Annotated in this window: 54 protein-coding genes and 5 tRNA genes (2 of these 59 only partly in view); 30 read left to right on the top strand and 29 right to left on the bottom strand. The window is 54.2% G+C overall.

The genetic code is table 11. From position 1 onward, the window contains the following. The 5 genes from U738_RS20010 to U738_RS19990 form a co-directional block, all read left to right on the top strand. Positions 1–1,355: the 3' portion of a sensor domain-containing diguanylate cyclase gene (locus U738_RS20010; protein WP_035584619.1), read on the top strand. It extends 70 nt beyond the left edge of the window; only the last 1,355 of its 1,425 coding nucleotides appear in the window; its start codon lies off the left edge, out of view; the stop codon is at positions 1,353–1,355. A 25-nt stretch (positions 1,356–1,380) separates the two neighbouring features. After that, positions 1,381–2,349 (top strand): magnesium/cobalt transporter CorA, encoded by a 969-nt coding sequence (gene corA, locus U738_RS20005; RefSeq protein WP_035584616.1) that lies wholly within the window; start codon positions 1,381–1,383, stop codon positions 2,347–2,349. Positions 2,350–2,488: 139 nt separating this feature from the next. Next, the gene (locus U738_RS20000; protein ID WP_035584612.1) at positions 2,489–3,067 is read left to right on the top strand and encodes an NnrU family protein; all 579 of its coding nucleotides are present in this window, start codon (positions 2,489–2,491) and stop codon (positions 3,065–3,067) included. A gap of 44 nt (positions 3,068–3,111) precedes the next feature. Next, complete coding sequence (locus tag U738_RS19995; RefSeq protein WP_035584608.1) at positions 3,112–4,302, top strand: zinc-binding dehydrogenase; 1,191 nt, start codon at positions 3,112–3,114, stop codon at positions 4,300–4,302. Next, positions 4,302–5,366, top strand: a complete 1,065-nt coding sequence (locus U738_RS19990) for a proline racemase family protein (RefSeq protein ID WP_172821663.1) — start codon at positions 4,302–4,304, stop codon at positions 5,364–5,366. The genes U738_RS19995 and U738_RS19990 overlap by 1 nt, the downstream gene beginning before the upstream one ends. On the opposite strand, the gene U738_RS19985 is transcribed toward U738_RS19990, so the two are convergent. The 3 genes from U738_RS19985 to U738_RS19975 form a co-directional block, all read right to left on the bottom strand. Beyond that, positions 5,333–5,608: a DUF1289 domain-containing protein gene (locus tag U738_RS19985; RefSeq protein WP_035584604.1), complete on the bottom strand. Its 276-nt coding sequence runs from the start codon at positions 5,606–5,608 to the stop codon at positions 5,333–5,335. The genes U738_RS19990 and U738_RS19985 overlap by 34 nt on opposite strands. Then, positions 5,608–6,024 carry an alternative ribosome rescue aminoacyl-tRNA hydrolase ArfB gene (arfB, locus tag U738_RS19980; RefSeq protein WP_035584601.1) on the bottom strand — a complete coding sequence of 139 codons (417 nt, stop codon included), beginning with the start codon at positions 6,022–6,024 and terminating at the stop codon, positions 5,608–5,610. Before arfB ends, U738_RS19985 begins: the two co-directional genes overlap by 1 nt. A gap of 85 nt (positions 6,025–6,109) precedes the next feature. Next, positions 6,110–7,057, bottom strand: a complete 948-nt coding sequence (locus U738_RS19975; protein WP_035584598.1) for a D-2-hydroxyacid dehydrogenase family protein — start codon at positions 7,055–7,057, stop codon at positions 6,110–6,112. Between the two features lie 109 nt (positions 7,058–7,166). Between U738_RS19975 and U738_RS19970 the strand changes: the two genes are divergently transcribed. From U738_RS19970 to U738_RS19950, 5 genes are all read left to right on the top strand, one after another. Continuing rightward, the gene (locus U738_RS19970; protein ID WP_035584595.1) at positions 7,167–7,781 is read left to right on the top strand and encodes a flavin reductase family protein; all 615 of its coding nucleotides are present in this window, start codon (positions 7,167–7,169) and stop codon (positions 7,779–7,781) included. Positions 7,782–8,004: 223 nt separating this feature from the next. Then, the gene (locus U738_RS19965; protein ID WP_035584592.1) at positions 8,005–9,204 is read left to right on the top strand and encodes an ABC transporter substrate-binding protein; all 1,200 of its coding nucleotides are present in this window, start codon (positions 8,005–8,007) and stop codon (positions 9,202–9,204) included. Between the two features lie 59 nt (positions 9,205–9,263). After that, positions 9,264–11,363 (top strand): methyl-accepting chemotaxis protein, encoded by a 2,100-nt coding sequence (locus tag U738_RS19960; RefSeq protein WP_035584589.1) that lies wholly within the window; start codon positions 9,264–9,266, stop codon positions 11,361–11,363. 115 nt (positions 11,364–11,478) lie between these two features. Next, positions 11,479–12,048 (top strand): DJ-1/PfpI family protein, encoded by a 570-nt coding sequence (locus U738_RS19955; RefSeq protein WP_035584586.1) that lies wholly within the window; start codon positions 11,479–11,481, stop codon positions 12,046–12,048. A 131-nt stretch (positions 12,049–12,179) separates the two neighbouring features. Then, complete coding sequence (locus tag U738_RS19950; protein ID WP_035584583.1) at positions 12,180–12,542, top strand: ribbon-helix-helix domain-containing protein; 363 nt, start codon at positions 12,180–12,182, stop codon at positions 12,540–12,542. A gap of 10 nt (positions 12,543–12,552) precedes the next feature. On the opposite strand, the gene U738_RS19945 is transcribed toward U738_RS19950, so the two are convergent. Further along, complete coding sequence (locus tag U738_RS19945) at positions 12,553–13,320, bottom strand: DUF1499 domain-containing protein (protein ID WP_035584580.1); 768 nt, start codon at positions 13,318–13,320, stop codon at positions 12,553–12,555. A 126-nt stretch (positions 13,321–13,446) separates the two neighbouring features. Here U738_RS19945 and U738_RS19940 point away from each other — a divergent pair, with 126 nt between their 5' ends. Continuing rightward, entirely contained in the window at positions 13,447–13,779 is a 333-nt protein-coding gene (locus U738_RS19940; protein WP_035584577.1) for a hypothetical protein, read from the top strand. 23 nt (positions 13,780–13,802) lie between these two features. Here U738_RS19940 and U738_RS19935 read toward each other — a convergent pair whose 3' ends face one another. Next, positions 13,803–14,036: a DUF3820 family protein gene (locus U738_RS19935; protein WP_035584574.1), complete on the bottom strand. Its 234-nt coding sequence runs from the start codon at positions 14,034–14,036 to the stop codon at positions 13,803–13,805. Positions 14,037–14,186: 150 nt separating this feature from the next. Between U738_RS19935 and mqo the strand changes: the two genes are divergently transcribed. Beyond that, on the top strand, positions 14,187–15,866 hold the full coding sequence (mqo, locus tag U738_RS19930) for a malate dehydrogenase (quinone) (RefSeq protein WP_035584571.1): 1,680 nt from the start codon (positions 14,187–14,189) through the stop codon (positions 15,864–15,866). Positions 15,867–15,965: 99 nt separating this feature from the next. Here the strand turns inward: mqo and U738_RS19925 are convergent, their stop codons facing one another. Beyond that, positions 15,966–16,844, bottom strand: a complete 879-nt coding sequence (locus U738_RS19925; RefSeq protein WP_035584568.1) for a LysR family transcriptional regulator — start codon at positions 16,842–16,844, stop codon at positions 15,966–15,968. Positions 16,845–16,977: 133 nt separating this feature from the next. Between U738_RS19925 and U738_RS19920 the strand changes: the two genes are divergently transcribed. After that, a complete protein-coding gene (locus tag U738_RS19920; RefSeq protein WP_035584565.1) occupies positions 16,978–17,403 on the top strand; it encodes a VOC family protein in 426 nt (141 codons plus the stop codon). Between the two features lie 18 nt (positions 17,404–17,421). Here the strand turns inward: U738_RS19920 and U738_RS19915 are convergent, their stop codons facing one another. Continuing rightward, the gene (locus U738_RS19915) at positions 17,422–18,315 is read right to left on the bottom strand and encodes an AraC family transcriptional regulator (protein ID WP_035584562.1); all 894 of its coding nucleotides are present in this window, start codon (positions 18,313–18,315) and stop codon (positions 17,422–17,424) included. A gap of 221 nt (positions 18,316–18,536) precedes the next feature. Between U738_RS19915 and U738_RS19910 the strand changes: the two genes are divergently transcribed. Further along, on the top strand, positions 18,537–19,598 hold the full coding sequence (locus tag U738_RS19910) for an NAD(P)-dependent alcohol dehydrogenase (RefSeq protein WP_035584559.1): 1,062 nt from the start codon (positions 18,537–18,539) through the stop codon (positions 19,596–19,598). A 111-nt stretch (positions 19,599–19,709) separates the two neighbouring features. Here U738_RS19910 and lnt read toward each other — a convergent pair whose 3' ends face one another. The 5 genes from lnt to miaB all read right to left on the bottom strand — a co-directional run bounded on the left by lnt (position 19,710) and on the right by miaB (position 25,286). Next, positions 19,710–21,191, bottom strand: a complete 1,482-nt coding sequence (lnt, locus tag U738_RS19905; RefSeq protein ID WP_035584556.1) for an apolipoprotein N-acyltransferase — start codon at positions 21,189–21,191, stop codon at positions 19,710–19,712. A 64-nt stretch (positions 21,192–21,255) separates the two neighbouring features. Then, positions 21,256–22,155 (bottom strand): HlyC/CorC family transporter, encoded by a 900-nt coding sequence (locus tag U738_RS19900; RefSeq protein ID WP_035584554.1) that lies wholly within the window; start codon positions 22,153–22,155, stop codon positions 21,256–21,258. Between the two features lie 122 nt (positions 22,156–22,277). Further along, positions 22,278–22,781 (bottom strand): rRNA maturation RNase YbeY, encoded by a 504-nt coding sequence (ybeY, locus tag U738_RS19895; RefSeq protein WP_442905711.1) that lies wholly within the window; start codon positions 22,779–22,781, stop codon positions 22,278–22,280. Then, entirely contained in the window at positions 22,778–23,857 is a 1,080-nt protein-coding gene (locus U738_RS19890) for a PhoH family protein (protein WP_035584551.1), read from the bottom strand. The genes ybeY and U738_RS19890 overlap by 4 nt, the downstream gene beginning before the upstream one ends. 85 nt (positions 23,858–23,942) lie before the next feature. Continuing rightward, positions 23,943–25,286, bottom strand: a complete 1,344-nt coding sequence (miaB, locus tag U738_RS19885; RefSeq protein WP_035584548.1) for a tRNA (N6-isopentenyl adenosine(37)-C2)-methylthiotransferase MiaB — start codon at positions 25,284–25,286, stop codon at positions 23,943–23,945. 198 nt (positions 25,287–25,484) lie between these two features. Between miaB and U738_RS19880 the strand changes: the two genes are divergently transcribed. The 4 genes from U738_RS19880 to U738_RS19865 all read left to right on the top strand — a co-directional run bounded on the left by U738_RS19880 (position 25,485) and on the right by U738_RS19865 (position 26,356). After that, a tRNA-Asn gene (locus U738_RS19880) sits at positions 25,485–25,560 on the top strand. Positions 25,561–25,613: 53 nt separating this feature from the next. Beyond that, positions 25,614–25,689 (top strand) — tRNA-Asn (locus U738_RS19875). A 62-nt stretch (positions 25,690–25,751) separates the two neighbouring features. Then, positions 25,752–25,827: transfer RNA gene (locus U738_RS19870), tRNA-Asn, on the top strand. Between the two features lie 163 nt (positions 25,828–25,990). Beyond that, positions 25,991–26,356, top strand: coding sequence for a metalloregulator ArsR/SmtB family transcription factor (locus U738_RS19865; protein ID WP_035584546.1), 366 nt, complete (start codon positions 25,991–25,993; stop codon positions 26,354–26,356). Between the two features lie 85 nt (positions 26,357–26,441). Here U738_RS19865 and U738_RS19860 read toward each other — a convergent pair whose 3' ends face one another. Continuing rightward, positions 26,442–28,553 (bottom strand): carboxy terminal-processing peptidase, encoded by a 2,112-nt coding sequence (locus U738_RS19860; protein ID WP_035584544.1) that lies wholly within the window; start codon positions 28,551–28,553, stop codon positions 26,442–26,444. A gap of 138 nt (positions 28,554–28,691) precedes the next feature. On the opposite strand from U738_RS19860, the gene U738_RS19855 reads away from it, so the two are divergent. Then, complete coding sequence (locus U738_RS19855; RefSeq protein WP_035584542.1) at positions 28,692–30,011, top strand: M18 family aminopeptidase; 1,320 nt, start codon at positions 28,692–28,694, stop codon at positions 30,009–30,011. Positions 30,012–30,100: 89 nt separating this feature from the next. On the opposite strand, the gene U738_RS19850 is transcribed toward U738_RS19855, so the two are convergent. The 9 genes from U738_RS19850 to U738_RS19810 all read right to left on the bottom strand — a co-directional run bounded on the left by U738_RS19850 (position 30,101) and on the right by U738_RS19810 (position 37,476). After that, positions 30,101–30,177: transfer RNA gene (locus tag U738_RS19850), tRNA-Met, on the bottom strand. A 76-nt stretch (positions 30,178–30,253) separates the two neighbouring features. Next, positions 30,254–31,345, bottom strand: a complete 1,092-nt coding sequence (ychF, locus tag U738_RS19845) for a redox-regulated ATPase YchF (RefSeq protein ID WP_035584541.1) — start codon at positions 31,343–31,345, stop codon at positions 30,254–30,256. A 77-nt stretch (positions 31,346–31,422) separates the two neighbouring features. Continuing rightward, positions 31,423–32,022 (bottom strand): aminoacyl-tRNA hydrolase, encoded by a 600-nt coding sequence (gene pth / locus U738_RS19840; RefSeq protein ID WP_035584538.1) that lies wholly within the window; start codon positions 32,020–32,022, stop codon positions 31,423–31,425. 173 nt (positions 32,023–32,195) lie between these two features. Beyond that, positions 32,196–32,837, bottom strand: a complete 642-nt coding sequence (locus U738_RS19835; RefSeq protein ID WP_035584536.1) for a 50S ribosomal protein L25/general stress protein Ctc — start codon at positions 32,835–32,837, stop codon at positions 32,196–32,198. A 96-nt stretch (positions 32,838–32,933) separates the two neighbouring features. After that, positions 32,934–33,875 (bottom strand): ribose-phosphate pyrophosphokinase, encoded by a 942-nt coding sequence (locus U738_RS19830; protein WP_009287569.1) that lies wholly within the window; start codon positions 33,873–33,875, stop codon positions 32,934–32,936. 58 nt (positions 33,876–33,933) lie between these two features. Further along, positions 33,934–34,008 (bottom strand) — tRNA-Gln (locus U738_RS19825). Positions 34,009–34,123: 115 nt separating this feature from the next. Beyond that, positions 34,124–34,978 carry a 4-(cytidine 5'-diphospho)-2-C-methyl-D-erythritol kinase gene (gene ispE, locus U738_RS19820; protein WP_035584533.1) on the bottom strand — a complete coding sequence of 285 codons (855 nt, stop codon included), beginning with the start codon at positions 34,976–34,978 and terminating at the stop codon, positions 34,124–34,126. A 14-nt stretch (positions 34,979–34,992) separates the two neighbouring features. After that, entirely contained in the window at positions 34,993–35,652 is a 660-nt protein-coding gene (gene lolB / locus U738_RS19815; protein ID WP_035584530.1) for a lipoprotein insertase outer membrane protein LolB, read from the bottom strand. Positions 35,653–35,712: 60 nt separating this feature from the next. Then, positions 35,713–37,476 carry a tetratricopeptide repeat protein gene (locus U738_RS19810; protein ID WP_172821664.1) on the bottom strand — a complete coding sequence of 588 codons (1,764 nt, stop codon included), beginning with the start codon at positions 37,474–37,476 and terminating at the stop codon, positions 35,713–35,715. Positions 37,477–37,821: 345 nt separating this feature from the next. On the opposite strand from U738_RS19810, the gene hemA reads away from it, so the two are divergent. From hemA to U738_RS19785, 5 genes are read left to right on the top strand one after another with little or no spacing between them, the layout of a single operon-like run. Beyond that, positions 37,822–39,135 carry a glutamyl-tRNA reductase gene (gene hemA, locus U738_RS19805; protein ID WP_035584527.1) on the top strand — a complete coding sequence of 438 codons (1,314 nt, stop codon included), beginning with the start codon at positions 37,822–37,824 and terminating at the stop codon, positions 39,133–39,135. Continuing rightward, on the top strand, positions 39,132–40,220 hold the full coding sequence (gene prfA / locus U738_RS19800; protein WP_035584525.1) for a peptide chain release factor 1: 1,089 nt from the start codon (positions 39,132–39,134) through the stop codon (positions 40,218–40,220). The genes hemA and prfA overlap by 4 nt, the downstream gene beginning before the upstream one ends. Further along, complete coding sequence (gene prmC / locus U738_RS19795) at positions 40,220–41,068, top strand: peptide chain release factor N(5)-glutamine methyltransferase (protein ID WP_035584521.1); 849 nt, start codon at positions 40,220–40,222, stop codon at positions 41,066–41,068. Before prfA ends, prmC begins: the two co-directional genes overlap by 1 nt. A 33-nt stretch (positions 41,069–41,101) precedes the next feature. Then, positions 41,102–41,602 carry an Lrp/AsnC ligand binding domain-containing protein gene (locus U738_RS19790; protein WP_035584519.1) on the top strand — a complete coding sequence of 167 codons (501 nt, stop codon included), beginning with the start codon at positions 41,102–41,104 and terminating at the stop codon, positions 41,600–41,602. A gap of 4 nt (positions 41,603–41,606) precedes the next feature. Then, on the top strand, positions 41,607–42,362 hold the full coding sequence (locus U738_RS19785) for a HesA/MoeB/ThiF family protein (protein ID WP_035584516.1): 756 nt from the start codon (positions 41,607–41,609) through the stop codon (positions 42,360–42,362). A 16-nt stretch (positions 42,363–42,378) separates the two neighbouring features. Here U738_RS19785 and U738_RS19780 read toward each other — a convergent pair whose 3' ends face one another. After that, positions 42,379–42,945, bottom strand: coding sequence for a bactofilin family protein (locus U738_RS19780; protein ID WP_035584513.1), 567 nt, complete (start codon positions 42,943–42,945; stop codon positions 42,379–42,381). 194 nt (positions 42,946–43,139) lie between these two features. On the opposite strand from U738_RS19780, the gene U738_RS19775 reads away from it, so the two are divergent. Then, complete coding sequence (locus U738_RS19775) at positions 43,140–43,709, top strand: bactofilin family protein (protein ID WP_035584511.1); 570 nt, start codon at positions 43,140–43,142, stop codon at positions 43,707–43,709. 128 nt (positions 43,710–43,837) lie between these two features. Beyond that, on the top strand, positions 43,838–45,520 hold the full coding sequence (locus U738_RS19770; protein ID WP_035584509.1) for a methyl-accepting chemotaxis protein: 1,683 nt from the start codon (positions 43,838–43,840) through the stop codon (positions 45,518–45,520). An 80-nt stretch (positions 45,521–45,600) separates the two neighbouring features. On the opposite strand, the gene U738_RS19765 is transcribed toward U738_RS19770, so the two are convergent. Further along, positions 45,601–46,368, bottom strand: coding sequence for a class I SAM-dependent methyltransferase (locus U738_RS19765; RefSeq protein ID WP_035584507.1), 768 nt, complete (start codon positions 46,366–46,368; stop codon positions 45,601–45,603). Positions 46,369–46,683: 315 nt separating this feature from the next. Here U738_RS19765 and nfsA point away from each other — a divergent pair, with 315 nt between their 5' ends. The 3 genes from nfsA (at position 46,684) to U738_RS19750 (ending at position 49,255) form a co-directional block, all read left to right on the top strand. Beyond that, the gene (nfsA, locus tag U738_RS19760) at positions 46,684–47,415 is read left to right on the top strand and encodes an oxygen-insensitive NADPH nitroreductase (protein WP_035584505.1); all 732 of its coding nucleotides are present in this window, start codon (positions 46,684–46,686) and stop codon (positions 47,413–47,415) included. Between the two features lie 97 nt (positions 47,416–47,512). Then, entirely contained in the window at positions 47,513–48,478 is a 966-nt protein-coding gene (locus U738_RS19755) for a zinc-binding metallopeptidase family protein (protein WP_035584502.1), read from the top strand. Between the two features lie 132 nt (positions 48,479–48,610). Further along, positions 48,611–49,255: a hypothetical protein gene (locus U738_RS19750; RefSeq protein ID WP_035584499.1), complete on the top strand. Its 645-nt coding sequence runs from the start codon at positions 48,611–48,613 to the stop codon at positions 49,253–49,255. 25 nt (positions 49,256–49,280) lie between these two features. Here the strand turns inward: U738_RS19750 and U738_RS19745 are convergent, their stop codons facing one another. The 4 genes from U738_RS19745 to U738_RS19730 form a co-directional block, all read right to left on the bottom strand. Continuing rightward, positions 49,281–50,087 (bottom strand): PEP-CTERM/exosortase system-associated acyltransferase, encoded by an 807-nt coding sequence (locus tag U738_RS19745; protein WP_035584497.1) that lies wholly within the window; start codon positions 50,085–50,087, stop codon positions 49,281–49,283. 70 nt (positions 50,088–50,157) lie between these two features. Then, complete coding sequence (locus tag U738_RS19740; protein ID WP_035584495.1) at positions 50,158–52,992, bottom strand: bifunctional diguanylate cyclase/phosphodiesterase; 2,835 nt, start codon at positions 52,990–52,992, stop codon at positions 50,158–50,160. 34 nt (positions 52,993–53,026) lie between these two features. Beyond that, positions 53,027–54,250, bottom strand: coding sequence for a hypothetical protein (locus U738_RS19735; protein ID WP_197671982.1), 1,224 nt, complete (start codon positions 54,248–54,250; stop codon positions 53,027–53,029). Continuing rightward, positions 54,219–54,692 (bottom strand): hypothetical protein, encoded by a 474-nt coding sequence (locus U738_RS19730; protein ID WP_197671983.1) that lies wholly within the window; start codon positions 54,690–54,692, stop codon positions 54,219–54,221. The genes U738_RS19735 and U738_RS19730 overlap by 32 nt, the downstream gene beginning before the upstream one ends. Before the next feature lie 349 nt (positions 54,693–55,041). Here U738_RS19730 and U738_RS19725 point away from each other — a divergent pair, with 349 nt between their 5' ends. Next, positions 55,042–55,950, top strand: coding sequence for a dihydrodipicolinate synthase family protein (locus U738_RS19725; RefSeq protein WP_035584488.1), 909 nt, complete (start codon positions 55,042–55,044; stop codon positions 55,948–55,950). A 58-nt stretch (positions 55,951–56,008) separates the two neighbouring features. Here the strand turns inward: U738_RS19725 and U738_RS19720 are convergent, their stop codons facing one another. Further along, positions 56,009–56,290 carry the final stretch of a glycerophosphodiester phosphodiesterase family protein gene (locus U738_RS19720; protein ID WP_035584485.1) on the bottom strand. The gene runs 654 nt beyond the window's last position, so the window shows 282 of its 936 coding nt (coding positions 655–936); its start codon lies beyond the right edge, outside the window; its stop codon occupies positions 56,009–56,011.

The following is a 56,290-nucleotide window of genomic DNA, read 5'->3' as shown; positions in this document are numbered from 1 at the left end:
CACCTGATGAACCTGCGTTTGATCGCGTCACCCGGCTGGTGACCAAGCTGCTGCATGTGCCTATCTCAACGGTGACGTTGATAGATGCTAAACGCCAATGGATAAAATCACGTGTTGGCGTTGAGGCTCGTGAGACACCCCGAGATGTGGCTTTCTGCGCTTATACCATTCAGGGCACAGAACCATTGATCATTAACGATGCCCGACAGGATCCACGCTTTGCAGACAATCCGTTTGTGAAAGCTGTCGACGGTATTCGCTTTTATGCGGGTATTCCGCTTAGTACGACCAAAGGCCTGACGCTAGGCTCTCTCTGCGCAATCGACACGAAGCCGCGTGCGATCAGTGATCAAGAATTGACGGCTCTGCAAGATTTGGCGGCGATTGTCACTGATGAAATTCATTTGCGTGAGCGACTGGTATTAGAAAAGAAAAGCGCCAAGGTATCCCAGCAAGCACTGAATGAGTTACACCGAAGTATGGAGTGCCAAATCGAGCGGCGTACCAACGAACTCAATCTCGTTATCGAGTCTGCCTATGACGCCTATATCAGTCTTGATGCACAAGACGTCATTCTGGATTGGAATCGGGCGGCTGAAATGATGTTCGGTTGGCCACGCAAAGCGGCGCTGGCTAAGCCAATCACACAGCTTATTTTTCCCACTGGGCTGCCTGCCGCGAATGATCGGGCGGCTATTGAGTTTACCGCGCACCGTTACGATGGCAATGAACTGCCCGTCGAGGTGCGCGTCAAAAAATTGGTGATTGAAGGGCGTGAACGGCGCAGCCTTTTTATCCACGATATTACCGAGCGCCAGCAGCTGGAGCGCCTGCGTAATCAACAGGCTCGTGAAGATGTATTAACCAAATTGCCTAACCGGCGAGCCCTAGATGAACGCTTACCCGAAGCAATGGCTCGCACACGGCGCAGCCAGCAGCCGTTAGCCGTTCTGTTTATGGATTTGGATGGTTTTAAGGCGATTAACGACGCCCATGGGCATGCCAAGGGCGACGATCTGCTACGTGTGATCGCTAAAAAATTAGTGAAAACGATACGTGAAACCGACTATATAGCCCGCTGGGCCGGGGATGAGTTTGTCGTCCTATTGGAGGGCAGTGAGCCCACGGCAATCGAGCAGTTGGCTAATAAATTAGTCAAGGTGGTGGAAGAACCGATGATTGCTGGAGATGCGGCGTTAAACGTCAGTGTGAGTATTGGTGTCGCGCTATATTTGCCCGCCAGCGCCGAGACAGCCAACGAACTGCTTAAGCGCGCCGATGTGGCTATGTATGAAGCCAAGCGCTCTGGAAAAGCCCAAGTACGCATTGCCCTGTCTGTTGATAACGCTAGTTAAGACCTGTAGATATTCAAGGATGACCATGATTCGGACTATTCTGACCACGCCTGAAGGCGAGACCCGTGAGGGCGATGAACACCTGATGACCGTATGGCAATCCACGCCAGGTAGCCATATATGGATCGATATGCAGGGGGAGTCCCAGCAGAGCGAGCGCAAAATTTTAGAGGCGTTTGAGTTTCATCCCATGGCCATTCAGGATGCTCACAAAGAGCGCCATCCGCCTAAAATTGAAGAGTTCGACAACCATACGCTGATTATTTATCGCGGCATCTCCTCCTTCGATGCCGAACTGAACTACCTGCCTCAGCAGGTTTGCTTTTTTGTGGGTGAGCGTTTTTTGGTTACGCTTCATCCTGGACAAGCGCTCTCCATTGAGCGCCTTTTCAACGAGCACGGTAAAGCCCTGCTGGCCCACTCGCCTGAACACGTCGCGCTGCGGATAATGTATATTTCAGCGGGCTTTTATATTGACAGCTTGCTCGAATTTGAAACGGCGTTAAGCGATCTTGAAGACGAACTGCTGGAAAATGGTAATGATGTGCTAATGCGCAAGATCATCACTTACCGTTCCCGGCTGGTTAAGATGCGCCGCATCTTTAGCTACCACCAGGGTATTACCCAGGAACTAACCGCTTATGACTACGAGCATTTGCCTCGGGAAGATAGCGAAACCCTGCACGCCATCAACGACGTAGCGGATCGTTTCGAGCGTCTCTACACCTTGACCCAGATGTATTACGACATTTGCGGTGACTTGGTTGATGGCTATATCTCTATTTCCTCCCACCAGTTAAATATCACCATGCGCGTGCTCACGGTGATTACCGCGATCTTTGTCCCTCTTACGTTTATCGCCGGGATTTACGGCATGAACTTCGAAAATATGCCTGAATTGCGTTATCAATACGGCTACTTTTTTGTTTGGGGTGCCATGCTAGGTATCGGTGGCGTGCTGATTTGGCTGTTTAAGCGCAAGCACTGGTTTTAGGCTAGCCAGTGAGCGACTCGCCAGGAAACGAAAAGTTGACACATACGTAGGTGGTCAGCGGTTGAGTGTGGCATCCTCTGCAGCGACCAAAACTATAAGGCATAAAGCCTAGACTAGCGTTTTAACTGGGAGTTGTTCCATGACCATTATGATTATCGGGCTGCTGATTTTTTTAGGCAGCCACTCTGTACGTATTTTTGCTGAAGACTGGCGTCAGCAGCAGATTGCTCAACGCGGCGAAACCACTTGGAAAGTCGCCTATTCAGCCGTATCCATCGTTGGCCTGGCCATTGCTATTTACGGTTTTGGCCAGATGCGCCTAGACCCCATCTATATCTGGCACCCGCCCGCGGGCATGCGTCATGCGGTGGCGTTGCTGATGGTGCCAGCCTTTATCATGCTGGTGGCGGCCTATGTTCCGGGCAACGCCATTAGGGCCAAGCTTGGCCATCCGATGATGCTGGCGGTAAAAATCTGGGCGTTTGCTCACCTGCTGGCCAACGGGCGCTTAGGCGATATTATCTTTTTTGCTGCCTTTCTTATCTGGGCTATCCTGGCGTTCAAGACCGCTAAAAAACGCGGCCGCTTGACACCGCCTGAGTCGGTTAGTACCTCAAAAATGGCAACGATTGCCACCGTGCTAGTGGGCTTGATAGCGTATGTCGTGTTTGCCTTTTATCTACATACAGCGCTGATTGGCGTCCCCGTCTTTAGCTAACCTGTATTTGATCAGCCTGTCTTTATCGATTTAGGAGCCAGCCCATGGCCGAAACTTCACATACTGCGCCGACTACCATGGCCGCTATGCTATTAACCGGGCATGGTGGTATCGAAAAGTTGGAATACCATCAGGATGTCGCCACGCCGCAGCCTAAGGCGGGTGAAGTACTGGTGCAGGTGACCGCGACGGCGAAGAACAACACTGACCGCAAGGCCCGTGAAGGGCTTTATCCCACCAAGGACAAGGGCGATGTTACCTCCTTTGCCATGGGCGGCACCCCCACGTTAACCTTCCCGCGGATTCAAGGGGCCGATGTCGCTGGCCGCATAGTGGCGGTCGGCGAAGGCGTTGACGTTGAGCGCATTGGCCAGCGCGGGCTGCTTGATTTTAATATCTACGCTGACGAGCGTCGCGATATTAATCTAACCCCGGATTACTACGGCCATGGAGCCGACGGCGGGTTTGCTGAGTATATCGCCGTGCCTGCGGATCAGTTTTATCACGTGCCCAACCCTGAACTGCACGATGCCGAACTGGCCGCAATGGGCATGTGCTCGTATCAGACGGCTTACCATATGATGACCGCTGCCAAAGTGAGTGCTGGCGAGCGTGTGCTGGTCAGCGGAGCCAGCGGCGGCGTGGGCACCGCACTTATTCAGCTCTGCCGCATCGTGGGCGCTATCCCCTATGCGGTCAGCCAGTTAGACAAGGCCGAGGCGCTCAAAGCATTAGGTGCGGAAGCGGTGATTGATCGTGGCGACCTGCCCACCTTTGTTGAGCGGGTGCTGGAAACCACTGCTGGCCAACCGATTGATGCAGTGATGGATTTGGTTGGTGGTGAGATGACCAACCTGTTTATCGACACCATGATTGTTGATATGCAGGGGCGCAAAAGCTATCCGCGCCTCTCTATTGCCGGGGCTAGCGGTGGCAACCTTAGCGAAATGATGTGGACCCGGGTTTATCTTTACCAAGTGCAGATATTTGGCGTTTCCCACGGCACCCGTGAAGAGGCCGAACAGTTAGTGGCGTGGATTCGCAGTGGCGACTTAAAGCCAGTGCTGCATGCGGCATTTAAGCTGTCTGATCTGCATGCCGCCGAGCGCTATTTTGTCAATCGGGGCAGCAACTACCTGGGCAAAATTGTGCTTGTCCCCGACGCCCAGTGGGCCTCCCACGGTGCGCCGTTCGCCCTCGAAAACTCCTCTTCTGCCGCTCAGGAGCGCCAATAGTGCATAACCTGCATACCATTCAGCTAATGGACACCCATGCCGGAGGCGATGTTAGTCGTATCGTCACGGGGGGGATTGATAGTCTGCCGGGCGCCACTGTGCGCGAGCAGATGGAGTATCTGCGCGATGATGCCGACGGTTTGCGGCGCCTGCTGCTGGAAGAGCCCTACGGTATTCCGGAAATGTCGGTTGATTTGCTAGTGCCCGCCACTCACCCAGAAGCGGTCGCGGGTTACATCATTATGGAAGTGATGGGGTACCCCATTTACTCCGGCTCCAACACGCTGTGTACCGCCACTGCGGTGTTGGAGAGTGGCATTGTGCCCAAGCAGGAAGGTATTCAGCGTTTTAAGCTGGAAGCGCCAGCGGGTCTAGTGCAAATCGAAGCAAAGGTGCATAACGGGGTGGTGGAGTCGGTTACCTGTGGCGGCCTGCCCAGCTATATCGATACCTACCGCGATACGATTCAAGTCCCGGGGGTTGGCGAAGTCACTTATTCGATTGCCTATAGCGGTGGTTTTTACGCTTTAGTCGATGCCACTGAGCTGGGCTTTAAGCTTTCCCGTGATGAAGAGCGCGCGCTTTCGGAGTGTGCCTACAAAATTGTCGAAGCGATAAAAGCGCAGCGAGGCTTTTCCCACTACACTCTGGGCGATGTTGGGCCGCTGCCATTTTTGCACTTTATGGGCCCTGAAGAGCAAATAGGGGAGGGGTATACACGTTCACGGTCAACGACCTACGTTCATCCAGGCGTTATTTGCCGCAGCACAACGGGCACCGGCACCTCGGCACGTCTAGCGCTAATGCACTACGAAGGGCGTTTGAATGTAGGTGATAAGCTAGAGACGGTGTCACTGCGTGAGACGGGGTTTATCGGCACCTTCATTGGCACCCATCAGGAAGGGGCTTACCAGGTAGTGGAAAATACCATTACTGGCCGCAGCTATGTATTGGCCCACTCGGATATTGTGATTAACTGTGATGACCCGATGGTCGCGTGTGGCGAGCTACACCATATCTTGCGCGACCGTCACTCGCCAGAAGCCCTGCCTTTAGAAACGTAGCCTTTGGAAACATAGCCCTTAGAAACATAGCCCTTAGAAACATAGCCCTTAGAAACATAGCCTTCGGCGATTAAGCGTTCCCATACCGGGGTCTTTTCGGCCTCGGTCATGCTGCCCCAAACCGCAATTTCATCCAGCGTGCGGCCACACCCTTCACACACCGATGTTGTTGGTTCAATCTGACAGATCTGTATGCAGGGCGAAAGGGGTCGCTGAGCGGGAGGTGCGGCGTCTTTAGTCATTAAGAGGCCGACACCTTACCGCGCAGCGATTTAATTTTGCCCTTACGGGTTTTGTGATCAACGCGGCGGCGCTGCGAACCTTTGGTAGGCTTAGTGGCACGGCGTACTTTTTGCTGCTTGGTGGCACTCTGTATCAGCTCTTTTAAACGCGCTAGCGCGTCCTCTTTATTGAGCTCGAGCTTGCGGTGGCTCTGGGCTTTAATAATGACCACGCCCTCTTTGCTGATGCGCTGATCGGCCAGCGCCATTAAGCGCTCCTTGTATAGCGGGGGCAGCGTGGAACTCAGAATGTCGAAGCGCAGGTGTACCGCTGAAGCGACTTTATTGACGTTCTGGCCGCCGGCGCCTTGGGCGCGAATCTGGCTAATATCAATCTCCCAGTCTGCCAGGGTAACGTTACTTGAAATGGTGAGCATTAATGGCCTCTGTGTTACTCGTGAACCCATAAGGCTAGCACAATTGGCACAGAGGCAGTGGTCGCTACACTCTTATCGCGCTCAATTAACTGGCTAGATTGTTGATCGGCTGACCATTGATATACGCCAGTAGATTGCTAAAAGCATCGCCAAAATAGAGTTCGTAGCTATCTTTCTCTACATAGCCAAGGTGTGGCGTGGCGACAAGGTTAGGCAGCTCTAGTAGCGAGTCAGCCAAAAGCGGTTCCGCGTCAAAAACGTCGACGGCGGCTTGGCCGGGCTGCCCGGCTTTTAGAGCCTGCTCCAGTGTCCCTGGCGCCACTAGCTGAGCACGGCTGGTATTTACCAACAAAGACGTCGGCTTCATTTGGGCGAGGGATTCAGCGCTGACTATACCGCGGGTTTCGTCGTTCAAACGCAGGTGGAGGCTGAGCACATCCGCACGCTGAAACAGATCGGCCTGGGTTTGGGCCACCTCAATTCCGGCATCAGAGGCGCGCTGGAGAGTGCCTTCCCGGCCCCACACCAACACCTTCATTTCAAATGCCTGACCGTAGCATGCTACTAAACTGCCGATTTTTCCGTAGCCAAAAATGCCGAGTGTGCGACCTTTCAGACCTGTACCTAAGGTGCGTTGCCAGCGGCCTGCTTTCAGGTTCTCAACCTCTGCCGGTATATGGCGCATCGCGGCCAGCACCAAACCCCAGGTTAATTCCGCTGCAGCGTAGGGCGAACCGGTGCCCGTCATTACCGTTATGCCATGATGGCGGCAGGCCGGTATATCCACATGAGCGGCACCGCCACCGGTTTGGCTAATCACTTTCAGGTTGGGCAAACGCTTAAGTAGGGCTGCGGTTATCGGTGTGCGTTCGCGAATAAGCACTAGCGCCTCGGCTGCCTTGAAACGCTCACTCAGCGCGTCCAGGTCGGTAAGGGTGTCGTGATAAACCGTTACATCATGGCCTTCGAGCTGTTTGAAGGCATCTAAATGGCGCACACAGTCCTGGTAATCATCGGCAATGACAATCTTCATTAAAAGGTCTCCTCAAACTGGCCTTATCGATAATGGCAAAACTGAGCGTCGTAGGCTGTGCTGTTATAGAGTGATACTAACCTGAAAACTCACCATCAAGGAGCCATCAATGAGTGATTACCTATTAGATGACGCGCCGCTAAGCCCAGGGGTTATTTATCGGCTGCTATCCGGCAGCGTTTGCCCCCGGCCAATTGCCTGGGTATCTACCCAGGATAAGCGGGGAAATACCAATTTGGCGCCGTTTTCCTTCTTTAACGTGGCCAGTGTGAATCCGCCGGTGCTGGCATTTTCGCCATTACTCAATGGCAGCGGCGAACTTAAAGACACGGTGCGCAATTTAAATGAAGTACCTGAATGCGTCGTGCATGTGGGTAGTGAAGGGTTAATTGAGGCGCTCAATACCACCAGCGCCAGCTTGCCGCCGGGCGAGGATGAGTTTGCCCTGGCGGAGCTTGAAAAAGCCGTGATGCCTGGCGTAAACGTACCGCGGATTGCGAATGCTCCTGTGGCGTTTGGCTGCAAACTTTTTGATATGATCCGGTTTGGTGACCAGCCTTTGGCAGGCACGTTAGTGCTGGCTCAAGTCGTCTCAATTCATATTGACGATTCGCTGTGGGACGGCCGCCATGTGGATATGGATTTGCTCAAACCTGTTGGGCGTTTAGCTGGCAGTGATTACATTCGGATTAGCGACCGTTTTGCCATCGAAAGACCCGCATAAAACGCATAATTTAGAGCTTTTGGCGGGCTTGAAATTAATTGTTACATTCTAAGTAATATTTGTTACTTATTAATCAACGATAATTAATCTTTAGTCGTATATTCTCCTGCCGATAGTAATAACTAAAGGCTCGGTAATGTGGCGAAGGTGTGAGGGGTGCACGACATACCTTTGCCCATGCTATTTACGTGGGGAAGTGATCTAGCCATTAAGGAGCAGATCAATGCAACGATTGGGAACCTGGTTATTAAGAGAAGTCTTATTAAAAAGGATTGTATTAACAATAGCTTTATTAGGCGGGGTGTTTGCTCCACTGCTAGCGCAGGCGGAACTGACCTTTGGGATTGTTGCCCCTTCCAGCGGGGGGGCAGCACCGCTAGGGCTGGGCATGCAAAAAGGTATCGAGACCTACTTTGCCGAAGTCAATGCAGAGGGTGGGGTTAATGGCGAAACGCTTGCCTTGATTGCCCGCGATGATCAGTACAAACCGCTGCAAGCCGCCAGTAATACCCGAGAACTTATTCAAGAGGATGAAGTGCTGGCTGCGATTGGCAATGTCGGCACTCCGACGGCTACCGTTACCATTCCCATTTATAACGAATATGAAACGCTGCTTTATGGGGCGTTTACCGGTGCAGGCGTACTGCGTAAGACACCGCCAGACCGCTACGTGATTAACTATCGGGCCAGCTACGTACAAGAAACCGCCGCCATGGTGGATGGGCTGTTGGAAGCAGGGGTGTTGCCCGAGGAAATTGCCTTCTTCACCCAAAACGATAGCTTTGGCGATGCGGGATATAATGGTGCCTCACAAGCGTTAACTGCCCATGGCGTTGATAATATTTCGGCGCTGGCCCATGGACGCTTTACCCGCGGAACTCGCAATATTCACCAGGGCCTAGCGACCATTTTGGAAGCGCCAGTGACGCCGCGGGCGATTATTATTGTGGGTACCTACGGGCCTGCTGCAGACTTTATTCGTGAAGCGAAGAATGACCTTCCTGAGGCGGTATTTCTAAACGTCTCTTTTGTGGGCAGCCAAGCGCTTATGGATGAGCTCGGTGATCTCGCAGAAGGTGTCATTATTACCCAGGTCGTACCGCCCCTGGATGCCGAACTGCCTGCTGTTGAGTCCTACCGCCAGGCGCTGGAAACCCATGCCAATGGTAGCGAACCTGACTTTATTTCCCTTGAAGGCTACCTGGCGGCAAAGCTCTTTGTCGAGGGCGTAAAGGCGGCCGGCGCGAACCCAGATCGTGACGCTATTGTGGATGGCTTGCTCGGCTTGGGCTCGGTGGATATTGGCTTAGAAGAGCCGTTGAGCTTGGGGCCTGATGATCATCAAGCCAGCGATGCGGTATGGCCCACTATTATCACAAATGGCCGTTTCGAGTCAGTGGAATGGGCAAACCTGCTGCCCTAACGCTTACACCACCAAAGCTTACGTTATTTGTAAGACCCTGACACAAGTGAAAACAGATAATGAAAAAAACCTTAAGTATTCGAGCGATGTTGATCAGCCTGTTCTTAGCTGCCGTGCTGGGCGCCGTCGTACTGGCAGCAACGGGATGGACCACCAACCAACGGCTAATCGACTCACAGCGCTATATTACCGGTGAGGTGTTACCGCTTCAGGATGCCAGCATGGGCATGGTGCTCACCATGGGGGCATTTGGTCAACGCCATGCGGATTTGCTTGCTGCAGAGGGCGTGAATGGCCTTGATGAAGTCACTACTCAATCGGCATTAGATGAGCGTTTTCATGATGCGCGACAAGGCCTGCGTGGAGTTGATCAAACGCAAGGATTGAGTGACCTGGATAGCCACTATCAAGCGTTGCTAGAAGGGGATACGGCGCTGGAAGCCGTGCGCCGTGAAGAGCTGAACCTACAAACTCAAATGGCTGAGCGCATTAGTGCGATGCAATCACTCATTTCACAAGTGATGCTGAGCGCTGAAGATATTGCCGGTCGTACGGCGTTAGCGCAGGTTCGTAGTGATCGTGAACAGCGCGAGTTAATGGAAGCCTGGCGCGAAGATGGCATGACCACGCTGCCAACACAGTTGCTCGACAACATGTTTACCGCGCAAGCGGATATCGGACGCCTAAGCGGCAATGCCCGCATGGCGTTGGCGGTACTGTCTGACCTGGGTCGCCAGATGATGCAAACGGATAGCGCCGACGCGCTGGTCAACTTGCGCCACAATGAAATTGCCCAACAGGTGGGGCTGGCTCGCCAGTCACTCGCAGCGATCGCCGATGCACCGAGTACCGGAGTAGAGCAGCGCGCGCTGATTAGTGATTTAGACGATGTCATCGTAGAGCTGGATGGACTGATGGTATCCGATGACAACGCTGTCTATGAGCTTCGTTTACAGCAGTTGGAGTTAAGCGCCCAGGTGCAAGCGGCGCTCACAAATGTTGCCCAAGCGATGACTCAGATGCGTGCGGCGCTAAGTGATGTTGAAGCGTATACCGTCGGTCAGGCTGACAGCGCCGCGACCCAGGCAGAGACGTTAGCAAATGCTGGTCGTTCCTTACTGATCATGGTCACACTAGCGGTTATCGCACTACTTGCGATTTTTGGCTGGCGTACCATGGTACGGGTGCTGGGCCCGCTAGTAGCGATGCGCCATCAAATGGAAAACATCAGTGGTGCCGCAGGCGAAAATGCTGACCTGTCTAAGCGTCTTGAGCTTAAGCGCAACGATGAAGTGGGCCAAACTGCTCAAGCGTTTAATAATATGATGGATACCTTTGAAAGCATGGTGGCGCAAATTCGTGAAAGCGCCGAATCCATTGCGGCCAGCAGCCGACAAATTGCCGCGGGTAATGAGAACCTCTCCCAGCGTACCGACCAGCAGGCGGCGTCGTTGGCGGAAACGGCCTCAAGTCTTGAACAGATTACTGCCACGGTGAAACAGACCGCTGAGTACGCTGATCAGGCCAAAGACGCCAGCGGCAATGTTGACCAGCGCGCTCGTGCAGCAGGCGATGTGTCAACGCGCACGACGGCGGCGATGGGGGATATCCGTGAGGCGAGCGAAAAGATCACCTCTATTATTAAAGCCATTGACGATATCGCCTTTCAAACCAACTTGCTGGCGCTCAATGCTTCTGTTGAAGCCGCGCGAGCGGGTGAGCAGGGGCGGGGGTTTGCCGTGGTGGCCCAGGAAGTTCGCAAACTAGCTGGACGTAGCGCCGAAGAAGCTGCCCAAATTCGCCATTTGGTTGACGATAGTGTCGCCAAGGTAAGCGAGGGTGAGCAACTGGTAAACGCCTCCAGCAAACACCTGCAGGAAATCATTGATAGCCTGGGTGAGGTGACGCGCTATGTTACCGAGATTGCAGGAGCGACCCATGAGCAATCGGCTGGTATTGATCAGATCAACCAGGCAATTTCGCAGTTGGATCAGGTGACACACCAGAATGCCCGGTTGGTGCAAGAAGCGACCACGGCCAGCCATACGCTGGATGATCGTGCCGGGGATATGCATTCACTGGTAGGGCGCTTCCGCGTCAGTGACACGGCAGGGCAGCAGCGTCTCTCTCTCCCACAGAAGGAAGAAGTTACTCAGTAGTAAGCAATTACTACCTGTTGTTGGAAAGCGCTTGCTAGTCTCATCTAACACGCCCCGCGTGTGCTCAAACACTCGATCAATAATCATAAGATAAATAGATAAGAGGAGCACGGAGATGAGCAGCAAGCGCATTTTAATGATCACCGGCGATTTCACTGAAGATTATGAAACCATGGTGCCGTTTCAGGCACTCATGGCCGTTGGCCACCGTGTCGATGCTGTCTGCCCTGGGAAAGCCTCAGGCGACACCGTGGCCACCGCGATTCATGACTTTGAAGGCGATCAAACCTATTCCGAAAAGCCCGGCCACCGCTTTGCACTGAACGCTGATTTCGCCAGCACTAATCCAGCCGATTACGATGCTCTGGTGGTGCCTGGTGGCCGCGCACCGGAGTATCTTCGCTTGAATAAAGAGGTGCTAACCATGGTTCAGCACTTTTTTGAGACCCATAAGCCCGTGGCTGCGATTTGTCACGGCGCCCAGCTGTTAGCTGCTGCCAACGTGCTGGAAGGTCGGCAGTGCTCTGCGTACCCTGCCTGCCAGCCGGAGGTAGAACTTGCGGGTGGCCACTTTGCCAACCTGGAAGTGACCGATGCGGTCACTGATGGCAATTTAGTCACCGCACCGGCTTGGCCTGCCCACCCGGCTTGGCTTGCCCAGTTTATGGCGTTACTGAATAAGTAAGTTTATCCGCAGTGATAACGACGTTTGCGCCCAGCACCCGCTGGGCGTTCTGCGCTTATGTCCGCTATGCTAATGACTCGTGTGGAGGCTAATAGGCCAAGAGACGATGTCTACCAAAAGAGACTACGCCCATGTGTAAACTGTTTATTCAAGCTGACCCCGAGCTGTGGCGCAGTGCGACACACTCGCTGCGTATCGATGGTATGGTCACCAGCGTGCGCATGGAGAATTATTTCTGGCACATTCTCGAAGAGATTGCCCAGCGAGATGGCATGAACACGGCCCAGATGATTACCCGGCTGTATCACGAATCCATCGACGCCGGGCATGATTTGGGCAACTTCACCTCGTTTTTGCGTGTTTGTGCGCTGCGTTATCAAGCGCTTCAATTGAGTGGGGATATCCCCGCCCAGCATCAAGTGCCTATCGCCACCCTGGACGCTGAGCGAATTTTAGCGCGCGAAGGTGGCAATAGGCGTGATCAAATACATTAACGAAAAAGGCCTATTCAAGTCGCGCATCCAGCGCCGCTAAAAACTGCTCGATACGCGCAGCATTGGTACCCACATCGCTGGCGCCAAGGCGTGATGCCGAGCGCATATCCACCTGCACGCCGTTTTCAACGTCGGTTAAGCGAATAACGACATCATCCTCAAAGCCAAACCAGCGCGTGGTCGCGGTAGCTTCTATATGATTGTCGGTAATGCGGGCGATACGCCAACCAGCTTCTTCGGCCTCTGCTTGCGCGGCAGCCAACACCGATTGCGGGGGAGCGGCCAAGACTAACGGCTGGATATTGGGATAAGCGGCTTGCTGTTGCTGCGCGGTGGCTGCGCCGGGATAGTCGACCCCGTTAGGCGCCGCTTCTCGCGCCTCGGCCAAGGCTTCAAAGGCAGGCGGGTTCTGCGTATCGGTGGTGATATCATGAATGGCGGGCACCTGCTGGGCGCGTTGCCAATGTTGCCAGGGTACATAAAGTAGCGCTGCAGCGGCGATGATCACCAGCGTGGCCATTAAAGCGGGCGTAGAACGGCGAGCCAGCATACTCCATAACAGCGCGATAATGCTCACTGCTACCGCTCCTCCGGCGGCATAGACGCCGTTGCGCAGTAAGTTGAACGCCTCGCCGAGGCTGATAAGTTCACCGCGATAAGCCGGCCCGGCGCCTGCCATCATCAGTGCCGCTGCGGCTATCAGTAGAATGGCTAAGCCCGCCAGCACGTTTGGCCAGCGGCCACCGCGAGGGCGCGCCTGGGTTGGTCGCGTTACCATGTTCTCTCCTTAATACAGCGTATTTCGCTATTCTTAGCACACATACTTCTTAGCACAAACACGGCTTAGCAAAAACACGGCGCCAATGGGCAAAGTGACGTGTTAAAACCTGACGATAGGCTATATATGACCGGTAACGCAGCCACTCTCCGCCAGCTACTTCTGAGCGCACCGCGTGACACCTTGCCAATGACGTATCAGCAGGCGGCTAGCGCGCTGGCCCTCACGCCGCCGCGAACCATCGCCCAGGTTACCCAGGCGTTAGAGCGGTTAATGCACGAAGACGCCGCGCAGCAGAAGCCATTTATCTCTGCACTGGTCGTCAGCCGTCGCGGCGATGGTTTACCCGCAGCGGGCTTTTTTGAACTGGCAGTCGCTTTAGGCCGCTTTCCTGCGGATACTGCACAGCATGAGATGGCTTACCGTGCTGAATTTCAGCGTGCTCTGAACGAGCGTTAGAGTGCTGATAAAAACACAAAGCCTTAGATTTCGCCACGTTGGCTAGGCGTTTTCCGCAATGGGTCAAGCAGCGGGCCAAGCCCATTGTGATCGATTTCATGCATCAAATGCAGCAACTGGCCAATTTCCCCAGAGGGAAACCCTTCCCTAGCAAACCAGTTTAAATAGGGGCCGGGGAGATCGGCGATAAGGCGGCCCTCATACTTGCCAAAGGGCATGGTGCGAGTCACTAACTTTTCCAGATCCTCTGGTTTCATAGCTTAAATTCCATTCATTCTCATTTAAGTAAGATTGCATATTTCCGGCTTGACGTATTTTTGTTAGACTTTAGTCGACAAATAATACCCCCCTCGATGCCGGAGACCTAGTGTTCCGGCGCGTCCTTTCTGTATCGTCAGGGACATGACATGCAAAAACGTTTTAGCCTATTACTCTGTTCTCCGCTGTTGGCGCTGGCAGCCATGCCGCTTGCCGCCGATGAGCCTGTTGATGTGGTACTGATTGGCGGCGGCATTATGAGCGCCACGCTGGGTACCTACCTACAAGAGCTTGAGCCTGAGTGGAATATCCACCTTTATGAGCGCTTGGACCAAGTGGCGGAAGAGAGTTCCAACGCCTGGAACAATGCCGGTAGCGGGCACTCAGCCTTTATGGAGCTCAATTATACGCCGGAAGTTGATGGCCAAGTTAAAATTGAGCGTGCCACTAAGGTAACCGAACAGTTTGAAGTCTCCCGTCAGTTTTGGTCTCACCAGGTAGAGGCTGGCATTCTGGGTGATCCAGATTCGTTTATCCAAAGTGTGCCGCACATTGCGGTGGTTTGGGGGGAGGACGACGTCAACTTCCTGCGTGAGCGCCACCAGGCGATGACACAAAACCCACTGTATGAGGGTATGGAGTACTCTGAAGATCGCTCGGAACTGGCCGAGTGGATGCCGCTGGTGATGGCAGGTCGTGAAGGCAGCGACACCCCCGTTGCAGCAACACGCATGCAGATGGGCACCGAAGTTAACTATGGTGCGCAAACGCGCCAAATGGTTGAGTCGCTGGCGCAAAGCGACCACTTTACGCTGGGCCTTAGCAGTGAAGTGCGTGGTCTAGAGCGCAATGATGACAGTACCTGGAAAGTGACCGTGGCGGATCGCGCCAACGGTGGGGAAACTACCGTGGACTCCCGCTATGTCTTTATCGGCGCGGGTGGTGCTGCGCTATTGTTGCTGCAGGAGTCGGGCATTCCTGAAGCCGAAGCTTACGCAGGCTTCCCGGTAAGTGGCCAGTTCCTTTATACCACTAATCCAGACGTGGTGGCCCAGCACGACGTTAAGGCCTATGGTAAAGCGGGCGAAGGTTCTCCGCCGATGTCCGTGCCGCACTTGGACCGGCGCAATCTGGACGGTGAGCCAGCGCTGTTTTTTGGCCCCTTTGCGGCGGTCTCCACCAAGTTCCTGAAAGAGGGTTCCTGGACGGATCTATTTAGCTCACTGACGCTGCATAACACTTGGCCGGTAGCTGAAGTTGGGATGGATAACTTTAATCTGGTGCGTTACTTGGTTGGCCAGGTACTGATGTCTGACGATGATCGCTTTGAAGCACTACAGAAGTACTACCCTGAAGCAAACAAAGACGATTGGACACTGTGGACAGCAGGTCAACGGGTACAAATTATCAAAGAAGATCCTGAAACGGGTGGTGTGTTGCAGTTCGGTACCGAAGTCGTGACGTCGCAAGATGGCACCATGTCGGCACTGCTGGGCGCATCGCCGGGAGCCTCAACAGCCCCGTCTATTATGCTAAACCTGCTTGACCGCGTTTTCCCCGAGCAGGTTGCCAGCGCAGAGTGGCAGCAAACGCTGACCGACATCGTGCCTTCTTATGGACAGCGCTTGGCGGAAAATCCTGATCTACTTAGCGAAGTACGTGCCTTTACCGCGCAAACCTTGCAGCTAGATGAGCCACTCAATCTTGCTGCCGATAGCGACGCAGAGCAGGCGAGCGAGGTAAATAACGCGCAAGACCAGCAGGACGAAGAGGCAGTTAGCGATACTCCGGCAAGCGAGACGCAAGAAGAAGCTGACAGCGAAGTGTAAAACTGAGTCAACCGCACTTTAATGTTGCTAGCTAAAACGCTATCCCGAACAACAGGGGTAGCGTTTTTTTATTGCCTCCATAATGGCTGAGAGTGGCTATTAAAGCTTCGCCCGCTGGGCGATCTCGCTAATCAATTGGGCAAGCGCCCGGGCGGGTTCGCTCAAGTGGCCACTGGTCGGATGAATCAGCCCTATATCGCGGTGAAACGTACGCTCGCCCAAATCAATCGCCCGCACTCCCGGTGGCCAGCGTTGCTGCGCAATCGCCTGGGGCACCAACGCAACGCCGACTCCTTTGGCGACGAGTTTCACGATGGCCTCTAGTTCATCGACTTCGCAGACCTCGCGTACGTTGCAGTGATTGTCGCGTAGGAAGCGGTCTACTTGCCGTCCACCAAAGGAGGCGCGGTCATAGCGCACGAAGGGCTGGCGGGTGATCAGTTCCTGCCACTGGTCACCATCAATATGGCAAGGCACGATTAGCCGAAACGGCTCATGGGCAAGGGGCGTCCAGCGCAAATCGCTGTGCAGCGTAAAGGGTGGGCGAATAATCACCGCCATATCCAGCTCGCCGGCGTCGACTTGATTCACCAATTCCATGGAGAGCCCAGGCACCACGCGGGTACGGCACTCGCTATGGGCGTGATGAAAACGCGCCAGCGCATCGGGTAGTAGCGAGCGCTGTATCGATGCAATGGCGCCAATATTGACCCGCTGTGTCGCTGGCTGGCCCGCAGTAGCAGCACCCAGCGTGCTGTAGAGGGTGAGCAGGGCGTGGGCTTGCTTTAACGTCTCTTGGCCCCGCGGGGTCAAGATAGCGGCACGCCCTTTACGTTCAAACAGGGCGATACCCAGCTCTTCCTCAAGGCGCTTCATTTGTGCGCTTACCGCCGCTTGGGTGAGGCCAATTTTGTTGCCCGCTGCGGCAAAGGTGCCTTCCTGCGCGACCGCTATCAGCGTTTTGAGCTCGCGGATCATTGATCAATCCTTTTTGTGAATCAGCCAAATAGTTATTGATTTTATTTTCCCATGGGCGGCCCTAGGATGAACACAGCGAGGCCGCATAAAGTGCCCGCGAACCTCACAAAACCTAATAATGTGGAGAATGATCATGAGTCTTTCACCCTTCCATCTGGCGATTCCTGTTTATGATGTAGCGCTCGCAAGAGCGTTTTATAACGATGTGTTTGGTTTGGAAGAGGGGCGCTCCAGCGAACAGTGGGTCGACTTTAATTTCTTCGGCCACCAGCTGGTCATTCATGAGCAGCCGAAAACGCCAGGGCAAGAGAGCGCCCACTCGAATCCGGTAGATGGACACAACGTACCGGTGCCGCACTTTGGGGTCATCTTGGCGTGGGACGAGTGGGAAGCCTTGGCCGAGCGCTTGAAAGCGCGGGATACTCAGTTTGTGATTGAGCCGTATATTCGTTTTAAAGGTGAAGTTGGCGAGCAGGCCACTATGTTCCTGCTCGACCCGTGTGGAAATGCTCTGGAGTTCAAGGCGTTTAAAGATATGAGTCAGGTCTTTGCAAAATAAACGCTGCAACATAAACGCTTAGGCCCGCAATGCTTGCTCCTGACGGCGATGCTGAAGCGGCGGCTCGCCAAAGTAGCGCTTATAGTCGCGGCTAAACTGAGGCACGCTGCGGTAACCTACCGCCGCAGCGGCCTGATTAACGTTGTGATTATCCTGCAGCAGCAACTGCTGCGCTTTGATTAAACGCAGCCGTTTTAAGTACTGGGCCGGGGACGAGCGGGTAATCTGCTTAAAGTGGTGGTGAAACGTCGACGGACTCATATTGGCCTGGGCGGCCAACTGTTCCACGCTAAAGTCGTCGGCAAAATGTCGGTGTAGCTTAGATAGCACCTGCACGATGCGTGAATAGTTTCCATGCCCCAGTACCAGCGCCCGTAAAGCGGGGCCCTGTTCGCCCTTTAGCGCTTCAAAGACCACATCGCGAATGCGTGCTGTGCCCATGGTGCTACACTCCACCGCTTCATTTAGTGTGCGCGCCAAGCGCAGTACGGCCTCCTGCATGCCTTCTGTCATCGCCACCGAGGCCATCGGCAGTGGTGCCTGGGCATGATCACCGGTATCGCCCATCGCTGTTACCATTTCGCTTAATAGCGCGGGATCCAGGCGTACCGATATGCCTAACAACGGCGCTTCCGGTGAGCCGTAGGTTTCGCACTCAAAGGGCAGTGGTAGCGTTTGGACCAAGTAGTGGCCGGGGTCGTAATAGATTTCGCGATCACCGAGATAGCCCATTTTGCGCCCTTGGGCAATGATGGTCAGGCTCGGCTCATAAAGAAGCGGCGTGCGCACCTGGTGGCGGCTTAAACAGAGTAACGACACGCCGGGTAGCGGCGTGTCATTGATACCGTCGCCTTTAATCAGTGGCGCGATAACGGCAGCCAGCGCATTGCCAGCCTGGGGGGTGGAGGCCATGGTTGCTTCTCTCTGGTTTCTGGTGGCTTTTGCATAATCATAATGATTTATGCTGGTTTTTTGTTATTTTATTACGTGGCATCGGAGTAATGGGCAAAAATGGCGTAGCTTCGGTCATCGCTATCATCACGGAATAGGCCAATACTGTTGGCATGCCTCGCACGCGGGGGAAATGCCTGCTGATTTATACGGCAGTCTTTTGATGATAAGGAGTTTCACCGATGAGCCAAGCATTATCTTATGCGGCATTTGCTAACGATAAGCCCTTAGCGCCCTTTACGTTTGATCGTCGTCAGCCGCGCCCCGATGACGTAGCGATTGAGATTCTCTACTGTGGTGTCTGCCACAGTGACTTGCATTTTGCCCGCAATGACTGGGGCATGAGCCAATACCCCGTGGTTCCTGGCCATGAAATAGTCGGCCGGGTGACCTCTGTTGGCGATAAAGTCTCACGTTTTAAAGCCGGTGACTTGGTAGGCGTTGGTTGCATGGTGGATTCATGCCGTTCCTGCGCGGCCTGTAAAGACGGTGTAGAGCAGTACTGTCTGGAAGGTTTCACCATGACCTACGGCAGTGAAGACCGCCAAGATGGCACCATGACCCAGGGCGGCTACTCTGACTCTATCGTGGTGAGCGAGCACTTTGTGCTGCAAATGCCTGACGGCATCGATTTAGCCTCAGCAGCGCCGATTCTGTGTGCCGGTGTGACGACTTATTCACCGCTTAAGCATCACGGCGTGGGTAAAGGCCATAAAGTCGGTGTGATTGGTATGGGCGGATTAGGCCATATGGGCGTTAAACTGGCGAAAGCATTGGGCGCTGAAGTCACCGTTTTCACCCGCTCCGATGCCAAAGTTGACGAAGCGAAGCGTAACGGTGCTGACCATGTAGTCGTTTCTAGCGATCAGGCGCAGATGGACGCCGTCGCTGAAACCTTCGACTTTATGCTCGACACCGTGCCTGTCCAGCACGATCTAAACCCTTACCTAACATCGCTGAAGTATGATGGAACTCACATCATTGTCGGCTTGCTGGAGCCCATTGAGCCTGCCATTGAAGCCTTTAACCTGGTCTTTAAGCGCCGTGTGGTTGCCGGTTCATTAATCGGTGGTATTGCGGAGACCGAAGAGCTACTCAAGCTGTGCGCCGATCAAGGCATTACCTGTGATATCGAAATGCTCGATATCAACAACATTAATGAAGGCTTTGAGCGCATGGAAAAAGGCGATGTCCGCTACCGTTTCGTGATTGATATGGCGACGCTGAAAAATAGCGCCGCTTAAGTTGCCGAACGCCTGCCTAGTCAAGGCAGGCGTGTTTTACTGAGCAGTCACTTAATAAAACAAATGGCCCGCGTCCTACTCAGGACGCGGGCCATTTTGTACGCGGCTTTATCAGCTTCGCGCCTGACGTGTGCCTCGTGCGGCTACTACGCCCGGTATCAGCATCAAGCCTGCCAGCAACCAAGCAGGCCAACTACCCAAACGGGTGAACGGTGTCAGGCCCTCCATAGCATAGAACTCGCCGGTCAGCGCTGTGGTTTCAAACTGGGGTGCACGTTCAACAATTTGCCCATTAGGGTCGATAATCGCAGTAATCCCGTTACTGGTAGCGCGCACGACATAGCGACCGTTCTCTAACGCCCGAAGCCGTGCCATCTGCAGGTGCTGGTGGGGGCCGATAGATGCGCCAAACCAGGTGTCGTTAGAGACCGTGATAATTACCCCGCTGTCTTGAGCGCGGCGGGCAACCAACTGTGGGTAAATAATCTCGTAGCAGATCGCATTGCCAATATTTATCCCGGCGGCCTGCATCGGTGTTTGTTCTGTTTCACCTTTGGTGAATGTCGACATAGGTAAATCGAAAAAATTAATCGCTCCTCGTAGCACGCTCTCCAGCGGCAGGTACTCGCCAAAGGGCACTAGGTGCTCTTTCTGGTAGCTGCCCTCTACGTCGCCTATGCCAATCACGCTATTGAAGTAGCGTTCTTGTTCGTCGCGCTGAACAATGCCGGTGAGTAGGGCGACGTCGGGCGGCAGGTTAGCTTGCACCCGCTCTAATACCGGGCGGGCCTGAGTCTCCATCATCGGTAGGGCGGTTTCTGGCCATATGATCAGATCGACCTCGTCGGCGACTTCGCGGGTGAGTTCGCTATAAGTATTGGCGGCTTCACGCTGGCCTTCTGGCGTCCACTTAGACAGCTGAGGCAAGTTGCCCTGCAGCAAGGCGACACGGGTGGGGTCGCTGACGGGTGTGGTCCAAAGCTGCGGCAATGCCAGCGGAATTAACCAAATAGCCGCGAGAGGAGCAAGCGCCCACCACTGGCGACGAAGCAATAGCTCAGCGCCAAGCACGCCGCTAAGCGCGACCAGCATCGAAAGCAGGTAGACGCCGCCAACGGGCGCCCAGGCGGCTAGCGGTGAGTCGACATAGCCCGAGCCCAGCAACAGCCAAGGAAAGCCGGTAAACAGATAGGTACGCAGTACCTCGCCCAGTACCCAGGCACCGGCAAAACTGATAAACGCCAGCCGGGCAGAGGTGAAGCGCCGGTATAGCCAGAAGGTGCCGGCAAAAAACAGTGCCAGAACAGTGACAAACAGCGCGGTTAGAAATACCGCTAGCGGTACGCCGGTATAGCCATAGTCGTGGATAGAGACATACACCCAGGAGGTGCCGCTGGCAAATAGCGCCACGCCGTATAGCCACCCTTTAAGAGCCGCCTGGGCGGGGGTTAAGGTATGCAGGCCAACATAGAGCAAACCAATCGCCACCGGGCCTAGCCACCAAAGTTCAAAAGGGGAGGCCGTTAGGGTGGTGAAGCCGCCCGCCACCAGGGCGGCAAGCAGCTGTAACAAAAACGCGGGGGGTAGACCCATAGCGATAAACCTATCGTCGGTAAGGTACGAGGGAGTGGGGGGCGAGCAGCGTGACGCCATGCGCCTAGGCTGGCTTGTTCTCCTGGTCATCATCTTCTTCGTCACCACCACGGGTGTCGCGGTAGGCTTCGAGCAGACGAATGCGCCGGGTGTCGGCATTGAGGATCACAAACCGCCAGCCGCCAAGCACGGTGTGTTCACCACGCCGAGGTAGATGGCCGAACTGCTGCATCACCAGGCCGCCAACGGTATCAAACTCTTCGTCAGAGAACTCGGTGTCAAAGCGTTCATTGAAGTCTTCGATAGGGGTTAGCGCGCGAATGGCAAAGCGGCCATTTTCAATCTCGCGGATATCGTCCTCTTCGTCGGTATCGTGCTCATCTTCGATGTCGCCGACGATCTGTTCAAGAATATCTTCGATGGTGATAATACCAGCGGTACCGCCGTATTCATCCACCACCACCGCCATATGATTATGGGTGTCACGAAACTCTTTGAGCAGGCTGTTAAGGCGTTTTGATTCGGGGATAAACATCGCCGGGCGCAAAATGTCATCGAGTTTGAAGGCGTCACGCTGGGCCTGGGTTTGCGAGAGCAGTGGTAGCAGGTCTTTGACCAGCAGAATGCCTTTAATATCATCCAGGTTTTCACCAATCACCGGGTAGCGGGAGTGGCCGGTTTCCTGAATCAGCGGTAGGTAGCCGTCGCTGGTTTGATCCAGGGCGATGGCTGAAACCTGTGAGCGGGGTATCAGCACTTCACGAACCTGCTGATCGCTGATCTCAAGCGCCCCTTCAATGATCATGATGGCGTCCTGATCCAGCTTTAATTTCCCTGCGGTATGGCGTAAAAACGTCATCAGCTCATCCCGCGAGCTGGGTTCGTCATTATCTCCGGAAAGGGCGCCAAAGAGTTTCTCGAGCCAGGATTTTTGATTGGGGTTGCTCGATCGGTCTTCGCTCATGCGTCAATTCTCTCGTTTGCGGGCAGACAAGTAGCTGTTTTATCACTGAAGCGGGGGATAGTACCAGATTCATTGTTACCTGATTTAACGCAGCCGCTAGCAAATAATAAAGTTGTAGGCGCTTAGACGTCGTCAGAGTAGGGATCCGGGATGTTCAGTTCGGCCAACAGCTCGCGCTCGAACTGCTCCATCTCTTCGGCTTCCTCATCGTCAATATGATCGTAGCCCATTAAATGCAGGATGCCATGCACGACCATATGGGCGTAATGGTGCTCAATCGGCTTGCTTTGCTCGCTGGCTTCTTTGGCCACGACAGCATGACAAATCACCAGGTCGCCCAATAGCGGTAAATCAACACCCGGTGGGCCTTCAAAGGGAAATGACAGCACGTTGGTCGTGCTATCTTTACCGCGATAGTCACGGTTGAGGGTTTGGCTTTCACGCTCATCCACAAAGCGAATCGTCACTTCAAGGCGCTGATCGTCAGGGTGGTGGGCAAACACGCAGCCCACCCAGTGGGTGAGCTGTGCCAAGCTGGGTAGCTGGGGTTCGTTGATGGCCGCCTGACGATCAACGATGACCTCCTTGGCATCGCCCATAGTCGCGTCGTTCAAAGGCACGCTCATCGCGAACTATCCCAGGAACCTTCACGTGCCTGCATGCGTGCGTCACGCTCTTGCTGGCGCGCTTCGCGCTGGGCGCGCTCTTCCACTTCCTGGTTAGATTCGAATATATCGTAGGCTTCGATAATGCGCTGAACCAGGGGGTGGCGTACGACGTCTTTGGCGGCAAAGTGGGTAACGCCAATCCCCGGTGTGTCTTTGAGGACGTCGAGCACCTGTATCAGCCCCGAGCGCTGGCCTTTAGGTAGATCGACCTGAGTGACGTCGCCGGTAATCACCGCGGTGGAGCCAAAACCAATCCGGGTCAGGAACATTTTCATCTGTTCAGGAGTGGTGTTCTGGCTCTCATCCAGAATGATGTACGAGTTATTGAGCGTACGACCGCGCATGTAGGCCAGAGGGGCAATCTCAATCACCTGGCGCTCAATCAGTTTTGCCACTTGTTCAAAACCAATCATTTCGTACAAAGCGTCGTACAGAGGGCGCAGATAAGGATCGATTTTCTGGGCAAGGTCGCCGGGTAGAAAACCGAGCTTTTCACCTGCTTCCACTGCCGGGCGCACCAGCAAGATACGGCGAACTTCCTGCTGGTTAAGGGCTTCTACCGCTGCAGCGACAGCTAAGTAGGTCTTACCCGTGCCCGCAGGGCCAACGCCAAAGTTAATGTCGTGTTCGCGGATGCTGGACACATAGCGCTGCTGGTTGAGGCCACGAGGCTTTATCATGGTGCGCGGTGTGCGCATGATCACTTCATCGCTGCTGCCGGTGCCGTCCTCTTCCTCTTCCAGCGCTTCAAGCCCTGACTCTTGCAGGAATAGGTGCACGGTGTCGGCATCGAGCTCACTCGATGCCGTTTCGCGATAGAGGTGTTCCAACACATTGGCCGCTGCCTTAATGCGGTTGGCGGGGCCCGCCAGTTGAAACACATTGCCCCGATTGCGCAGCGTCACTTCCAGGCGGCTTTCAATCAGCTTTAAATGCTCGTCCTGCTGGCCGCAAAGGCTAGCAAGGCGCTGCGGATCATTGGGTTCAAGGCTTAAGGTGATGATGCGATTGGCCTGAGGTGTTGGCTGGCTCAAGAGTGGGGAACCCCTCGTTAGTGTATGTATCGTTCAGCTTACTGCCCCGCCCGAAGCGGGGCAATGATCTGTGATAAGAGAACGATCAATAGCGCTCGGGTGAGGCAAGCTCACCGCGCAGCGAGTTGGGGAAGGCTTCGGTGATCTCTACATCGACAAAGTAGCCGATCAGCTCGGTGGGGTTGGCAGCGCGGAAGTTAACCACGCGGTTATTTTCGGTGCGCCCTGAGAGCTGGCCGGGGTCTCGCGGCGAAAAGCCGTTAACCAGTACGCGCTGTGTGCTACCTACCATGCGACGGCTAATTTGCGCAGTTTGCTGAATAATCCGCTCTTGTAGAATCGCCAGGCGCTGCTTTTTAACGCTTTCCGGGGTTTCATCCGGCAGGCCAGAGGCAGGGGTGCCGGGGCGTGCGGAATAAACAAAGCTAAACGAGTGATCGAAGCCGATCTGATGAATCAGGTTCATCGTCGCCTCAAAATCCTCTTCTGTTTCACCAGGGAAGCCGATGATAAAGTCAGAGGAAAAGCTGATATCCGGGCGGTTCGCGCGGATACGCTCCATCTTCTCAATGTACTCCGCCGCCGTATGGCCCCGCTTCATTGCGTTAAGAATGCGGTCTGAACCTGACTGCACCGGCAGATGCAGGTGGCTTACCAGCTCAGGAATGTCGGCGAAGGCGTCGACTAGGCTGTCAGTAAACTCTACCGGGTGCGAGGTGGTAAAGCGGACACGGTCAATACCGTCAATCGCCGCCACGCAGGCAATCAGCTCAGCCAAGTCGATTTCATCGCCAAGCTGGTTCTCGCCACGGTAGGCGTTGACGTTCTGGCCCAACAGGTTGATCTCACGTACGCCCTGGTCGGAAAGATGGATGACTTCATCCATTACTGCCTCAAAGGGGCGCGAGACCTCTTCGCCGCGGGTATAGGGCACCACGCAGAAGGTGCAGTACTTTGAGCAGCCTTCCATGATTGACACAAACGCCGTTGCACCGTCGGAGGAGGGCTTGGGCAGGTGGTCAAACTTTTCGATTTCAGGAAAGGTGACATCCACCGCTGCAATCTGGTTATTGCCACGGGCATCCAGCATCGAGGGTACGCGGTGCAGGGTTTGCGGCCCGAATACCATATCGACATGGGGCGCCCGTTTGCGAATCGCTTCGCCTTCCTGGCTCGCCACGCAGCCACCAACGCCAATCACTAGGTTCGGGTTGGCGTCCTTAAGTTTTTTCCAGCGTCCCAGCTGATGAAAAACTTTCTCCTGCGCTTTTTCGCGAATCGAGCAGGTGTTTAACAGAATGACATCGGCTTCACGCTCATTATCAGTGAGTTCGAGCTGGTGAGATTCGCCGAGCAGATCCGCCATGCGGGAGGAGTCGTACTCGTTCATTTGGCAGCCGTGCGTTTTGATGAAGAGCTTCTTCGCCATCGGTACCTGTCATCTATGAGTCGTCGGGGGACGAGGATGAATGGAGTATTATCGCGCGGTCGGCAATGGTGATGTCCGAACCGCTATCGTTAGTGGCTGCATTATACGGATTGAAGAAACCAGCGGCTAGCGTTCATCCATAATCGATACTTGACCCTCACGTTTCTATGGGTATACTACGCACCGTGTTTGAGCAGTTCCTCGATAGCTCAGTTGGTAGAGCAAATGACTGTTAATCATTGGGTCGCAGGTTCGAGTCCTGCTCGAGGAGCCAATCACTTGCTGATGTTTATCAGCAGGCTGGCTTCGCTTTAAACACCACAACGTTCCTCGATAGCTCAGTTGGTAGAGCAAATGACTGTTAATCATTGGGTCGCAGGTTCGAGTCCTGCTCGAGGAGCCAAGTTGTGCTGCTAGTGTCTGTTTAGCTGCCTTTTCGACACGTCGTTTTGGGTAGTGCGTTGTTCCTCGATAGCTCAGTTGGTAGAGCAAATGACTGTTAATCATTGGGTCGCAGGTTCGAGTCCTGCTCGAGGAGCCATCTAGTTTTACTCCCTCTCTTTATAATAGTGCCAGTTAGCTAAATGCTAATGGTTTTCCTATTTTGCGCGCTAATTGGAGTTGCCAGCTATTTTGCTTGGCACTTAACGTTAGTCTCTCCAGTGACGTAAACTACGCGGATCATCCATTGGTTTGGGAAGTTCATGGTAGGCAACGTCAACGCGCCCGAGGCGCTGCAAGTATTTAAATGTTTAAGCGATGAGACTCGTTTGATGCTGGTGCTCCTGGTCGCCCAAGAGCAAGAGCTTTGCGTGTGCGAAATGACCCATGCGCTACAGGAGTCGCAGCCTAAAGTATCGCGCCACCTGGCTCAATTGCGCCAGTGTGGGCTGTTAAGTGATCAGCGCGAAGGGCAGTGGGTCTATTACCGGCTTGCTCCCAAGTTACCTGCCTGGGCGCTTGAGATTATTCGCGCGGGTAGCCAGGGCAGTGCCGTTCAGTTGGCAGCGCTCACTAAGCGCTTAACCAAAATGGGCGATCGGCCTGCCCGCCTTGCTGCGCTATGCTGAACCTAAAACAGTTGAAACTAAAACGCCGCCCCCCTGAGAAGGGGGCGGCGCTTTTGAACTCAGCGTATTGTCTAATGGAGTGTCATTAGCGTTTGGCTGCTAGCCGCTGAGTATCTTGCAGGTGGGCGTAGTCAAGTAAGACTTCAGCAGATTCAAGCACGTAGGCACGATCAACTGCTAGTGCTTCGTCCTCTTCGTTTCCAGCCGATGCCTCTGCATCATCTGTCTCTTCCGCGAGCCCCGCGGTGACATCTGTTCGGGCGTCCATCCACTCATCCAACTCTTCTAACCCTAGTGCGCGGCGGCGTTGGTTTTCCAGCGAGAGCTGCTCGGCTTCCTGGGCCTCCATTTCGCGCTTACGCTGTTCGCGATTTAGGCTAACGCTGGTGTGCTGCTCGCGTAACTGACGGGCCAGTGTGGACTGGCGCTCCAGGTAGCGGAAGTTGGGATTATCCTCGGCGCGCGTATCGTGCTGGGTAATCAGTTTGTCCAGCACGGTTTCCGGCTCGCCATAGCGACGGTACTGAACGTCCTGAACGTTGTCCCAGGCGAGCGCATTATCCAGACTGCTTTCGCCAATACGTTCGGGGTCAATCAGCGTCGGGAAGTGAATGTCCGGCTCAACACCACGGTTCTGGGTGCTGTCGCCAGAGATGCGATAGAACTTGGCGCGGGTCAGTTTAATCTGCCCATGGCTCAGTTCGTTCAGGGTTTGCACGGTGCCTTTGCCGAAGGTTTGCGTGCCCAGAACAAGGCCGCGACCGTAGTCTTGAATCGCCCCCGCAAAAATCTCAGAAGCAGAAGCGGAGAGGCGATTGACCAGCACGCCTAGTGGGCCGTCATAGAGCGTACCTGCTTCGCTGTCGCCATAGAGCTGAATACGCCCCTGTGCATCGCGTACCTGTACGGTAGGGCCGCGGTCAATAAACAGGCCAATGAGCGAATTGGCTTCCTGCAGCGCGCCGCCGCCGTTGTTGCGCAGGTCAAGCACGATACCTTCCACGCCCTCTTCTTTAAGGCGCTCGACTTCTTTGGCGACATCGCGGGTAGTACTGCGATACTCCTCTTCACCCGCTTGCCAGGCATCAAAATCGACGTAGAACGTTGGGATGTTAATCACCCCTAGGCGGTGAGGTTCGCCGTTGCGTTCAACTTCAATGACTTCGCTGCTGGCTGCCTGGTCTTCAAGGCTAACGGTATCGCGGGTGATCTCAACTATCTGCGACCGTGTTGTATCCACCGCTTGGGCGGGTACCACATCCAAGCGGACAACCGAGTCTTTGGGGCCGCGAATCAGGTCCACCACGTTGTCCAGGCGCATGCCGACCACATTGACCATCTCGCCCTCTTCCTGGCCCACGGCGATGATTCGGTCAGCGGGTTCCAATACGCCTGCGCGTTCTGCCGGGCCGCCGGGTACTAGGCTGGAGACTTTTACGTACTCGCCATCTGATTGAAGCAGGGCGCCAATGCCTTCAAGAGAGAGGCTCATCTGGATATCAAAGGATTCGCCCTGGCGGGGGGAGAGGTAGCCTGTATGTGGGTCGATGCTGCTAGTGACGGCCGCCATCAGGACGCCAAACACGTCCTCAGATTCGGTTTGCTCCAGCCGCGTCAATTGGCCTTCGTAGCGCTGGCGCAGATTGGTTTCAATCTGTTCGTTATCCAGATCGGTTAAGGCCAGCGTTAAAGCATCGTTTTTGAGCCGTTTGCGCCATAACTCGTCGAGTTCGCTTTGCCGGGATGCCCAGGGGGCCTCCTCACGATCAATCTCTAGGCGCTCGTTGCTATCAAAGTCAAAGTTCAGGCCTTCATCAAGCTGCGCAAGTAGTGACTCAAGGCGCGCTCGCTGTCGGTCACTGAAGCTGTTGTAGAGGTTGAAGGCATCATCCAGCTCGCCATTGAAAAGGGCGTCGGCCATGCTCGTCTCTAAGTGGCGATAAGGCTCGATGTCGCTGCGCAGCAGGTAGGCGCGCTGGCCATCCAGGATGTCCAGATAGCGTTGGAAGGCATCCTGCGACCACGCTTCGTCAAAAGTAATATCAGCATAGTGGCCGTAGCGGAGCGAGTCCGCAATTTCCACTGCCGCCTGGCGTTGTTCATCGGTCGGTTCAAGTTGCGCTAAGGCGGCTGGGCTGGTGATGACCAGCATGACAGCCAGGGCGACCGAACGCGAAAGCGTTGCAAACAAGCTCATCAGTCAAGCTCTCCCGGATTTGTGTACACTCATTCTTCCCTAGACCCGCATATGACCCATGAGTTGCGTAGGTCGAGGGAGTATTGTAGCAGGTCACTTGCACTATGAGACTCAATCATTACTGTTATGAGGATTTCCATGTCGGAGACTTTCAACGCTGATCGTTTAACGCGGTTATGCGATTTTCTGCGCCAATCACCAACTCCGTGGCATGCGGCGGGCAATATGGCTGCGCGATTGGAGCAAGCCGGCTTTCAGCGACTGGAAGAGAGGGCTAATTGGCAGCTCACGCCGGGCAAGCGCTACTACGTTACCCGGAATGACTCTGCGATTATTGCGTTTCAACTGCCTGAGTCTGAATTAACCGCGCTGCGTATGATCGGTGCCCACACTGATAGCCCGGGGTTGCATCTAAAGCCTAATGCCACTCAATGCTCAGCGGGTTGGCTGCAATTAGGCGTGCAAGTATACGGCGGTGTTTTATTGGCGCCGTGGTTTGACCGTGACCTGGGGTTGGCTGGGCGGGTGCATGTGCGCCATGCCGACGGCCATCTGGAAAGCGTATTGCTCAATGTCGACCGGGCGATTGCCATGGTGCCGAGCCTGGCGATTCACCTTGATCGGGACGTGAATAGTGGCCGCCCGCTGAATCCGCAGACGCAAATGGCGCCAGTGTTAATGCAGAGCGAAACGGCGACGCTAGCCGAGTTGCTGGCCCAGTGGTTGGAAGAGCAGCACGGCCTGCGGGCAGTGGAAGTGGTTGATTTTGAATTAGGCTTTTACGATGTTCAGTCGCCGTCACTGGTTGGTGTTAAGCAAGAGCTGGTGGCCAGCGCGCGGTTGGATAACCTGCTTTCCTGCTTCATTGGTTTAGAAGCGCTTCTGGATTGCGACGGCAGTCAAGGCGCGTTGCTGGTAGCCAATGACCATGAGGAAGTCGGCAGTGCCAGCGCCTGTGGTGCCCAAGGCCCTTTCTTGGCGGATGTGCTGAGGCGCATTAATGCTCAAGTCGGCGGCAGGGGGAGTGAAATAGGAAGTGAAGAATCGCTCATTCAGCTGATTCAATCGTCGTTGATGATCTCTTGCGATAACGCCCACGCGTTACACCCTAACTTTCGCGATAAGCACGATGAGCGCCATGGCCCGGCGATTAACGGCGGCCCGGTCATCAAGGTGAATGCGAGCCAGCGCTACGCTACCAATAGCGTGACGGGCGCGCTGTTTCGCGATGTATGCCGAGAGGCGGACGTTCCCGTGCAGGCGTTTGTTACCCGGGCGGATATGGGCTGCGGAAGTACGATAGGCCCGATCACCGCTACTGAGTTGGGGGTGCCCACCATTGATGTAGGGGTGCCTCAATGGGCGATGCATTCGATTCGGGAAACCGCTGGCACTCAAGATGTCGAGTATCTAACCCGCGCGCTGGTAGGGTTCTTAAATCGTGCAAAGCTGAACTGATCCCTCTGCCGCACATAAACAAAAAGCCCGCTGACAAGGTCGGCGGGCTTTTCTATGTTCTTAAGTGCGGATGTTCTTAAATACGTCGTTGGTGGCTACGCCCTGATTTGAACAGGGGACCCCATCATTATGAGTGATGTGCTCTAACCAGCTGAGCTACGTAGCCTTTCAACGGGGGCGAATGATACTGATAACCCCGCCTTTCGTCAATGTTTTATTACTGTTCGTATAAGGACTGCCGTTTACACATTAAAACGGAAGTGCACCACATCGCCGTCTTTGACAATGTACTCTTTGCCTTCCAAGCGCCACTTGCCAGCATCTTTAGCGCCCTGCTCGCCGCCTAGCGATACAAAATCCTCATAGGCGACCACTTCGGCGCGGATAAAGCCTTTTTGAAAATCGGTGTGAATCACGCCAGCGGCTTCTGGGGCTGTGGCGCCCTCTTTGACTGTCCAGGCGCGCACTTCTTTAACACCGGCCGTGAAGTAGGTTTGCAGACCCAGCAGTGAGTAGCCCGCGCGAATCACGCGATCAAGGCCTGGCTCATCCATGCCCATCTCGCTTAAAAACATCGAGCGCTCTTCGTCATCCAGCTCGGCGATTTCGGCTTCCAGCTGGTTGCACACGGGCACCACCAGGGCGCCTTCTTCAGCGGCGATTTCATTCACAATATCCAAGTAGGGATTGTTCTCAAAACCGTCTTCGTTGACGTTAGCGATATACATGGTCGGTTTCAGGGTCAAAAAACCGAAGCTTTTCACTTGGCGTTGCTCATCATCGCTTAACCCAAAGCTCCGTAGCGGCAAGCCTTCCGCAACGTGGGGCTGGATACGATCCAGAATGGCCTTGGTAGCTATCGCGTCTTTGTCGCCGCCTTTTACTGAGCGAACCAAGCGCTGGCTAGCTTTTTCGACGGTATCAAGGTCCGCAAGCGCCAACTCTAAATTGATTGTTTCGATATCGGCACGGGGGTCGACCTGGTTGGCTACGTGGATAACGTTGTCGTTATCGAAGCAGCGCACCACATGGGCTATCGCCTGGGTTTCACGAATATTGGCCAGGAATTTATTGCCCAAACCTTCGCCTTTGGAGGCCCCGGCGACCAAGCCGGCAATATCGACGAACTCCATGGTCGTGGGCAGTACTTTTTGCGGCTTGACGATTTCGGCGAGCTTATCAAGTCGCGGATCCGGCATCGGAACGATACCCACGTTCGGCTCAATGGTGCAGAAGGGGAAGTTCTCTGCATCGATGCCTGACTTGGTCAGGGCATTGAATAACGTGGACTTACCGACGTTGGGTAGACCGACGATGCCGCAATTGAAACCCATAAAATGTTCCTGAGAAAATGTTCTTGAAAAGAGGGTGTAAACGTAACCGCCATTCTACGAGATGAGCTAGCTGGCAGCTACCGACTTAACGCGTCGGGTTTTAAGCTGTGTAGTTGATTCATGGCTTTGGCCCAGTCGCCAGCGAGCGCTAAAGGTAGTGTGGCGACGCATTCATCCAGGGCGCGAACGATGGCTTCGTGTTCGCTCTTGCCGGGCCGCCCCAATACATAGTTCGTGACTTGGCGAGCTTCGCCGGGGTGGCCAATGCCAATCCGTGCCCGGTGAAACTGCTTCTCACCGCCTAGGGCGCTGATAATGTCGCGCAGGCCGTTGTGGCCACCGTGCCCGCCGCCGGTTTTGTAGCGTGCTTGGCCGGGGGGGAGGTCGAGCTCGTCGTGGGCGACCAGCAGGTTTTCAGGGGCAAGCTTGAAGAACTGGCTCAAGGCGGCTACCGCGGCACCACTGCGATTCATAAAGGTGGCGGGGTTGAGCAGGTGCAGCTCATGGTCGCCTAGGCGCACCTTTGCGTAGTGGCCGAAAAACTTTTTTTCCGGGCGCAGCTCTGCATGGGCGCTTTGCGCAATAGCGTCTACTAGCCAGAAGCCGGCGTTATGGCGCGTGGCGGCATACTCTGCGCCGGGGTTACCTAATCCAATAATGGCTGTTACCTGGCTCATCTTCCCACCTCGTACAGAATATCCAGAAGACCAACATTACCTAGAAGACGGTTGACGCTGCGCCAGCGACGGCGCTAAAAAAAATCAAGCGCCGAGGCGCTTGATTCTAACATCATCTTCGCATCGCAAGGGTCATGCAGGCATGACCCTATGGGATGTTTAACGGGGAGTGATTACTCGGCGCTGGTGTCTTCTTCACCTTCGCTTTCACCGTCTTCATCTTCTTCAACACGCACTTTTACTTTGGTGATGCTGAGTACTGCATTGTCGTGCTCTTCACCGTGGGACAGGTCAACCGAGGTGACGCCAGCCGGTAGGGTAAGGTCAGACAGGTGCAGCGTAGTGCCGAGTTCTAGTGCACTGATATCGACTTCCAGATAGTCAGGCAGGTCTTTCGGCAAGCAGCTGATGGCAACTTCGTTGGCCAGTACGTGCAGTTCACCACCTTGGTCTTTGATACCAACACACGTCTCTTCGCCCGTCACGTGCAGCGGCACGTTCATGGTGATTTCGTGAGTCGCATCAACGCGCAGGAAGTCGGCGTGGGTCAGCAGCGGCTTGAAGGGGTGACGCTGCAGATCACGAACAACGACTTGCTCTTCTTTGCCTTCGATCATCAGTTTGATGACCGAGGAGAAGAAAGACTCGTCTTCAATCGCTTTGTAGAAAGCGGTTTTTTCTACGGAGATAGACTGCGCGCCTTTCTCGCCACCGTATACAACGGCCGGCACTTGCTGGTTCGCACGACGCAGGCGGCGGCTCGCACCTTTCCCCAGGTCGTTACGAACGCTGGCTTTCAGGATAAAATCAGACATGGAATTGCCTCTTAGTTAAAGTAAGGAATACGCTGCCGACCGCGACCAGACGACAGCGCTTCCGTGGCCCCAAAAGGGGGCTGTATCGTCAGGCGGTTAGTGGAACATCGCGCTGACAGATTCTTCGTTGCTGACCCGGCGAATTGCTTCCGCGATCAGGCCCGCAACGCTCAACTGGCGAATTTTGCCGCTACGACGGGCAACGTCAGATAGCGGGATGGTGTCGGTCACCACCACTTCATCCAGTACGGAGTTGGTAATATTATCGACCGCTGGGCCTGACAAAATCGGGTGTGTCGCATAGGCCACTACGCGTTTGGCACCGTGGTCTTTAAGCGCTTCACCGGCTTTGCACAGCGTGCCTGCGGTATCGATCATATCGTCGACCACAACACAGGTGCGGCCTTCAATCTCGCCGATGATATGCATTACCTGGGCTTGGTTAGCCTGGGGGCGACGCTTATCGATAATGGCGAGATCGGCATTCAGCTGTTTGGCAATAGCACGGGCACGTACAACGCCGCCAACATCAGGGGAAACGACGACAAGGTCGCTGTAATTCTGACGTTCGATATCATCCAGCAGGATGGGCGAGCCGTAGACGTTGTCAACCGGGACATCAAAGAAGCCTTGGATCTGATCCGCGTGTAGATCCATGGTCATCACGCGGTCAACGCCTGCTTTAACCATCATGTCCGCCACTACTTTGGCGGATATCGGCACCCGTGCGGAGCGCACACGGCGATCCTGGCGGGCGTAGCCAAAGTAGGGCAGTACCGCTGTGATGCGAGTTGCCGAGGCGCGACGCAGGGCGTCGACCATCAGAATCAACTCCATCAGATTGTCGTTGGTCGGTGCACAGGTGGATTGCAGGATGAAGACATCCTTACCGCGCACGTTCTCATTGATCTCGACTGCGATTTCGCCGTCGCTGAATTGACCCACCGTAGCGTTACCCATACGGCTGTCTAAGCTCTCGGCAATTTTTTGAGCGAGTGCGGGATTAGCATTCCCGGCGAAAACCATCAATTTTGACACGCGCAGCCACCTTTGCAGTGTTGGGAATCAGGGGTAAAAACGCAGGCCATTGTTGGGTTGGCTGGGGTACCAGGATTCGAACCTGGGAATGCCGCTACCAAAAAGCGGTGCCTTACCACTTGGCGATACCCCAGCAATAACCTAACGCGCTGACCGGGCGCTTTTAACTGCCCAGAGCGGGACTGTAAATAGCCCAGAGCGGGACTATAAACTGCCCAGAGCGGGATTATAAACAGCCCAGAGCGGGATTATAAACAGCCCAGAGCATCATGTAGGGGGGAGGTGTTGAGTCCGCGTGCTACCCATGTCGGCCAGCGTTGCCCCGCTAATTGCGCGGTTGCTTGCGCCGCTTGCTGTGTTTCGAAAGCAGCAAACAGACATGCCCCCGTGCCGGTCAACCGACTGGGTGCGTGCTGCGCGAGCCAGTGAAGGGCTTCCGCCACTGGCGGATAGCGTTCCTTTACGACGGCTTCACAGTCATTGCGCCACCCCGGCGCTCCCCCCTGCAGTGCGCGCGCCATAGTAATGGGGCGGCTGTCACGTGTCAATTGCGGGTCTTGGAACACCGCAGGTGTAGAGACGCTAATCCCAGGGTGAATAATCACAAACCATGGCGTATCTAGTGTTACCGCCGTGAGCTGCTCGCCAACCCCTTCGGCCCAGGCGCTATGGCCGTGTACAAACACCGGCACATCGGCCCCAAGCTCTAGCCCCAGGTGGGCTAATTCGTCAAGCGGTAGATTGAGCTGCCAAAGGTGGTTAAGCCCCACTAACGTGGTGGCGGCGTTGGAGCTACCGCCGCCCAAGCCACCTCCCATAGGCAGCTGCTTTTCAATCGTAAGTGAAGCCCCTAGTGGGGTGCTGCTATGGCGTTGCAATAACTGTGCAGCACGCATGACCAAATTGTCATCGTGGTTAACGCCGCTCACCTCGCTTGTTAGCAGAATCTCCCCGTCATCGCGGGGAGTAAGCGTCAGGTGGTCGCAGAGATCGATAAACTGAAATAGCGTTTGCAACGCGTGGTAGCCGTCTGCACGACGGCCCACGATATGCAGCATGCGGTTAAGCTTGGCCGGTGCGGGAAGCGTTAATGGGGCGTTCATTTAAACGATGCCCCTTACTCGCTTGCTTGCCACTGATTAACCACCAGCGTAATGCGAACGTCGTCGTAGTTCATGACCATGCGGCGCGGTAGCCACAGGTCGTCGACTTTTTCCCAGTCGCGATAGTCAATTTCCCAACCGTCTTGTTTCAGATGGCTGGGAAAGCCCAGTTCATCGGTTTCTAGCTGGTAACTGCTGGTGTTGTCATTGTCGGGCTCACCGGGAAGGCCACGCACCCAATCGGGCATGGCGCTGACGGGTAGAGCCCAGCCTAGTTGCTCTTCCATTAGTGCTTCTGGCGTTTCTGCTTCAAAACGGCCATCGCTATTTGAGAGTGAGAAACGCCCTTCACGGCCCTCAAGCACGTTGCGTCCGCCGCCAAACGGCCCGCTAATCAGCATGCGGAAATAGTAGGGGGTCTGATTCCAATCCAGGTTGGCGCTAATGTTCTCTTGAGAAGTGCGCAAGCCAGCTTTGCCGACCAGTGTCCAGGTATCGAATGCCTCTACATCAGCCTGCTGGCGTTCCCACTGGCCTGCTTGACGACCACTTTCATCCATGGGGCCTTGGGAGGCACACCCTGCGAGTAAGAGTAGCGCGAAACCGGCAAGCCAGAGGCGCGAAGAGTGTCGTGTTAGTGGCCAGCGGCGGGAAGGGGACGTCAGTGTCAACATAAACAGGCTCCATGTTAGGTAGTTACGGCGCAATGCGCTTAAAGAGTGTGGTTCGCAGAGTTAGGGTGTCTCTGGCGGCGTTAGTTCAGGGTAGCGTTCCAGTAGCTCGTCGATCAGCGGATGTTGGCTCGTTCGTTGCGTGATTTGCTGGATCAGTTGGCGCGCCTCGTCGTCACGCCCCAGCGCTTTCAGCACTTCGGCGAGATGCGCGGCAACTTCCTGATCCGGTAGCTGTGAGTAAGCACTTTCAAGCCAGGGTAGCGCTTCTTCAGGCTGTCCCATTCGGAAGTAAACCCAGCCCATGCTGTCAAGTACGGCGGGATTGTCCGGGTCGGCCTCGTAAGCGCGCTCAATCAGCGCAAAGGCTTCTTGTAAACGTCCTGGCAAGTTAAGGTCGGCCAGTGTGTAGCCCAGCGCATTGAGCGCTTCAGCATTGTTAGGTTCAGTGCTCAATATCTGGCGTAAATCCTGCTCCATTCCCGCAATGTCGCCTGCTTCCCAGTGCCGCATGGCGCGCATATAAAGTAGCGATGTGTCATCAGGGGTACGGCTAATTTCACGGTCTAATAGCGCATTAGCGTCCGCAGGCTGATTGATGTCGTCCAGCAATTGAACTTCGAGCATCACCAATTCGGTAAAGTAATTATCAAAGCGCATCCGCTCAATGCGCAGGAAGGCGCGAGCATCCAGCAGGCGGTCTTCCTCAATCAGCATCTGCGCCGCAGCTGCGCGAGCGGGCAAAAATTCACTGCCTTCGCTGACTTGGCGATAATAAAGCAGCGCATTATCGGTATCGCCTTGCGCTTGAGTGATGGCGCCAAGTAGGTAATAGGCTAAATCCGGCACTTCGGGTTGGCCGATTAGCGGCTGCAGCAAGCGTTGCGCTGGTTCAGGGTGCCCCTCTTCCAAATAGAGTTGGGCTAGCGATAAGCGCAGATCCTGATTGCCGCCGTGGCTTGCGAGTAGTGCATCGGTTTGAACTTCAGCGGCACTAATATTGTTAAGGCGAATTTCCGCCTGGGCCAGCAGTAGGATAAAACGTACATCGTCAGGCGCAAGTTCTAGCCCTTGTTGGGCCGCGCGTTGGGCGGTTGAGTAATCCTCAACCTCCAGTGCCAAGCGCGCTTTAACCAGCCATAACGCCGCGGATTCGGGGTCGAGTAACTCGACTTGATCAAGCCGTCGCTGGGCAAGCGTGGTATCGCCCAGGGTAGCCTCGATCAAGGCGGTGCCCAGCAGCACATCGCTGTGGTGCGGCAGTTGGTCAGCATTGGGACGGGCTAAATGCTCGCGCAGCTGCTGAGCGATTAACGTTAGTGGCGCCTCTTCAGCCACGGCGATTTCGGCAAAGGCGGTGACATCGCCGTGGCCGCCAGCTTCAACAATATCAAGGCGCTGCTCAAGGCTGTCGAGCCAATCACCGCGCTGTAGCGAGAAAGCTGCCAGCAGCCGGTTGGGGGTTTCTGCCTGGGGGGCAAGCTCTCGCCAGCGCAGCGCCGAAGCCTCTATTAATGAGGTTTCATTGCCAAAGCGGGCCGCGAAGGTGGCGCGCTCGGCAAGTGCTGGCTCGCGATAGCGCTTCGCCGCGTCCAGGTAGCCCTGGCTTGCGTAGCGGTAATCACCGCGCTGGCCAGCAAGTTCGGCGCCGAGTAGCGTACTGAGCCCAGCGGCATCCAGCCCACGGGTGATCGGCGGTGCATTGCGCATCGGATCATCGGCCCAGGTGCCGAGGGGGCCGTCCTGTGTGCTAGGCGTGGATTGGCAGCCGCTTAGCAGCAGAGCAGCAGAGGCGGCCACGGGTAGCAGCGCCGAATGCCGGAGCATCGCGCCCACTAGTGGGAAGCCCGAACAGTTAAAACCCTTGAATGCAGGGCCTGATAATGTAAAGCGAGGTCGCATGCGTCTCTCGATTAAGTGGCCGAATGCCCAGCATAGCGGCTTGCCTGCCTGCGGCAAAGTGGTGTGGGCCAGATGATAGCCTGCTGTGATAGAATGTTCCTCCTTGAAAAGGTGGTCAGCAAACTTTATGCCTACTTACGACAGCTTACTTGTGGGTTGTGCTGAAACCACACCAAAGACTTGTTTTAGCAAGCTCTAATTGACGGTGTAGCCACTTATCACAACGGTGGTTGCCGAAAAGTCCGACACACTAGCGAAGACGCATAACGCATGACGCTTCTTGCCCTGGGAATAAATCATCGTACCGCCAGCGTGGCCGTGCGTGAGCAGGTAGCTTTTACGCCAACGCAGCTTGAAACTGCGTTGGCTGAATTGCGTAACCTGCCACAAATCAGTGAAGCGGCGGTGCTCTCTACCTGCAACCGCACGGAGCTTTATTGTGTCACGGATGCGGCTGGCGAGCAGGCGGTACTCAACTGGCTCGGACGCTTTCATAACTTACGCGTCGATGAGCTGACGCGCTGTGCCTACCATTATTTAGACAACGATGCGGCGCGCCATTTAATGCGCGTAGCCGTTGGCCTGGACTCTATGGTGTTGGGCGAACCGCAGATTTTGGGCCAGTTGAAGGATGCCTATCAGCAGGCGCGCCAGTCCAAGGGCCTGGGCGGTGAGCTTGAGCGCCTATTCCAGCACACCTTCGCGGTGGCCAAGCAAGTGCGTACTGAAACAGGGATCGGTAAAAACCCTGTTTCAGTGGCCTACGCAGCCGTTAGCATGGCCAGCCGTATTTTTGATGATTTCAGCCGCTCCCGGGCGCTGCTCATTGGTGCCGGCGAAACCATCGAACTGGTCGCTCGGCATTTGCACGAAGCGGGCGTTAGCCAGCTGACCGTTGCCAACCGCACCCGTGAACGTGCCGAGCTGGTAGCAGGCCCCTTTGGGGGAACGGCAATTACCCTGCAAGAAATCCCCGATGCGCTTGAATATGCCGATATCGTCATCTCCTCAACGGCTGCACCGCTACCTATATTAGGTAAAGGTATGGTCGAGCGCGCACTCAAAAAACGCCGCCACCGGCCAGTATTTATGGTTGATATTGCGGTACCTCGGGATATTGAGCCGGAAGTGGGCGAGTTGGCAGATGTTTTTCTCTATACCGTGGACGACTTGGAAGAGGTTATCCAGGAAAATCGTCGTCACCGTCAAGTTGCCGCCGATCAAGCCGAATCGCTGATTGAGCATGGGGTGGGCAGTTGGCAGCACGAACGACGCATCCGCAACGGTGGTGAACTGATTCGCGACTACCGCCAACATGGCGAAGCGTTGCGCGATCTCTCCCGCGATCAGGCTTTGGAGCGGCTGGCGCGGGGTGAAGACCCGGCTAAAGTGATTGAGCGCTTGGCGCACCAGTTGACCAATCGTTTGCTCCACCAGCCCACTCAGGCCATACGCGATGCGGCTTCAGAGGAGCACCATGACTTGCTGAATGCTGCACCGCGCCTGCTGTTGCCCACCAAGCCAGCCTTTGAAACCACGCCCGCGCCCACGGCTAACCGCCAGAAGGATGATACGCCCGCATGAAAGAGACCTTGCGCCAACGCTTAGACAGCTTTACCGAACGCTTTGAAGAGCTGGCGATGCTGCTGTCGGATCCTGAAGTAATCAATAACCAGCAACGCTTTCGCGACTACTCACGGGAATATGCCGAGTTAGAAGAGCTGGTAGCGGCCTGGCAGCGGTATCGTGATATTGAAACCAATATGCACGAAGCCGAGCAGCTTAGCCGCGATAGCGACGCGGATATGCGCGAATTGGCGGAGATGGAGCTAAGCGAAGGACGGGAACGGTTAGCCGAGCTGGATCTCGAGCTGAAGCGTCTACTGGTGCCGAAAGACCCTGACGATGGCCGCGGGGTGTTTCTGGAAGTGCGCGCCGGTACCGGCGGCGACGAGGCGGCTATTTTTGCCGGTGACCTGTTTCGCATGTACTCGCGCTATGCCGAAAAACGCGGTTGGCGGGTCGAGGTGGTGAGCGCCAGCCATGGCGAGCAGGGCGGCTACAAAGAAATTATTTCCCGCGTCAAAGGCGATGGCGTTTACGCCCAGCTAAAATTTGAATCCGGCGCCCACCGCGTACAGCGTGTACCTGCGACCGAATCCCAGGGCCGCATTCACACTTCCGCCTGCACCGTGGCGGTGATGCCTGAAGTCGAAGATGTTGGTGATATCGACATTAACCCTTCGGATCTGCGCGTGGACACCTACCGCTCCAGCGGTGCCGGTGGCCAGCACGTTAACACTACGGACTCTGCGATCCGCATTACCCACCTGCCGACCGGCGTGGTGGTGGAGTGCCAGGAGGAGCGCAGCCAGCATAAAAACCGTGCCAAGGCGATGTCGCTGCTGGCCGCGAAGCTGAAGCGTAACGCCGTCGATAGTCAGCGCCAGACGCAAGCGGACGCACGCCGTTCGCTGGTGGGCTCTGGTGATCGCAGTGAGCGCATCCGCACCTATAACTTCCCCCAGGGGCGGATTACCGATCACCGCATCAATTTAACCCTTTATAAGCTTAACGAGGTGGTTAGCGGCGAGCAGTTGGATGACGTGATTAGCCCACTGATTCACGAGTATCAAGCGGAACAGCTCTCAGCCCTTCAGGACGTTTAATGACCCTTGATGCGCTGTTACAACAGGCTGCCCAACGGTTGCTCGCCGCGGGTTCCTGCTCGCCGCGTGTTGACGCTGAAGTGCTGCTTTGCCACGTGCTTGGACGCGACCGCACTTGGCTATACACCTGGGGCGATAAAGCATGCCCCTTATGGGAGCAGGCCCGTTTTGATGCGCTAATCGCTGCCCGTGTCCAAGGTACCCCGGTCGCCTACCTTACCGGGGAGCGCGAGTTTTGGGGGCTACGCTTAGCGACTTCTCCCGACACCTTGATCCCCCGGCCCGATACCGAAACCCTCGTTGAGCGTGCGCTTGGCTGTGTGACTCAGCCCACAGGCCGAATGCTCGATCTTGGCTCGGGTACTGGCGCCATTGCCCTGGCGTTTGCCAGCGAGCAGCCCGACTGGCAAGTCGTTGGTGTAGATCTGCGCTTTGAGGCGGTGACATTGGCCACCCGTAATGCTCAGGCGCTGGCGATCACCAATGCCCAGTTTTTGCAAAGCGATTGGTTCGATGCTCTGGAAGCGTTTGAAGAGGCAGATAAGTGTTTCGATATTGTCGTCAGTAACCCGCCTTATATTGCCGCCAATGACCCCCATTTAAGCGCAGGCGATGTGCGTTTTGAACCTCGCTCAGCGCTGGTTGCTGACGCCGAAGGCATGGCCGATCTGTTGCACCTGGTGCACGCTGCGCAGCACTATTTAACCGCATCAGGCTGGTTGTTGCTTGAGCACGGCTACAACCAAGCTGATAAGGTGCGCAGTGCGCTTAAAAGCGCTGGCTATCAAAGCGTTGAAAGTATTCGTGACCTGGGGGGGCATGAACGGGTTACCCTGGGGCACCTTTAATAACTGCCTGATTCATCAGTATTGGATCCTGCCATGAAACCAAAAAATAGAACGCTGGACCGTATCGACCTCAAAATCCTGCGCTGCTTGCAGGAAAATGCGCGTATTTCTTACGTCGATTTAGCCTCTGAAGTGGGCTTATCCACAACTCCTTGCCTTGAGCGCGTTAAGCGCTTGGAGAAAGCAGGGATTATTCGTGGCTACCAAGCCATTCTTGATCCACGTGCCTTGAAAGCTAACTTGTTAGTGTTTGTCGAGATCAGCTTAGAGACACAGTCGCCAGCGGTCTTTGATGAGTTTCGCCGTGCCGTCGAGAAGCTGCCGCAGATCCAGGAGTGTCACCTTGTCTCGGGGCAGTTCGACTACATTTTAAAGTGTCGCATTCCCGAAATGGCTGCTTACCGACAGCTGTTGGGCGATGTGGTGTTAACCCTGCCGGGCGTAAAAGAGTCGAAAAGCTACGTGGTGATGGAAGAGGTGAAAGAGAGCTTCAATTTACACATCCCCGCGTACGAGGAATTTGAGGATAAGTAAGCCGATGATGGATGACCAGGCACTGCTGCGCTATAGCCGCCAGATCATGCTGCCCGAGGTGGATATCGAAGGCCAAGAGCGCCTCCAATCTGCCCATGTGGTGATTATTGGTGCAGGCGGTTTGGGCTCTCCGGCCGCGCTCTATTTAGCCGCCGCTGGGGTAGGGCGCATCACCATCGCTGATGCCGATCAGGTCGAGCTTTCTAACCTTCAGCGTCAAATTGCCCACCACCAGTCCAGTATTGGCTTAAATAAAGCGCTCTCTGCCCAAGCCAGCATGCAGGCACTCAACCCGCACTGCCATGTGATCGCGTTAGCCCAACATGTAGAGGGCGAGTCGCTTGAATGCTTGGTGGCTTCGGCGGATGTAGTGCTGGACTGCACGGATCGTTTCTCAAGCCGCTATGCGGTCAATGCGGCGTCTCAAAAAGCTAGTGTGCCGCTGGTATCGGGTGCGGCGATTCGTTTTTCAGGTCAGTTGGCAGTCTTTGACCCCCGCAATACCAAGTGTCCCTGCTACGCTTGCCTCTATCCGCCCGACGAAAGTGGCGATGAAGCGCTAAGCTGCTCAGAAAGTGGCGTCATGGCGCCACTGGTGGGCTTGATCGGCTGCTTTCAGGCGGTTGAAGCCTTTAAGCTGCTTAGTGGCGCAGGTTCTGCCCATAAAGGCCTCTCTACCTTTGATGGTTTAAGTGGCCAATGGCGGCACTTTCAAGTACCCCGCGATCCCGCTTGCCCTGTGTGCGCTCAGCGCCGCTGATGCTGCTGAAAGCGCCTTAATCGTTAGCTTTTGCTTCTGTTGTGTCATGCTCTGCGGCGTTCGCACTCGTGGTTGAATGCTTCTCGACGGTTGCTTTTGGCGAGGTTTTGGTCATGCTGCCGATGGCATCGCTAAAGGCGCTTTTTAGCACTTCGTTGTCGGGGTTCATATCAATACTGCCGTGGAAAACACTGCCATCTTCCAGCACCAGGCAGGGGGCAACAATAGTGCCTGAAACCTGGGCGCCCTTATGAATGGTTGCGCGGTGGTGTGCCACCAGGTTACCGGTTACCTCGCCTGATATATGCAATGTGTGAGCAAATACATCGCCGTTGATATAGCCATTGGCGCCTAGGGTAACGGTGTGTTGTTTACAGGTGATAATGCCGCTTACGCGTCCCTCTACCGTCAAATCTTCATCGCTATTAATGTCTCCCTCCACTTGGGTATGGCCGCCGATAACGGAGAGGCTTGGTCGTGCACCGCTGGTTGGCGTGTTTGGCGTTGCCGGCGAGCGTGTATCAGGAGGAATGAGCGTCGCGGCCTTGCTTTCATCTGGGGCATTCTTGGCTTTGTTAAACATAAGGTGACTCCTAGTCAATGACGACGGAGCGTCGTTGAAGAAAGTGTGAGAGAGCACTAAATACCTTAATCGGCTTGTGCGTGGCTCAAAGCCTGGAGTTAAGCCAAGTGAATGGGCTTATTCACGCCGCTGCTATATAACAGAGCGAGTATAACGTTAGCTGGGGTAACCACATCTAAAGCGGCAGGAAGGGTATGGGCATTCAAGTATGGTTTATTGTGCTGGGCGTTGGGGTAATGACGCTGATCGTATGGGATGGCAAGCGCCGTAAGCTAAAACAGCGCTCTTTAAGTGCTGCCAGTATAGCGCACCACGCGCCTGCTGCGGCTAGCGCCCCTATACCAGACAAGCCGTTTGAGGCGATATCACACCCTGCAGCGGAAACCTCTACTGTGGCGCCTCCCGACCTAGGGCATATCCGTGGTGGCAGCCGAATTGGATCGGCCACCCATGTTTTAGGCAAAGTGATTGCCGATGAGCCTGTGTTGATTAAGGGGCGTTTAGAGGGAACGCTTATTGCACCCAATCATCCTGTCTCCGTGACTGCCACTGGCCATGTAACGTCTTATATTGAGGGGAATAGTGTCGATATTGACGGACAGATCGTTGGCACACTTAAAGCCAATACTAAGGCCACGCTGCTGGCTCGGGCGCGCATAGTGGGGGTGGTCGAGGCTCCTCGCTTGGAGTGCATGGCGGGTGCTTGGCTCCAAGTGGACGTGGCTCAAAAAACCAGTCGCCAACGCATAGCCATGGTGTCTTAAAAGCTAAGAATGGTGGTGTATCAAACTATGTGTTGTGTCAGCGTCTAGATTCTCCTGTGGCCCTTTAGTTTGTTTTAGTTTGGCCGATATCCTATTGAATAAAATATAAATATTAAGGAATTAACAGAATGAAGCACCTCTCTATTAAATGGAGTCTGACTGCTGCGTTAGCCCTGCTGGTGCTTATGATTGGTTTGATCAGTGGCCTCGGCTTTTATTCCAATCATAATAGCTCGCAGGCGCTTGAAGAACTGGCGGCCACCAATGTACGGCTCGTTAACTTAGCCAACCGCACACAGGTGCATGCACTTAGAGCGCAAACATTTTTAGACCGTTCAGCAAGTTTCAGTACCCAGGGTAACCCCGAGAAAGGTCAGGAGAGCCTTGCTATGGCAGCAGAGGCGGTTGCTGAGGCAGAGGCACGCTTTAATGAGTTTCGTGCCGTGCCAATCAACCCCGAAGGCACGCTGGCACCTCACCGGGATGCTATTGTCAGCGCTTACAATGCCTTTGTGACGGAGGGCATTGCACCATTGCTGGAGGCCGCTCCTTTTCAAATTCAGCGCAGGCAAGAAGAGCTGGGGGCATTAAGCGCCGAGCTGGATCTGGCGATGGGCGGTTTTATCGCTTATACCGAAGAGCGTGGCGCTAGCGTTCTTCAACAGCTCAATCGGCTGGCGACTATTATTGGTGCCATTGCCATTACCCTTTTAGTGATTTCACTGGTGGCAGTGGTCGTGATTCGGTGGGCGATGATGCGTAGCGTTGTCAGGCCCCTTCGACGTGCCAGTGAGCACTTTGGGCGGATTGCCGACGGCGATCTGACAGGCCAGATTGAGGATCGTGGGCATAACGAAATTGGCCAGTTGTTCAGTGGGCTGTCGGCTATGCAGGAGAAGTTGAAACAACTGGTTATAGCGTTGAGAGGTAGTAGCGATCGGGTTTTCAGCGGGGCGGGTGATATCTCTGCGGGAAGTCAGGATCTCTCTTCGCGCACTGAGCAGCAGGCCTCCGCGCTGCAGCAAACCGCCTCCAGCATGGAGGAGATGTCGACAACGGTGAGTAAAAACGCTGAAACGGCTCAAGAGGCGGATCAGCTTTCCGTTGCAGCGTCACAGTCAGCGGAGTCAGGTGGTGAGGAGGTGGAGCGCACGGTGCAACTGATGCGCGAGATTGCGGCCAGTGCAAGCCAGGTAAACGATATTATCGGGGTGATTGACTCCATTGCTTTCCAAACCAATATCCTGGCGCTCAATGCATCGGTCGAAGCCGCACGTGCAGGCGAGCAGGGTCGTGGCTTTGCCGTCGTGGCAAGCGAGGTGCGTACATTGGCAACGCGAAGTGCTGATTCCGCCAAAGAGATTCGTAGCCTGATTGAGCAGACCACCACGAAAATTAATGGGGGCGCTGAACAAGCGGAGCGCAGTGGGCAGACAATTCACCAAACGGTGGATGCGATTCGCCAAGTCACTACTTTAATGAGCGAAATCTCGACTGCGACGCGGGAGCAGAACAGTGGGATTGAGCAGATTAACGCTGCTCTTACCGAAATGGACTCGGTGACTCAGCAAAACGCTGCACTTGTGCAACAAACCAGCACGGCCGCTAGTTCTTTAGAAGAGCAGGCCCGCGAGTTGGCCGATTTGATGGCTACCTTCCGCATTGATGAGAGCGCTGCCAGCACTACTGCGCTGATGCATAAGGGCAATCCCCCAGGGCAAGCAGCAGCTGGCCTACGCATTGAGCCAGCGTCACGCCAACAGGCGAAGCAAAGCAAACAAGAAACCGTCGATGAATGGGATGAGTTCTAGGTCTTAAATAACTAACAACCGCCGATGATAGGTACTCTTATCATCGGCGGCTGTGTGGCCGCTAATACGGCAGTTTCAGCTTACGTACGGGCTGAAACGCGCAGTCGTACATAGTCTGCCGTCCAGTTGCCTTGCTCATCGCGTAGGCTTTGGCCCAGCAGCGTTAAGGTGTTTTCAAGAACAGCTTCGCGCACATCCTCGTCGAGCCCATGCAAGAAAGGGCTGGCAAAGGTTTCCAGCCATCCCATCATGCCGGTGGGCAGTGGAGTGGGCCGAGGGATCAGCTCAATGCTTTCCACCTTGAAGCCAACTGTTTCCAGCAAATGACCGTACTCGTGAGTGGTCGGGAAGTACCAGGGGTGGCGGCCGCGGGCGCTAATGCCCCGGAACTGCAGAGCGGCAATCAGCGCCGTGCAAATAGCGGCGACATTGCCATGGCCTCCGAACTCGGCCACAAACCGGCCACCCGGCTTCAATGAACGCTTAACGCCTGCTAATACCGCCTGGGGGTCAAGCATCCAGTGCAGCGCCGCATTGCTAAATACGGCATCAAATTCATGGTCGAAAGGCAACTGATGCCCGTCAACGACGCGTGCGGTAACCCCGCGTTGGCGTGCGGCGTTCACCATCTCTTCTGAAGCGTCTACACCGAGAACATCAGCGCCCAGTTGCACGAGGCGCTCTGTCAACGAGCCATCACCGCAGCCAAGATCCAAAATACGTTCGCCGGGTTGAGGCGCTAACAGCTTGACCACTTCGCTGCCTAGCTTAGGTACAAAATTAGCATTCTGGGCGTAGTCGCTGGCATTCCACTCTTGCCCGGGTGCATTTTGAGGGGGATTGGTCATATCGGCTTCCTGGCGTCGTTATTATTCCATCAAGTGTCAGTTGTAAGCGTATAGCCTTAACAGTATAGCTTGCTGACGGCTAACTTATTAGTTAGACATTGAAAATCTAATAAATAATGAGGGATGTCGTGCATCTGTTAGCTGACATATAAGCCTACTTTCATATTCATACTTTTCCCCTTGGTGTGACTGCCGAAGAGGGCTCGTGACAAAGCGCATTGGCAAGGCAGGCGCTAACCCTGTCATATTGTACAAATCTGTTACCCTATATTCAGTTGTTATTCGGTTAAGCGTTACCCAGATAAGCGAGGTTCCATGAACGACGTTATTAAGTTATTGAAATCCCACCGTTCTATCCGTAAGTTTAGCGACCAGCCGATTCCAAAGGCGTTGCTGCTGGAGCTGATCCAAGCCGGGCAGGGAGCAGCAACGTCTAGCCATGTTCAGGCATATACCGTTATCCATGTAAAAAATCAGGCGAATCGCGAGCAGATAGCTGAGTTGGCTGGTGGCCAGGGGTACATTGCTACCTGTGCCGACTTTCTGGTTTTCTGTGCTGATATGAAGCGGCCAACGGAGGCCTCTGAGCGCACTGGCGCAAACGTTGTGCGGGGAATGACCGAGCAGCTTTTGGTAGCGACCGTAGATACCGCGCTAATGGCGCAAAACGTGGCGGTGGCAGCTGAATCCGAAGGGTTGGGGATCTGCTATATCGGTGGTATCCGCAATAATCCCCAAGAGGTTAGCGACCTGCTACGCCTCCCCAAGCACGTGTACCCGGTGTTTGGTATGTGCCTTGGCTATCCGGATCAAGAACCTGAAGTGAAGCCCCGTTTGCCCGTGGAGGCGGTTCTTAAAGAAGACTACTACACTGAAGACGGCGAGCAGGTAGAAGCCTTCGATACGACTATGCAGGCTTACTATCAGGCTCGTAGCAGCAGTAATAAAGATACCGACTGGTCTCGCAATCTCAAGCCTTTGTTTGATAACAAGCTGCGGCCCCATATGCGCGATTTTTTAATCAAGCGCGGCTTTGAAATGAAATAAAGGCGCTGCACGATATTTTTAATAGGATTTTTGGAAAAGAGAACGCTCAGTCGGTCGGTTGAGGTTCTCTTTTCCTCGCTTTCAGGAGCTGTACCGTATGCGTGTATTCTCAAATCCCGTCGGTTCGGGCTCTCTTTGGTTCGACAATCTTGCAACCGCAGACGGGGTTCCCGTCGCCTATGACCCTCAGGCCCGTGCCTTTGTGCCAATGCCACCTTTTTGCATCAATCGCGACGTTATTGGCTGCAACTGGATTGCCCCTAAAGAGGGGGCTTTTTGCCGCTCGTGTTCCATGACAGCACTGGCGCCAGACCCTAGTCTTCCCAACGCTATTCCTAACTGGGCACAAACGGAAGCGGCTAAACGCTGGGTTCTGGATAACCTGGGCCGTTGGCACTGGTTTCGTCCCGAAGACCCAGGCGCGCCGCCGGTGTTTCATCTACTCGCCGAAGGCCCTACGCCTGTCCCGATGGGACACATTGAGGGCGTAGTGACCATCAGCGTGGCCGAGGTAGACCCCGTGCTGGTTACGACGCGTCGTGAAGCGTTAGAAGAGCCTTATCGCACGATGATTGGCCATATGCGCCACGAAATATCGCATATGCTCTGGTGGCGGCTTAGCCTGCGCGAAGATTTCCTTGATGCTTTTCGCGAGATGTTTGGCGACGAGCGCCAGGATTATCAGGCCGCGCTGCAGCGTCACTATATCAATGGGCCACCGTCCGATTGGAAAGAACGCTATTTAACCACCTACGCCTCTGCGCACCCACACGAAGATTGGGCCGAAACTGCTGCACACTTGCTGCATTTAACCGATATTGCCGATAGCTTTGCAGCATCAGACCTCTCTTCGCCGGAGCTGCCTAGCCCACAGTGGGATCCTTATGCCGAGCCTGATGCAGAGCGTTTGATCTACGTGGCTGCGGCGCTGACCGTCGGGGTCAATCACGTCAATCGCTCGATGGGCTTACCAGACCTTTACCCTTTTGTGCTCTCAGAGACGGCCCGTCGTAAACTGGCGTTTGTGCACGACTGGCTGCGCCGGGGCGCGCAGGGGCTGTAACACTGATTGCCATGGCAATAGTGAAGAATTGCCGTGATCATCTATACTGCAGTTCAAGGCTTTATCCACAAACCAATAACAATAAATCCGATGGCGCCGCAAGCCATCGGTCACCCTGCACGGAGACTGCATATGACCCTTAAACGCGCTTACTACCTGTTAGCTGCTTTCTACAGTTTAATAGTGATGATTGGGGTAATTGCCGTACTGGCTGGAGGGGGTACACTCCTCGCGCCCATTCACTTACTGTTAGGGGCTTTAGCAGTGGTTGGGCTTTGGGGCTATATACTTAAGCGCGGGTTTATGAATCCACGCATGTGGCGACCGTTGGCTGGTGTGTTGGCAGTGGGCATTGTGGTTCAGTTATTTATTATGCTCACAACGCCCCCGTCGAGCGTTTTATTAACCTGGATGCTAACCAGTAGCATTTTTTCCGTCATGTTGGTGATTATGCTCTACCGTTATGGTGATAGAGATCAGCCCCTCTGGGCGTCTGATGAAGAGCGTGCCGCCGCCCGTGAATTAGAGGTTTTGTTAAGCAATAATTCCCCACTAACGGCGATCAAGCGTGATGGAAGTCGTGAGAATAGTGTAAAGGTATCTAAATCGAATGCAGGGTACAAAGCAAGCGTGACGCGGCGTTCCCAAGAGGGCCAAGAGCGCTTTGAAGAGCGCTTTCAATATCCTGAAACGCTAGTGTTTTTCTTAGAGAAATTCACTAGCGTAACGGTTAATGATTTTAGATCCGCATCAGTAGTCGAAAATAATGGAGTTTAATAACTGAGCTTGCAAGTGGGCTAGGCTATAGAGCTGCTACTTTTTTTGTTAGCAGTTCTTCTAGTTGCGGCTCTAATATTTTTCGTATGTGAAGATAAAATGGCATTAACTCTTCATGCATCTCCTTTTCTGCTTTGCTATGGTCGATGTAAAAAGCGTTACGCTTGCCATGCATTTCGATAGATTCTCCGACTTTTGTAAATTTGAATCCGGACATGGAAAGTAGTCTTGGAAGTCTTGGTTCCATCATGGCAAATACGTGACGTTTTTTCATTAAGCCGACGAGCGAGTAAGTTGCAAGGAATAAAGCAATAACTATTAAAGGAAACGTCTTCCTTTCTTGAGCTGTAAATTGGTAATCAAAAGCGCTTGGAGTAAGGGTTTCATGATTTATGGCTTTATGGCGGAATGTTCTAGCAATAGCAAAGCGCGATATTTCACAAATACTCTCATATGGCAGTTTAGCGGGATGCAAAACTTCATGTGGAAGCGTGTGTTCACCAAAATCCTGAAGAGGTAGTCTCTTCATTTTTCCTTCGCCGTAAGGTGCTGGTAATACTAATCTAAGGCAACCAGCTGCTAGTCTCGACCGTCTATGTTCAATCAAACAGTGAATGGAGTGAGAGTCGTGAATGTCAGATTCGGTCTTTTTGTCAGTTAATTGGGCCGGGTGGTAGCCGATTTCTTGACAATAGACTTCGTGGCGGAGCTTATATATTCGGTTTTTTTCAGTTTCAGTGAGGGCAATACTGAAAATAAAATCATCATTAAAAGAGCTGAAAAGATCTGCAAGTGTGTTGCTAGTTTTCTCCTTTTTTTGAGCTGCTTCCATCACTATTTTTCCTTGGTTAATTAATTGGCTGGATGGTTTTTTGCGGTTTGTTTGTTAAAAATAATACGCGTCATTCATGATCTGTAAAGGCTGTCCGGATAGGAACTGGCCGTCCTAAGTGGAATCCTTGGCCATAAGTTATCCCATAAGCCTTGAGTATTGGCAATAGCGCTTCCTGATCAACGAACTCAGCAATCGTTTGCTTGCCAAAACCTTTCGCAATGTCGGCAATAGCACGAACAATAACGCGGCTGTCAGGGCTGATTAGCAAGCTGCGGATAAAAGAGCCATCAATCTTAATATAATCCACGGGCAACTGCCCTAAATAGTGGAAACTGCTAAAGCCTACCCCAAAGTCATCCAGTGCCGTGCGGCAACCCAGGTCGCGTACTGCTTGTAGTACGCCGCGCGCAGTAGAAAAATCAGTAACCGCCGCTGTTTCTGTCACTTCCAATATTAGATGGTGAGGATCAGCGCCGCTGGCAGTCAGCTCGTCTGCCAAATACTGCTTTAGCCCTCCATCGTGAAGGGATTGGCCGGAAAGGTTCACCGCTAGGGTGATACCTCGGTCCTGAAGTTGGCTAAGTGCCTTTAAGCTGTGCCGCAATACCCAACGGTCGATTAAGACAATTTGCCCACTCTGTTCGGCAATAGGAATAAAGTGCGCCGGGGAGATTAGGCTGCCATCCGAGTCGCGCATCCGCAGCAGCACCTCGTGGTGTTTTACGTCTTGGTCTTCCAGGCGCATGATGGGCTGCACCATTAGCTCGAAGTTATCCTCTTCAAGCGCATTGCGTATACGGTCAACCCAGTAAACTCGCTCTTGTAGTTCGTCTTTGGCATTCTCTGACTTGGAAAGTAGATGCCAGTGATGAAGACCGCTCTCCTTAGCTTTATACATAGCCACATCAGCACTAGCCATAAGATCCGCCGGTGTATTGCCATGGGTTGGAAACAGCGCAATGCCAATACTGGCCGTTACCCGGTGACGTCGTTCTCCGACAGTGAAACCAATGCCGTCTAGCAGTTGCACTATATATTGCGCGACATTTACTGCTTGATCGGCGTTGGTATCTTCTAACAGTAGGGCAAACTCGTCGCCCCCCAGACGGGCTATGACGCCACGGCGGCCAAGATTATGGAGCAGGGTGTAGGCAACTTCGCAGAGTAATTTGTCTCCCACATGATGCCCGCTCAGTTCATTTACTTCTTTGAACTGATTTAAATCCAGCAACAGTATCGCCCCTTTTGCCTTAGTAGGGCGCTCAAGAGCGATTTGCAGGGCATGTTGGAAGTAACGCCGGTTGTACAGTTCTGTTAGCGGGTCGCGTTCAGCCAACCAAGTGAGTCGTGCTTCGGCAGCCTTGCGCTCGGTAATATCGAGCCCCACTGATATGCGTGAAACCTTCCTCTCACTACCTGTTTGTAACGGTGCATGATACCAAGCAATAGTATGAATCCGCTGGTCGGGCGTACGTAGCGTTTTTTCCTCTTGTTGGGGATGGGAAAACGTATGCACAGTGGTAGGGACACCCGCCTCGAAGACATCAACGAAGTGCCTTCCAAGTAGCGAGGCTTCATTTAGCCCCAACATCAACTGCGCATACTCATTGGCTAGGCTGATCCGACCAGTGCAGTCTTGAGCAATGATAAATACCTGGGCTGTGTCCAGCAGGCCACTGATGAAATCACGCTCTTCAGCTAACTCTTCAATACGCTCGTCCAGTTGATGGCCGCGCTCCTGAACCTCTCCTTCTAACAATTCAAGTTGGCGCGCTAGTTCGAGCGTGCTGCTCTCAAGCACATCTATCTCGTCGGGAATGCGACGGCGGTGGCTGGGAATGGCGGTATGTATGTCGTTAAACTTCCCGTCGGCTAGGGCAGGGAGCAACCCGGCGACTCTGCGCAGTCGAGCCATTGGGCCCAGCAATATGACTAATAAAAGTAGTTCCGCAGCAATCCAGCCGAGTACGCCGACGAATAACTGAGTGCGAGTATCCTGATTAATAGCCTTAATTTGCTCGGTAATGTCGGATATCAGCAGGAAGTACCCTACATTACTGCGTTCGTTATCTTCTTCCATGCGCACTGCGCTTATTTCTAAATGCCTGCCGCTATGCTCAAGGCTTAGTGGTGCTTCCATTAATCGGCGCACAGGGGCCGCATCTGCCGCTCGCTGTAAAGGTATTAAGCTTTGTTTTTCGCTAGTGAGTGCCAGCAATTGACCATTCCAAGCTTGCAGTTGCCGTGTTGCCGTTACCTGACTGTCTTCAGCGGGCCCGGTAACGAGTAGTGCAACTTCACCGCCAGACACTTCTTTGGCTTGCCGAGTGACATCGGCTAACGATCGGGACAACACGACCATACCGACACTTTCTCCCTCCACTAGCACCGGCACGGCCGCAAACTGCTGGCAGCTAGTTGAACAGCGCAGCGCTGAAAGAGGGCGTTCAGTATTCATAACACGCCTTACCCAGCTTAAGAGGGGAAGCTGTGCTTGTAAATTTCCGGCTCCCCAATTACCCAATACTTGACCGCGAGTATTAATGATTAGAATCTCATCAATCCCCGCCTCAAGCTGTAGTGTGGGCCACTGGGTATCGAGCGCTTGTTCCACCACGGCTGCGTTACCCGCTTGTAAGGGAGAGCCTAAGCTTGCCGAGGCGGCAGTTAAGCCAGCTAACTGGCGTAAACTTTCCGATGAACGAACTAGCGCTAAACGAATTTCTCGCTGCTGGCGCTCATGGTGCTGGCTGCGGCTTTCTTGAAACTGACGAGTTAGGTTGTTGTGGCCCAGCCAGGTAAATAGTGTTACCAGCGCCAACAGCAGTAAGCTACTTAATGCGATGACCCGCCAGGTCAGGCTAAGGCGCTGAGGCATTCGAAAAAAAGTAAATATTTTCATTGCAGTAACGTCCTAGCCAGGATCGTGGGGAGCCTCAAAAACGCAGCGATAGCTGGAACAGCCACATGTTCCAGCGTCGACTGGTCGCTGATGAATCTGGATTATCCTGAATAGGCAGCCAGCCAGTGCCGTCTACATGGTGGTATTCACCTGCCAGCATAACTTGAGGGTGTGGTGTCCACTGCAGTCCAAAGGTCAGGTCATCTGCAAATTGGGTATGCGCTGGGACGTTCCCCCCGGTGCTTTCCTCGAAAGATTTACCGTTGCGGTCTGCGCGATTGCTTGTGAGGCTGTCGTAACGTACAAGCCATTGCCATTCACTAGCAAAACGCCGCGCGTATTGGATATACCAACTTTCACCAGTGACATCATTTACCCAGCGGTTTTCTACGCCGCCAAGTTTCGTTGGTCTGAGGGCGAATTCACCCGTTAAGCTCCAAAGTTCTTCATTATATTGTATTGAAAACACAACTGGGCGAAACCGAAAAGAGACATCTGTCTGTTCTGAAATGCTTGAATCAAATCGTGCTTTTGCTTGAGCAGTACTCAGTGCTGCAACAATACGACCTCCGTCATGCTCATAACGAATTTGTCCTATAGCTGACTGCTTAGCATCGAGTGTACCTGGTACATCTTCTAGACGAAGCGTGCTTCGTAAGTCCTCTCCTGCTTGAGCTTGGCCGATACCTACCTGCGCTCGAAGGACGCCCGTAGCCAGTCTTTCCTCGTGGTAGAGGCTCACACCATCCCCTGAAAGCCCCAGTGACCGTGTGCGATCAAAGTAAATAGATTGGGGCAGTAGAATGCTAGGACGTGTAAATGCCACATCACGTGTCTGATTATAAAACCCGAAGGGATTTTTGAACCTTCCTAGCTGTACACCAAAGGTACGCTGCTGATTAGACACCATTTGGTAATCAATCAGACCGTAATCCAATTTCGGTTCTACATCGCTGCTTTCACCTCCGGCCCGGCGGCTTAACATCTGAGCAGCAACAAGCACATCCTGATGGGGCCTTAAGGATACATTGAGGCCGACTTCTGTGAATTCGAAGCTGCCTTCATCTCGACTGCTGTGGCCGAAAAAATTGTTATCGTCAGTAATAATCAGTGCTTGGCTAAGAAAGCCGTGCACCTGCAGAGTATCCAGAACGTGTTCATCGCTTTGGGCATGAGCAGAGAAGCCCATCACAACGCCGCTAATTAAAGCGGCAATAGCTCGACATTCATTCCATCGAAATGACTTGGACACTATCATCCAGATACTCCCTTTCAAGATAGCCAATCGCACCGGGTGTCGTGGCAACGCGTTCGCGCATCTCTTCCTGATCGTTTACTCGGTCGGGGGCTTGCCCGGTACCTGAGAAGACCATACGGTCCCAAGCCAACTGAAGTTGGTGCGGGTAGGCAGCCAATTGCTCTTTGGCAAAACGAGCATGCACGGGGTTACTATTACTTAATACGAAAACCCTAACCGCTTGACCATCTGGCCATGTGCGTTGGCGCATCGCGAAAATTGCGCGGGTGGTATCTCGGTTTAGCCAGCGGGTAGTGACTTCAGGGTGAGCCACTAAAAAAATCGGCGCTTCCCTAGCGATGGCATTCGTTGTAGCGAAAGCGAGTCCCACCAACAAAATAAGGGTGGTCACTGCCAGTAAGGCCAATCGCAATAGAGAACCGCTTATAACGGGTGATGGCATTGGCGGTAGCTTACTGGTTGAGTGATGTACGCCAGGTTCAAGCACGGTGCAGTTCTGTTCTGCACATGAAAAGTGTATGAATTGATGACGTGTTCTCCCTTGCAATACTAACGGCACTGTTTTTATATTCAGTTCGAACGATGTAGCTGAAAGATATGCGTTCAAAAGCTGTGCCGTATCGCTACGACGCTTACCCAAACACTACATCAATTCAAGAAAAATAACAGGAAGTTATGTCAACGAACAGCGAGGATAAGTTGTGGCTATTCCATTCCCGTCTGCTTGTACATAATAACGAATCGTCTTTGCGACTCGGCGACTGCTACCATCTTAAAAAGGATCATCCACTATGTTCACCGGCCTAAGTGCTTTTCCGCTAACTCCCATGAATGAGCAGAGCATTAATGAGCATGAGTTTGTCCGCCTAGTCGAGTACTTAGCTGAAGCTGGGGTGGACTCCATTGGCGTGCTGGGCTCGACGGGTAGCTACGCTTATTTAAACCGTGAAGAGCGCGCCCGTGTTGTCCAGCTTAGCGTTGAAAGCGCAGGTGGCATGCCTATTGTCGTAGGCATTGGTGCGCTCCGTACTCGCGATGTGCTGGCTAATGTAGAAAACGCCCAGCAAGCGGGTGCCAGCGGGGTGTTGCTAGCGCCGGTGTCCTATCAAAAACTCACTAATGACGAGGTTTTCGATCTATACGCAACGGTCTGCCAATCGCTGAGTGTGCCGCTATGTGTTTACGACAACCCCGGCACTACCCATTTTGAATTCAGCGATGAGCTGCATGGTCGAATCGCCCAACTGCCCCAGGTTCGCTCTATCAAGATTCCCCCGGTGAACAACGATATTGTAGCGGCAACGGAGCGAGTTACGCGGCTGCGCAAGCTGATCCCCTCTGATGTCACCATCGGCATCAGCGGCGACGCGGCGGCAGCCACCGGCCTCAATGCAGGGTGCGATGCCTGGTACTCGGTTATCGGCGGGATATACCCGAAAGCAGCGCTGGCGCTAACTCGGGCCGCTCAGGCAGGGGAGGCTCAACAGGCCAAAGCGCTTTCAGACGCCCTTGAGCCGCTATGGGCACTCTACCGTGAGTACGGTGGCAGCCTAAGGGTAGCCGCCACCATTGCCGAAGTCACCGGCAAAGTGAGCCACCCGTGCTTGCCGCAGCCGCTTAAAACGCTGCAAGGGGATAACCGCAAGAAAGTGGAACGGGTACTGGAGCAGCTTGGTCTAGAATCTGAAAGTAGCAATTAAAGCCGCGCTATAAAAAACGCCCAGCCATGGCTGGGCGTATGAGCGCTTTCAACGATGCTCACTCAACGAGCTCAATCAGGCGATCAGGATAATTGGTGAACAGGCCGTTGGCGCCCATTTCCATCAAACGCTCCATCTCATCGGTCTCATTAATGGTATAGACGTGTACCGGCAGGCCGTTTTCATTCGCTTGGCGGATGAAGTCGGCATCAATAACTTCGCGGCCATCGTAGATGAAGTTGGTGCCCATACCGACCGCGTAATCCGATACCGCTTGGAAATCCTCATCGGTAATTTCTTCTGGCCCTGGGGTTACACCTGTCCACTCCACTAAGCGTGA

The organism is Halomonas sp. TG39a, assembly GCF_000744395.1.
Lineage (GTDB): Bacteria > Pseudomonadota > Gammaproteobacteria > Pseudomonadales > Halomonadaceae > Vreelandella > Vreelandella ventosae_B.
Note: the sequence above shows the minus strand (reverse complement) of the source record. Positions and strands in the feature narration are given on the sequence as shown.

Excerpts from the sequence above, each read along its gene's own strand:
- corA (WP_035584616.1), top strand. The coding sequence starts at position 1,381 with ATGATTCGGACTATTCTGACCACGCCTGAAGGCGAGACCCGTGAGGGC.
- U738_RS20000 (WP_035584612.1), top strand. The coding sequence starts at position 2,489 with ATGACCATTATGATTATCGGGCTGCTGATTTTTTTAGGCAGCCACTCT.
- U738_RS19995 (WP_035584608.1), top strand. The coding sequence starts at position 3,112 with ATGGCCGAAACTTCACATACTGCGCCGACTACCATGGCCGCTATGCTA.
- U738_RS19985 (WP_035584604.1), bottom strand. The coding sequence starts at position 5,608 with ATGACTAAAGACGCCGCACCTCCCGCTCAGCGACCCCTTTCGCCCTGC.
- arfB (WP_035584601.1), bottom strand. The coding sequence starts at position 6,024 with ATGCTCACCATTTCAAGTAACGTTACCCTGGCAGACTGGGAGATTGAT.
- U738_RS19975 (WP_035584598.1), bottom strand. The coding sequence starts at position 7,057 with ATGAAGATTGTCATTGCCGATGATTACCAGGACTGTGTGCGCCATTTA.
- U738_RS19970 (WP_035584595.1), top strand. The coding sequence starts at position 7,167 with ATGAGTGATTACCTATTAGATGACGCGCCGCTAAGCCCAGGGGTTATT.
- U738_RS19965 (WP_035584592.1), top strand. The coding sequence starts at position 8,005 with ATGCAACGATTGGGAACCTGGTTATTAAGAGAAGTCTTATTAAAAAGG.
- U738_RS19960 (WP_035584589.1), top strand. The coding sequence starts at position 9,264 with ATGAAAAAAACCTTAAGTATTCGAGCGATGTTGATCAGCCTGTTCTTA.
- U738_RS19955 (WP_035584586.1), top strand. The coding sequence starts at position 11,479 with ATGAGCAGCAAGCGCATTTTAATGATCACCGGCGATTTCACTGAAGAT.
- U738_RS19950 (WP_035584583.1), top strand. The coding sequence starts at position 12,180 with ATGTGTAAACTGTTTATTCAAGCTGACCCCGAGCTGTGGCGCAGTGCG.
- U738_RS19945 (WP_035584580.1), bottom strand. The coding sequence starts at position 13,320 with ATGGTAACGCGACCAACCCAGGCGCGCCCTCGCGGTGGCCGCTGGCCA.
- U738_RS19940 (WP_035584577.1), top strand. The coding sequence starts at position 13,447 with ATGACCGGTAACGCAGCCACTCTCCGCCAGCTACTTCTGAGCGCACCG.
- U738_RS19935 (WP_035584574.1), bottom strand. The coding sequence starts at position 14,036 with ATGAAACCAGAGGATCTGGAAAAGTTAGTGACTCGCACCATGCCCTTT.
- mqo (WP_035584571.1), top strand. The coding sequence starts at position 14,187 with ATGCAAAAACGTTTTAGCCTATTACTCTGTTCTCCGCTGTTGGCGCTG.
- U738_RS19925 (WP_035584568.1), bottom strand. The coding sequence starts at position 16,844 with ATGATCCGCGAGCTCAAAACGCTGATAGCGGTCGCGCAGGAAGGCACC.
- U738_RS19920 (WP_035584565.1), top strand. The coding sequence starts at position 16,978 with ATGAGTCTTTCACCCTTCCATCTGGCGATTCCTGTTTATGATGTAGCG.
- U738_RS19915 (WP_035584562.1), bottom strand. The coding sequence starts at position 18,315 with ATGGCCTCCACCCCCCAGGCTGGCAATGCGCTGGCTGCCGTTATCGCG.
- U738_RS19910 (WP_035584559.1), top strand. The coding sequence starts at position 18,537 with ATGAGCCAAGCATTATCTTATGCGGCATTTGCTAACGATAAGCCCTTA.
- lnt (WP_035584556.1), bottom strand. The coding sequence starts at position 21,191 with ATGGGTCTACCCCCCGCGTTTTTGTTACAGCTGCTTGCCGCCCTGGTG.
- U738_RS19900 (WP_035584554.1), bottom strand. The coding sequence starts at position 22,155 with ATGAGCGAAGACCGATCGAGCAACCCCAATCAAAAATCCTGGCTCGAG.
- ybeY (WP_442905711.1), bottom strand. The coding sequence starts at position 22,781 with ATGAGCGTGCCTTTGAACGACGCGACTATGGGCGATGCCAAGGAGGTC.
- miaB (WP_035584548.1), bottom strand. The coding sequence starts at position 25,286 with ATGGCGAAGAAGCTCTTCATCAAAACGCACGGCTGCCAAATGAACGAG.
- U738_RS19865 (WP_035584546.1), top strand. The coding sequence starts at position 25,991 with ATGGTAGGCAACGTCAACGCGCCCGAGGCGCTGCAAGTATTTAAATGT.
- U738_RS19860 (WP_035584544.1), bottom strand. The coding sequence starts at position 28,553 with ATGAGCTTGTTTGCAACGCTTTCGCGTTCGGTCGCCCTGGCTGTCATG.
- U738_RS19855 (WP_035584542.1), top strand. The coding sequence starts at position 28,692 with ATGTCGGAGACTTTCAACGCTGATCGTTTAACGCGGTTATGCGATTTT.
- ychF (WP_035584541.1), bottom strand. The coding sequence starts at position 31,345 with ATGGGTTTCAATTGCGGCATCGTCGGTCTACCCAACGTCGGTAAGTCC.
- pth (WP_035584538.1), bottom strand. The coding sequence starts at position 32,022 with ATGAGCCAGGTAACAGCCATTATTGGATTAGGTAACCCCGGCGCAGAG.
- U738_RS19835 (WP_035584536.1), bottom strand. The coding sequence starts at position 32,837 with ATGTCTGATTTTATCCTGAAAGCCAGCGTTCGTAACGACCTGGGGAAA.
- ispE (WP_035584533.1), bottom strand. The coding sequence starts at position 34,978 with ATGAACGCCCCATTAACGCTTCCCGCACCGGCCAAGCTTAACCGCATG.
- lolB (WP_035584530.1), bottom strand. The coding sequence starts at position 35,652 with ATGTTGACACTGACGTCCCCTTCCCGCCGCTGGCCACTAACACGACAC.
- U738_RS19810 (WP_172821664.1), bottom strand. The coding sequence starts at position 37,476 with ATGCTCCGGCATTCGGCGCTGCTACCCGTGGCCGCCTCTGCTGCTCTG.
- hemA (WP_035584527.1), top strand. The coding sequence starts at position 37,822 with ATGACGCTTCTTGCCCTGGGAATAAATCATCGTACCGCCAGCGTGGCC.
- prfA (WP_035584525.1), top strand. The coding sequence starts at position 39,132 with ATGAAAGAGACCTTGCGCCAACGCTTAGACAGCTTTACCGAACGCTTT.
- prmC (WP_035584521.1), top strand. The coding sequence starts at position 40,220 with ATGACCCTTGATGCGCTGTTACAACAGGCTGCCCAACGGTTGCTCGCC.
- U738_RS19790 (WP_035584519.1), top strand. The coding sequence starts at position 41,102 with ATGAAACCAAAAAATAGAACGCTGGACCGTATCGACCTCAAAATCCTG.
- U738_RS19785 (WP_035584516.1), top strand. The coding sequence starts at position 41,607 with ATGATGGATGACCAGGCACTGCTGCGCTATAGCCGCCAGATCATGCTG.
- U738_RS19780 (WP_035584513.1), bottom strand. The coding sequence starts at position 42,945 with ATGTTTAACAAAGCCAAGAATGCCCCAGATGAAAGCAAGGCCGCGACG.
- U738_RS19775 (WP_035584511.1), top strand. The coding sequence starts at position 43,140 with ATGGGCATTCAAGTATGGTTTATTGTGCTGGGCGTTGGGGTAATGACG.
- U738_RS19770 (WP_035584509.1), top strand. The coding sequence starts at position 43,838 with ATGAAGCACCTCTCTATTAAATGGAGTCTGACTGCTGCGTTAGCCCTG.
- U738_RS19765 (WP_035584507.1), bottom strand. The coding sequence starts at position 46,368 with ATGACCAATCCCCCTCAAAATGCACCCGGGCAAGAGTGGAATGCCAGC.
- nfsA (WP_035584505.1), top strand. The coding sequence starts at position 46,684 with ATGAACGACGTTATTAAGTTATTGAAATCCCACCGTTCTATCCGTAAG.
- U738_RS19755 (WP_035584502.1), top strand. The coding sequence starts at position 47,513 with ATGCGTGTATTCTCAAATCCCGTCGGTTCGGGCTCTCTTTGGTTCGAC.
- U738_RS19750 (WP_035584499.1), top strand. The coding sequence starts at position 48,611 with ATGACCCTTAAACGCGCTTACTACCTGTTAGCTGCTTTCTACAGTTTA.
- U738_RS19745 (WP_035584497.1), bottom strand. The coding sequence starts at position 50,087 with ATGGAAGCAGCTCAAAAAAAGGAGAAAACTAGCAACACACTTGCAGAT.
- U738_RS19740 (WP_035584495.1), bottom strand. The coding sequence starts at position 52,992 with ATGAAAATATTTACTTTTTTTCGAATGCCTCAGCGCCTTAGCCTGACC.
- U738_RS19735 (WP_197671982.1), bottom strand. The coding sequence starts at position 54,250 with ATGATAGTGTCCAAGTCATTTCGATGGAATGAATGTCGAGCTATTGCC.
- U738_RS19730 (WP_197671983.1), bottom strand. The coding sequence starts at position 54,692 with ATGCCATCACCCGTTATAAGCGGTTCTCTATTGCGATTGGCCTTACTG.
- U738_RS19725 (WP_035584488.1), top strand. The coding sequence starts at position 55,042 with ATGTTCACCGGCCTAAGTGCTTTTCCGCTAACTCCCATGAATGAGCAG.